The 53517-nt window shown below is 71.0% G+C and carries 62 protein-coding genes, 1 pseudogene and 1 riboswitch (1 of these 64 only partly in view); of the genes and pseudogenes, 24 read left to right on the forward strand and 39 right to left on the reverse strand.

Going from position 1 to position 53517, the window contains the following annotated elements; all coding sequences use genetic code 11:
* Positions 1-90 precede the first annotated feature (90 nt).
* The 4 genes from ACGFZQ_RS48855 to ACGFZQ_RS48870 are packed head-to-tail and all read right to left on the reverse strand — an operon-like array spanning position 91 to position 4114.
* Complete coding sequence (locus ACGFZQ_RS48855) at positions 91-1272, reverse strand: sensor histidine kinase (protein WP_382530083.1); 1182 nt, start codon at positions 1270-1272, stop codon at positions 91-93.
* Entirely contained in the window at positions 1269-2981 is a 1713-nt protein-coding gene (locus ACGFZQ_RS48860; protein WP_393845977.1) for a cation acetate symporter, read from the reverse strand. The genes ACGFZQ_RS48855 and ACGFZQ_RS48860 overlap by 4 nt, the downstream gene beginning before the upstream one ends.
* Before the next feature lie 9 nt (positions 2982-2990).
* Complete coding sequence (locus ACGFZQ_RS48865) at positions 2991-3362, reverse strand: hypothetical protein (RefSeq protein WP_393845978.1); 372 nt, start codon at positions 3360-3362, stop codon at positions 2991-2993.
* A gap of 2 nt (positions 3363-3364) precedes the next feature.
* Positions 3365-4114 (reverse strand): LytTR family transcriptional regulator DNA-binding domain-containing protein, encoded by a 750-nt coding sequence (locus ACGFZQ_RS48870; RefSeq protein ID WP_351698358.1) that lies wholly within the window; start codon positions 4112-4114, stop codon positions 3365-3367.
* Between the two features lie 120 nt (positions 4115-4234).
* Here ACGFZQ_RS48870 and ACGFZQ_RS48875 point away from each other — a divergent pair, with 120 nt between their 5' ends.
* The 3 genes from ACGFZQ_RS48875 (at position 4235) to rocD (ending at position 6914) form a co-directional block, all read left to right on the forward strand.
* Positions 4235-4720, forward strand: coding sequence for an Lrp/AsnC family transcriptional regulator (locus tag ACGFZQ_RS48875; protein WP_351733718.1), 486 nt, complete (start codon positions 4235-4237; stop codon positions 4718-4720).
* A 144-nt stretch (positions 4721-4864) separates the two neighbouring features.
* The gene (gene ddaH / locus ACGFZQ_RS48880) at positions 4865-5674 is read left to right on the forward strand and encodes a dimethylargininase (RefSeq protein ID WP_393845979.1); all 810 of its coding nucleotides are present in this window, start codon (positions 4865-4867) and stop codon (positions 5672-5674) included.
* Between the two features lie 19 nt (positions 5675-5693).
* Positions 5694-6914, forward strand: a complete 1221-nt coding sequence (gene rocD, locus ACGFZQ_RS48885) for an ornithine--oxo-acid transaminase (protein ID WP_393845980.1) — start codon at positions 5694-5696, stop codon at positions 6912-6914.
* Positions 6915-6959: 45 nt separating this feature from the next.
* Here the strand turns inward: rocD and ACGFZQ_RS48890 are convergent, their stop codons facing one another.
* Entirely contained in the window at positions 6960-7571 is a 612-nt protein-coding gene (locus tag ACGFZQ_RS48890; protein WP_393845981.1) for a DUF305 domain-containing protein, read from the reverse strand.
* 82 nt (positions 7572-7653) lie between these two features.
* Positions 7654-8064, reverse strand: a complete 411-nt coding sequence (locus ACGFZQ_RS48895; RefSeq protein WP_393845982.1) for a DUF6153 family protein — start codon at positions 8062-8064, stop codon at positions 7654-7656.
* 111 nt (positions 8065-8175) lie between these two features.
* Between ACGFZQ_RS48895 and ACGFZQ_RS48900 the strand changes: the two are divergent.
* Positions 8176-8457 (forward strand): annotated as a pseudogene (locus tag ACGFZQ_RS48900) (sigma-70 family RNA polymerase sigma factor); the annotation flags it as partial.
* 381 nt (positions 8458-8838) lie between these two features.
* Here the strand turns inward: ACGFZQ_RS48900 and ACGFZQ_RS48905 are convergent.
* Positions 8839-9414 (reverse strand): RNA polymerase sigma factor, encoded by a 576-nt coding sequence (locus ACGFZQ_RS48905; protein ID WP_393845983.1) that lies wholly within the window; start codon positions 9412-9414, stop codon positions 8839-8841.
* A gap of 157 nt (positions 9415-9571) precedes the next feature.
* Between ACGFZQ_RS48905 and ACGFZQ_RS48910 the strand changes: the two genes are divergently transcribed.
* The 6 genes from ACGFZQ_RS48910 to ACGFZQ_RS48935 all read left to right on the forward strand — a co-directional run bounded on the left by ACGFZQ_RS48910 (position 9572) and on the right by ACGFZQ_RS48935 (position 12368).
* The gene (locus tag ACGFZQ_RS48910; RefSeq protein WP_393845984.1) at positions 9572-10057 is read left to right on the forward strand and encodes an Asp23/Gls24 family envelope stress response protein; all 486 of its coding nucleotides are present in this window, start codon (positions 9572-9574) and stop codon (positions 10055-10057) included.
* A gap of 81 nt (positions 10058-10138) precedes the next feature.
* A complete protein-coding gene (locus tag ACGFZQ_RS48915; RefSeq protein WP_393846042.1) occupies positions 10139-10309 on the forward strand; it encodes a hypothetical protein in 171 nt (56 codons plus the stop codon).
* Complete coding sequence (locus ACGFZQ_RS48920; protein ID WP_393845985.1) at positions 10306-10719, forward strand: Asp23/Gls24 family envelope stress response protein; 414 nt, start codon at positions 10306-10308, stop codon at positions 10717-10719. Before ACGFZQ_RS48915 ends, ACGFZQ_RS48920 begins: the two co-directional genes overlap by 4 nt.
* A 52-nt stretch (positions 10720-10771) precedes the next feature.
* On the forward strand, positions 10772-11482 hold the full coding sequence (locus tag ACGFZQ_RS48925; RefSeq protein ID WP_393845986.1) for a DUF6286 domain-containing protein: 711 nt from the start codon (positions 10772-10774) through the stop codon (positions 11480-11482).
* A 30-nt stretch (positions 11483-11512) separates the two neighbouring features.
* The gene (locus ACGFZQ_RS48930) at positions 11513-12121 is read left to right on the forward strand and encodes an alkaline shock response membrane anchor protein AmaP (RefSeq protein WP_393845987.1); all 609 of its coding nucleotides are present in this window, start codon (positions 11513-11515) and stop codon (positions 12119-12121) included.
* A 91-nt stretch (positions 12122-12212) separates the two neighbouring features.
* Positions 12213-12368: a DUF6131 family protein gene (locus ACGFZQ_RS48935; RefSeq protein ID WP_351733745.1), complete on the forward strand. Its 156-nt coding sequence runs from the start codon at positions 12213-12215 to the stop codon at positions 12366-12368.
* Positions 12369-12433: 65 nt separating this feature from the next.
* On the opposite strand, the gene ACGFZQ_RS48940 is transcribed toward ACGFZQ_RS48935, so the two are convergent.
* The 8 genes from ACGFZQ_RS48940 to ACGFZQ_RS48975 are packed head-to-tail and all read right to left on the reverse strand — an operon-like array spanning position 12434 to position 16234.
* Positions 12434-12844, reverse strand: a complete 411-nt coding sequence (locus ACGFZQ_RS48940; protein WP_393845988.1) for a gas vesicle protein K — start codon at positions 12842-12844, stop codon at positions 12434-12436.
* The gene (locus ACGFZQ_RS48945; RefSeq protein WP_351733749.1) at positions 12834-13076 is read right to left on the reverse strand and encodes a gas vesicle protein; all 243 of its coding nucleotides are present in this window, start codon (positions 13074-13076) and stop codon (positions 12834-12836) included. Before ACGFZQ_RS48945 ends, ACGFZQ_RS48940 begins: the two co-directional genes overlap by 11 nt.
* Positions 13073-13912, reverse strand: a complete 840-nt coding sequence (locus ACGFZQ_RS48950; protein ID WP_393845989.1) for a GvpL/GvpF family gas vesicle protein — start codon at positions 13910-13912, stop codon at positions 13073-13075. The genes ACGFZQ_RS48945 and ACGFZQ_RS48950 overlap by 4 nt, the downstream gene beginning before the upstream one ends.
* Complete coding sequence (locus ACGFZQ_RS48955) at positions 13905-14309, reverse strand: gas vesicle protein (protein ID WP_393845990.1); 405 nt, start codon at positions 14307-14309, stop codon at positions 13905-13907. The genes ACGFZQ_RS48950 and ACGFZQ_RS48955 overlap by 8 nt, the downstream gene beginning before the upstream one ends.
* Positions 14310-14348: 39 nt before the next feature.
* Positions 14349-14591, reverse strand: a complete 243-nt coding sequence (locus ACGFZQ_RS48960; protein ID WP_351698326.1) for a gas vesicle protein GvpG — start codon at positions 14589-14591, stop codon at positions 14349-14351.
* 10 nt (positions 14592-14601) lie between these two features.
* The gene (locus ACGFZQ_RS48965; RefSeq protein ID WP_393845991.1) at positions 14602-15315 is read right to left on the reverse strand and encodes a GvpL/GvpF family gas vesicle protein; all 714 of its coding nucleotides are present in this window, start codon (positions 15313-15315) and stop codon (positions 14602-14604) included.
* Positions 15316-15342: 27 nt separating this feature from the next.
* Complete coding sequence (locus ACGFZQ_RS48970) at positions 15343-15825, reverse strand: gas vesicle structural protein GvpA (protein WP_351733757.1); 483 nt, start codon at positions 15823-15825, stop codon at positions 15343-15345.
* Between the two features lie 28 nt (positions 15826-15853).
* Positions 15854-16234: a gas vesicle protein gene (locus tag ACGFZQ_RS48975; RefSeq protein WP_393845992.1), complete on the reverse strand. Its 381-nt coding sequence runs from the start codon at positions 16232-16234 to the stop codon at positions 15854-15856.
* A 228-nt stretch (positions 16235-16462) separates the two neighbouring features.
* Here ACGFZQ_RS48975 and ACGFZQ_RS48980 point away from each other — a divergent pair, with 228 nt between their 5' ends.
* The gene (locus tag ACGFZQ_RS48980) at positions 16463-17335 is read left to right on the forward strand and encodes a histone protein (RefSeq protein ID WP_393845993.1); all 873 of its coding nucleotides are present in this window, start codon (positions 16463-16465) and stop codon (positions 17333-17335) included.
* 3 nt (positions 17336-17338) lie between these two features.
* Complete coding sequence (locus tag ACGFZQ_RS48985) at positions 17339-18352, forward strand: SRPBCC family protein (RefSeq protein WP_393845994.1); 1014 nt, start codon at positions 17339-17341, stop codon at positions 18350-18352.
* A gap of 23 nt (positions 18353-18375) precedes the next feature.
* Here the strand turns inward: ACGFZQ_RS48985 and ACGFZQ_RS48990 are convergent, their stop codons facing one another.
* Both ACGFZQ_RS48990 and ACGFZQ_RS48995 read right to left on the reverse strand, forming a co-directional pair.
* Positions 18376-19965: a phytoene desaturase family protein gene (locus tag ACGFZQ_RS48990; RefSeq protein WP_393845995.1), complete on the reverse strand. Its 1590-nt coding sequence runs from the start codon at positions 19963-19965 to the stop codon at positions 18376-18378.
* On the reverse strand, positions 19958-20428 hold the full coding sequence (locus tag ACGFZQ_RS48995) for an SRPBCC family protein (RefSeq protein ID WP_393845996.1): 471 nt from the start codon (positions 20426-20428) through the stop codon (positions 19958-19960). Before ACGFZQ_RS48995 ends, ACGFZQ_RS48990 begins: the two co-directional genes overlap by 8 nt.
* Positions 20429-20721: 293 nt before the next feature.
* On the opposite strand from ACGFZQ_RS48995, the gene ACGFZQ_RS49000 reads away from it, so the two are divergent.
* The gene (locus ACGFZQ_RS49000) at positions 20722-20895 is read left to right on the forward strand and encodes a CsbD family protein (protein ID WP_351733769.1); all 174 of its coding nucleotides are present in this window, start codon (positions 20722-20724) and stop codon (positions 20893-20895) included.
* A gap of 156 nt (positions 20896-21051) precedes the next feature.
* Here the strand turns inward: ACGFZQ_RS49000 and ACGFZQ_RS49005 are convergent, their stop codons facing one another.
* Positions 21052-21396: a hypothetical protein gene (locus tag ACGFZQ_RS49005; RefSeq protein ID WP_393845997.1), complete on the reverse strand. Its 345-nt coding sequence runs from the start codon at positions 21394-21396 to the stop codon at positions 21052-21054.
* Positions 21397-22089: 693 nt separating this feature from the next.
* Here ACGFZQ_RS49005 and ACGFZQ_RS49010 point away from each other — a divergent pair.
* Positions 22090-22815: a lysophospholipid acyltransferase family protein gene (locus ACGFZQ_RS49010; protein WP_393845998.1), complete on the forward strand. Its 726-nt coding sequence runs from the start codon at positions 22090-22092 to the stop codon at positions 22813-22815.
* A 62-nt stretch (positions 22816-22877) separates the two neighbouring features.
* Here ACGFZQ_RS49010 and ACGFZQ_RS49015 read toward each other — a convergent pair whose 3' ends face one another.
* From ACGFZQ_RS49015 to ACGFZQ_RS49050, 8 genes are all read right to left on the reverse strand, one after another.
* Positions 22878-24446: an alpha/beta hydrolase gene (locus tag ACGFZQ_RS49015; protein WP_393846038.1), complete on the reverse strand. Its 1569-nt coding sequence runs from the start codon at positions 24444-24446 to the stop codon at positions 22878-22880.
* A 163-nt stretch (positions 24447-24609) separates the two neighbouring features.
* Entirely contained in the window at positions 24610-25371 is a 762-nt protein-coding gene (locus ACGFZQ_RS49020) for an urease accessory protein UreD (RefSeq protein ID WP_393846039.1), read from the reverse strand.
* Positions 25368-26048 (reverse strand): urease accessory protein UreG, encoded by a 681-nt coding sequence (gene ureG, locus ACGFZQ_RS49025; RefSeq protein WP_382530452.1) that lies wholly within the window; start codon positions 26046-26048, stop codon positions 25368-25370. The genes ACGFZQ_RS49020 and ureG overlap by 4 nt, the downstream gene beginning before the upstream one ends.
* Before the next feature lie 57 nt (positions 26049-26105).
* Entirely contained in the window at positions 26106-26783 is a 678-nt protein-coding gene (locus ACGFZQ_RS49030) for an urease accessory protein UreF (protein WP_393845999.1), read from the reverse strand.
* A 15-nt stretch (positions 26784-26798) separates the two neighbouring features.
* Positions 26799-28520 (reverse strand): urease subunit alpha, encoded by a 1722-nt coding sequence (locus tag ACGFZQ_RS49035; protein WP_393846000.1) that lies wholly within the window; start codon positions 28518-28520, stop codon positions 26799-26801.
* A complete protein-coding gene (locus tag ACGFZQ_RS49040; RefSeq protein WP_351698298.1) occupies positions 28513-28824 on the reverse strand; it encodes an urease subunit beta in 312 nt (103 codons plus the stop codon). The genes ACGFZQ_RS49035 and ACGFZQ_RS49040 overlap by 8 nt, the downstream gene beginning before the upstream one ends.
* 11 nt (positions 28825-28835) lie before the next feature.
* Positions 28836-29138 (reverse strand): urease subunit gamma, encoded by a 303-nt coding sequence (locus tag ACGFZQ_RS49045; RefSeq protein WP_010355509.1) that lies wholly within the window; start codon positions 29136-29138, stop codon positions 28836-28838.
* A 470-nt stretch (positions 29139-29608) separates the two neighbouring features.
* Positions 29609-29887 carry a type II toxin-antitoxin system Phd/YefM family antitoxin gene (locus tag ACGFZQ_RS49050; protein WP_393846001.1) on the reverse strand — a complete coding sequence of 93 codons (279 nt, stop codon included), beginning with the start codon at positions 29885-29887 and terminating at the stop codon, positions 29609-29611.
* 152 nt (positions 29888-30039) lie between these two features.
* On the opposite strand from ACGFZQ_RS49050, the gene ACGFZQ_RS49055 reads away from it, so the two are divergent.
* The 3 genes from ACGFZQ_RS49055 to ACGFZQ_RS49065 all read left to right on the forward strand — a co-directional run bounded on the left by ACGFZQ_RS49055 (position 30040) and on the right by ACGFZQ_RS49065 (position 32013).
* The gene (locus ACGFZQ_RS49055) at positions 30040-30675 is read left to right on the forward strand and encodes an ATP-dependent Clp protease proteolytic subunit (RefSeq protein ID WP_393846002.1); all 636 of its coding nucleotides are present in this window, start codon (positions 30040-30042) and stop codon (positions 30673-30675) included.
* A 7-nt stretch (positions 30676-30682) separates the two neighbouring features.
* Positions 30683-30991, forward strand: a complete 309-nt coding sequence (locus ACGFZQ_RS49060; protein WP_046730013.1) for a hypothetical protein — start codon at positions 30683-30685, stop codon at positions 30989-30991.
* A 331-nt stretch (positions 30992-31322) separates the two neighbouring features.
* Positions 31323-31536, forward strand: a riboswitch (cyclic di-AMP (ydaO/yuaA leader).
* 3 nt (positions 31537-31539) lie between these two features.
* Positions 31540-32013 (forward strand): C40 family peptidase, encoded by a 474-nt coding sequence (locus ACGFZQ_RS49065; protein ID WP_351698288.1) that lies wholly within the window; start codon positions 31540-31542, stop codon positions 32011-32013.
* Positions 32014-32046: 33 nt separating this feature from the next.
* On the opposite strand, the gene ACGFZQ_RS49070 is transcribed toward ACGFZQ_RS49065, so the two are convergent.
* Positions 32047-32505, reverse strand: coding sequence for an ATP-binding protein (locus ACGFZQ_RS49070; RefSeq protein ID WP_382530439.1), 459 nt, complete (start codon positions 32503-32505; stop codon positions 32047-32049).
* A gap of 212 nt (positions 32506-32717) precedes the next feature.
* Here ACGFZQ_RS49070 and ACGFZQ_RS49075 point away from each other — a divergent pair, with 212 nt between their 5' ends.
* Together ACGFZQ_RS49075 and ACGFZQ_RS49080 are read left to right on the forward strand one after the other, a co-directional pair.
* Complete coding sequence (locus tag ACGFZQ_RS49075; RefSeq protein WP_393846003.1) at positions 32718-33578, forward strand: helix-turn-helix domain-containing protein; 861 nt, start codon at positions 32718-32720, stop codon at positions 33576-33578.
* Between the two features lie 9 nt (positions 33579-33587).
* Entirely contained in the window at positions 33588-33815 is a 228-nt protein-coding gene (locus tag ACGFZQ_RS49080) for a DUF397 domain-containing protein (RefSeq protein ID WP_393846004.1), read from the forward strand.
* A 59-nt stretch (positions 33816-33874) separates the two neighbouring features.
* Here ACGFZQ_RS49080 and ACGFZQ_RS49085 read toward each other — a convergent pair whose 3' ends face one another.
* Positions 33875-35002: an 8-amino-7-oxononanoate synthase gene (locus ACGFZQ_RS49085; RefSeq protein WP_393846005.1), complete on the reverse strand. Its 1128-nt coding sequence runs from the start codon at positions 35000-35002 to the stop codon at positions 33875-33877.
* Positions 35003-35853: 851 nt separating this feature from the next.
* Between ACGFZQ_RS49085 and ACGFZQ_RS49090 the strand changes: the two genes are divergently transcribed.
* On the forward strand, positions 35854-36663 hold the full coding sequence (locus tag ACGFZQ_RS49090) for a hypothetical protein (RefSeq protein WP_393846006.1): 810 nt from the start codon (positions 35854-35856) through the stop codon (positions 36661-36663).
* A 121-nt stretch (positions 36664-36784) separates the two neighbouring features.
* Here the strand turns inward: ACGFZQ_RS49090 and ACGFZQ_RS49095 are convergent, their stop codons facing one another.
* The 8 genes from ACGFZQ_RS49095 to ACGFZQ_RS49130 all read right to left on the reverse strand — a co-directional run bounded on the left by ACGFZQ_RS49095 (position 36785) and on the right by ACGFZQ_RS49130 (position 45586).
* The gene (locus ACGFZQ_RS49095; RefSeq protein WP_393846007.1) at positions 36785-37294 is read right to left on the reverse strand and encodes a RidA family protein; all 510 of its coding nucleotides are present in this window, start codon (positions 37292-37294) and stop codon (positions 36785-36787) included.
* Entirely contained in the window at positions 37291-38307 is a 1017-nt protein-coding gene (locus ACGFZQ_RS49100; protein ID WP_393846008.1) for a phosphotriesterase, read from the reverse strand. The genes ACGFZQ_RS49095 and ACGFZQ_RS49100 overlap by 4 nt, the downstream gene beginning before the upstream one ends.
* A 32-nt stretch (positions 38308-38339) precedes the next feature.
* Positions 38340-39359: a hypothetical protein gene (locus ACGFZQ_RS49105; protein WP_393846009.1), complete on the reverse strand. Its 1020-nt coding sequence runs from the start codon at positions 39357-39359 to the stop codon at positions 38340-38342.
* Between the two features lie 28 nt (positions 39360-39387).
* Positions 39388-40035 carry a cysteine hydrolase family protein gene (locus ACGFZQ_RS49110; protein ID WP_393846010.1) on the reverse strand — a complete coding sequence of 216 codons (648 nt, stop codon included), beginning with the start codon at positions 40033-40035 and terminating at the stop codon, positions 39388-39390.
* A gap of 37 nt (positions 40036-40072) precedes the next feature.
* A complete protein-coding gene (locus tag ACGFZQ_RS49115; protein WP_393846011.1) occupies positions 40073-41068 on the reverse strand; it encodes an ABC transporter permease in 996 nt (331 codons plus the stop codon).
* Between the two features lie 31 nt (positions 41069-41099).
* On the reverse strand, positions 41100-41966 hold the full coding sequence (locus tag ACGFZQ_RS49120) for an ABC transporter permease (RefSeq protein WP_393846012.1): 867 nt from the start codon (positions 41964-41966) through the stop codon (positions 41100-41102).
* Between the two features lie 139 nt (positions 41967-42105).
* Positions 42106-43965 (reverse strand): ATP-binding cassette domain-containing protein, encoded by a 1860-nt coding sequence (locus tag ACGFZQ_RS49125; protein ID WP_393846013.1) that lies wholly within the window; start codon positions 43963-43965, stop codon positions 42106-42108.
* 1 nt (position 43966) lies between these two features.
* Positions 43967-45586 carry an ABC transporter substrate-binding protein gene (locus ACGFZQ_RS49130; RefSeq protein ID WP_393846014.1) on the reverse strand — a complete coding sequence of 540 codons (1620 nt, stop codon included), beginning with the start codon at positions 45584-45586 and terminating at the stop codon, positions 43967-43969.
* Positions 45587-45826: 240 nt separating this feature from the next.
* On the opposite strand from ACGFZQ_RS49130, the gene ACGFZQ_RS49135 reads away from it, so the two are divergent.
* Complete coding sequence (locus ACGFZQ_RS49135; RefSeq protein ID WP_393846015.1) at positions 45827-47131, forward strand: amidohydrolase family protein; 1305 nt, start codon at positions 45827-45829, stop codon at positions 47129-47131.
* Positions 47128-47904: a TetR/AcrR family transcriptional regulator gene (locus ACGFZQ_RS49140; protein WP_393846016.1), complete on the forward strand. Its 777-nt coding sequence runs from the start codon at positions 47128-47130 to the stop codon at positions 47902-47904. Before ACGFZQ_RS49135 ends, ACGFZQ_RS49140 begins: the two co-directional genes overlap by 4 nt.
* A 560-nt stretch (positions 47905-48464) precedes the next feature.
* Here ACGFZQ_RS49140 and ACGFZQ_RS49145 read toward each other — a convergent pair.
* Together ACGFZQ_RS49145 and ACGFZQ_RS49150 are read right to left on the reverse strand one after the other, a co-directional pair.
* Positions 48465-49004 (reverse strand): transposase, encoded by a 540-nt coding sequence (locus tag ACGFZQ_RS49145; RefSeq protein WP_393846017.1) that lies wholly within the window; start codon positions 49002-49004, stop codon positions 48465-48467.
* Between the two features lie 152 nt (positions 49005-49156).
* The gene (locus ACGFZQ_RS49150) at positions 49157-50023 is read right to left on the reverse strand and encodes an NAD(P)H-binding protein (protein ID WP_393846018.1); all 867 of its coding nucleotides are present in this window, start codon (positions 50021-50023) and stop codon (positions 49157-49159) included.
* A 121-nt stretch (positions 50024-50144) separates the two neighbouring features.
* Here ACGFZQ_RS49150 and ACGFZQ_RS49155 point away from each other — a divergent pair, with 121 nt between their 5' ends.
* A complete protein-coding gene (locus ACGFZQ_RS49155) occupies positions 50145-50600 on the forward strand; it encodes a MarR family winged helix-turn-helix transcriptional regulator (RefSeq protein ID WP_393846019.1) in 456 nt (151 codons plus the stop codon).
* A 170-nt stretch (positions 50601-50770) separates the two neighbouring features.
* Here the strand turns inward: ACGFZQ_RS49155 and ACGFZQ_RS49160 are convergent.
* Positions 50771-51570 (reverse strand): IS5 family transposase gene (locus tag ACGFZQ_RS49160; RefSeq protein ID WP_393846040.1). Its coding sequence is split into 2 segments (ribosomal slippage): positions 50771-51231 and positions 51231-51570, totalling 801 coding nucleotides; the frame shifts between segments, so codons are not numbered across the junction.
* A 185-nt stretch (positions 51571-51755) separates the two neighbouring features.
* Between ACGFZQ_RS49160 and ACGFZQ_RS49165 the strand changes: the two genes are divergently transcribed.
* Positions 51756-53517: the beginning of a S8 family serine peptidase gene (locus ACGFZQ_RS49165; protein ID WP_393846020.1), read on the forward strand. The gene runs 2102 nt beyond the window's last position; the window shows 1762 of its 3864 coding nt (coding positions 1-1762); it begins with the start codon at positions 51756-51758; its stop codon lies off the right edge, out of view.

Here is a 53517-nt window from a genome sequence, read left to right on the forward strand (position 1 = left end):
AACTCACCCCGGAGCCGTTCCACTTCCCCCAGCCTCATACCAAGACGATGCCCACTACCAGGCGAGATCACCCGACGTAACGAAGCACTACTAGTGCACCCCGGGCTGGTACTTGGGCAGCCGGGCGGTGATCTTCATGCCCGCGCCGGGGGCGGTCTCGATGACGAGGCCGTGGTCGTCGCCGTATACCTGGCGGAGCCGGTCGTCGACGTTGGACAGGCCGATGCCGCCGGAGGGACTGGTCTCGCCGGCGAGGATGCGGCGCAGCAGGCCGGGGTCCATGCCGGTGCCGTCGTCCTCGATGACGACCAGGGCCTCGGCGCCCTCGTCCTGCGCGGTGATCTGGATGTGGCAGGTGCCGGTCTTGCCCTCCAGGCCGTGTTTGACGGCGTTCTCGACCAGGGGCTGGAGGCAGAGGAAGGGGAGGGTGACCGGGAGCACCTCGGGGGCGATCTGGAGGGTGACCGTGAGGCGGTCGCCGAAGCGGGCCCGGACGAGCGCCAGGTAGTGGTCGATGGCGTGGAGTTCGTCGGCGAGGGTGGTGAAGTCGCCGTGCCTGCGGAACGAGTAGCGGGTGAAGTCGGCGAACTCCAGGAGCAGTTCGCGGGCACGCTCGGGGTCGGTGCGCACGAACGAGGCGATCACCGCGAGTGAGTTGAAGATGAAGTGCGGGGAGATCTGGGCGCGCAGGGCGCGGATCTCGGCCTCGATGAGCCGGGTGCGGGAGCGGTCCAGGTCGGCCAGCTCCAGCTGGACGCTCACCCAGCGGGCGACCTCGCCGGCCGCGCGGACCAGGACGGCGGACTCGCGCGGGGCGCAGGCGACCAGGGCGCCGTGGACGCGGTCGTCGACGGTGAGCGGGGCGACGACGGCCCAGCGGACCGGGCAGTCGGGGGCCTCGCAGTGCAGGCGGAAGGCCTCGCCGCGGCCGGACTCCAGTGGTCCGGCGAGGCGTTCCATGATCTCGGTGCGGTGGTGGTCGCCCACGCCGTCCCAGACCAGCAGGTTGTCGTGGTCGGTGAGGCAGAGGGCGTCGGTGCCGAGCAGGGTGCGCAGCCGGCGGGCCGAGCGGCGGGCGGTCTCCTCGGTCAGGCCCGCGCGCAGCGGGGGTGCGGCGAGGGACGCGGTGTGCAGGGTCTCGAAGGTGGCGTGCTCGACGGGGGTGCCGAGACCCCCGAGGCTCTCGGGGCGTGCGGTGCGGCGGCCGAGCCAGAAGCCGGCGGCCAGCAGCGGGAGTACGGCCACCAGGAGGCCGGCCAGGAACCCGGTCACGCCTTCACCTCCGCGCGCAGTTCCTCGGGGAGGTGGAAGCGGGCCAGGATCGCGGCCGTTCCCGGCGGGACCCGGCCCGGCGTCGCCAGGGACACCAGGATCATGGTGAGGAAGCCCAGCGGCACCGACCACAGGGCGGGCCAGGCGAGCAGGGCGTGCAGGTTCCCGGTGCCCGGGAAGTCGGCCATCGTCGCGGCCACCGCGCAGAACGCCGAGCCGCCCCCGACCAGCATCCCGGCGGCCGCGCCGGGCGGGGTCAGCCGCCGCCACCAGATGCCGAGGACCAGCAGCGGACAGAAGGACGAGGCGGACACCGCGAAGGCGAGCCCCACGGCGTCCGCGGCCGGCAGCCCGCCGACGAGCACGCTGGCGGCGAGCGGTACGGCCATGGCCAGCACGGTCCCGAGTCTGAAGTGCCGTACTCCGCGAGACGGGAGGACGTCCTGGGTGAGGACTCCGGCGACCGCCATGGTCAGTCCGGAGGCGGTGGACAGGAACGCGGCGAAGGCGCCGCCCGCCACCAGGGCGCCGAGGAGATCGCCGCCGAGGCCGCCGATGACCCGGTCGGGCAGCAGCAGCACGGCCGCGTCCGCGTTGCCGGTGAGGGTGAGTTCGGGGGTGTAGAGCCGGCCGAGGGCGCCGTAGACGGGCGGCAGCAGGTAGAAGAGGCCGATCAGGGCGAGCACGGCGACCGTGGTGCGGCGGGCGGCGACGCCGTGCGGGCTGGTGTAGAAGCGGACGACGACGTGCGGCAGGCCCATGGTGCCGAGGAAGGTGGCGAGGATCAGCCCGTACGTGGCGTACAGCGGGCGTTCCTCGCGGCTCTCGGCGAGCGAGGTGGACATACCGCCGTTGGTGCCCCGGTCGGTGGCGGGCACCCGGGTGCCCTTGGCGAAGGTCAGCCGGGTGCCGGCGGTGATCCGGTGGGTGCCCTCGGGGAGGGTGACCCTGGTGTCCTGGTGCGGGCGGCCGTCGACGGTGCCGGTGACGGTGACGGTGAGGGGGCGGTCGAGCTTGAGGTCGAGGGTGTCCTGGACGCCGACGGTGCGCTGTTCACGGAAGGAGGCCGGTTCGTCGAAGGCGTGGGTGGGGGCGCCGGCGCCCTGCCAGGCGAGGACGAGGAAGAGGGCGGGGACGAGCAGGGCGGTGAGTTTCAGCCAGTACTGGAAGGCCTGCACGAAGGTGATGCTGCGCATGCCGCCGGCGGCGACGGTGGCCACCACGACCACGGCCACGATCAGCCCGCCCAGTGCGTCCGGGGCTCCGGTGAGCACCGCCAACGTCAGTCCGGCGCCCTGGAGTTGGGGCAGCAGATAGAGCCAGCCGACGCCGACGACGAACGCCCCGGCCAGCCGCCGTACCGTCTGCGAGGCGAGCCGCGCCTCGGCGAAGTCGGGGAGGGTGTAGGCGCCGGAGCGGCGCAGCGGGGCGGCGACGAACAGGAGGAGGACCAGATAGCCGGCGGTGTAGCCGACCGGGTACCAGAGCATGTCCGGGCCCTGTACCAGGACCAGTCCGGCGATGCCCAGGAAGGAGGCGGCGGAGAGGTACTCACCGCTGATCGCGGCCGCGTTGAGCCGTGGGCCGACGGTGCGCGAGGCGACGTAGAAGTCGGACGTGGTACGGGAGATGCGCAGGCCGAAGGCGCCGACGAGGACGGTCGTGACGACGACGAGGGCGACGGCCGGGACGGCGTAACCGGAGTTCATCGGGCCTCGTCACGAAGGGAGTTCATGGTCCTCGACGAGGCGGACGAAGTCCTTCTCGTTGCGTTCGGCGCGGCGCACGTACCAGCGGGCCAGCAGGATCAGTGGGGCGTACAGGCAGAAGCCGAGCACCAGCCACTCCAGGCGGCGGGCCTGCGGGGCGGCCGCGAACACCAGCGGAAGCGGGCCGATGAGCAGCACGAGGACCGCGAACACGACGACGGCGACGCGGAGTTGGGAGCGCATCAGGGAGCGGACGTAGGTGTGGCCGAGGGTGGTCTGTTCGTCGATCTCGGTGCGCGGCCGGTAGTAGCCGGAGGTACGGCGGCTGCGGCGGGGCGGGCCGGTGACGGTGACCCGGCGTTCGGCGGGGTCGGTGGGCACCGTCAGACCCTCCTCATCAGCAGGTCCCGCAGCTCGCGCGCGTGGCGCCGGCTGACCTGGAGTTCCTCGCCGCCGACCAGGACGCTCACCGTGCCCGCGTCCAGGCGGAGTTCGCCGATGTGGCGGAGGGCGACCAGGTGGCGGCGGTGGATGCGGACGAAGCCGCGGGAGCGCCAGCGGTCCTCCAGGGTGGAGAGCGGGATGCGCACGAGGTGGCTGCCGCGCTCCGTGTGCAGGCGGGCGTAGTCGCCCTGGGCCTCCACATGGGTGATGTCGTCGACGGCCACGAACCGTGTGACACCGCCGAGTTCGACCGGCAGGTGGTCCGGGTCGGGTTCGTGCACGGGTATGTGCGGTGCGGCGCCGCGCCGTTCGGCGACCCGTCGTACCGCCTCCGCCAGGCGCTCCTTCCGTACCGGCTTGAGGATGTAGTCGACCGCCTTGAGGTCGAAGGCCCTTACGGCGAAGTCCTCGTGGGCGGTGACGAACACGACCAGCGGGGGCCGGGCGAAGCCGGTGAGCAGCCGGGCCATCTCCAGGCCGTCCAGGCCGGGCATCTGGACGTCCAGGAAGACGACGTCGATGGCCTCGGGGCCGTGGGGTCCGGACTCCAGGGCGCGGGTGATGCGGCGCAGTGCCTCGGTGGCGTCCCCGGCGCCCTCGACGCTGCCGATGCGCGGATCGGCGTTCAGCAGATAGAGGAGCTCCTCCAGCGAGGGGCGTTCGTCGTCGACGGCGAGGGCGCGCAGCATGAACGGAGTGTAGGCGGCGGACCGGGGCGCTGGACATGTACCGGACGTGGACGTTCGCGCCGGACGGACCGCATGAAGTGGCGTGCCTGAAGTGTCTTTCCCCGTGGATACAGTGCGGACATGAACAGCTCCACCGCCCCCTTCGACGATCTCGACCGGAAGATCACCACCGCTCTGATGGCGAACGCGCGGACCAGTTTCGCCGAGATCGGCGCGGCCGTCGGGCTCTCCGCGACGGCCGTCAAACGGCGGGTCGACCGGCTGCGCGAGACCGGAGTGATCACCGGGTTCACGGCCACCGTGAAGCCGTCGGCCCTCGGCTGGCGTACCGAGGCGTACGTCGAGGTGTACTGCGAGGGCGCGGCGCCGCCCAGGCGGCTCGCCGAGGTGGTCCGCAACCATCCGGAGATCACCGCCGCCATGACGGTGACCGGCGGCGCGGACGCCCTGCTGCATGTCCGCGCCCGGGACGTGGACCACTTCGAGGAGGTGCTGGAGCGGATCCGGGTGGAGCCCTTCATCCGGAAGACGATCAGCGTGATGGTGCTGTCGCATCTGCTCCCGGAGAGCCCCGAGGCGGGTGCGACACACGCAGCTCCCGAGTAAACGCACCAATGCTGCGTTTGCCTGATCAGAGACGCAGCAATCCTGCGCAGACACGCAACATTCATTGCTTGTCGCCCGTATCCGACGCTTTCTACCTTGGTGTCAACCCTCGTCGACACCGCAGGAAAGCGGAGGAACACCTCTGTGTCCGAAAGCCGTGTGCCGCGCGTCCGGCGCTTCCTCGTCTGCGAACCCAGACACTTCGCCGTGCAGTACGCGATCAATCCCTGGATGAACCCCGACACCAGGATCGACGTCGACCTGGCCCATGAGCAGTGGACCGCGCTCATCAGCGCCTACCGTGCCCATGGCCACAGCGTCGACCGTCTGGAGCCGGTCCCCGGCCTGCCCGACATGGTCTTCGCCGCGAACTCCGCGGTCGTCGTCGGCGGCCGTGTCTTCGGCTCCCTGTTCCACGCGCCCGAGCGGCGCCCCGAGTCCTCCCACTACGACCTCTGGTTCAAGACCGCCGGCTATGACGTGTACCGTCCGGGCTCGGTGGCCGAGGGCGAGGGCGACCTGGTCTGGACGGGCCGGTACCTGCTCGCCGGCACCGGCTTCCGCACCACCCGGGAGGCGCACCGGGAGGCACAGGAGTTCTTCGGCCACCCGGTGATCAGCCTGACCCTGGTGGACCCGTACTTCTACCACCTGGACACCGCGCTCTTCGTCCTGGACGAACAGAACATCGTGTACTACCCCGAGGCCTTCTCCAGCGGCAGCCGCGAGGTGCTGCGCCGCCTGTACCCGGACGCGGTGCTCGCCACCCGGGACGACGCCATGGCCTGGGGGCTGAATTCCGTCTCCGACGGCCGCCGGGTCTTCATCGCGCCGCAGGCCGAGGCGCTCGCCGCCCGGCTCGCCGACCAGGGCTACGAACCGGTCCCCGTCGACCTGTCGGAGTTCCACAAGGCCGGCGGCGGCATCAAGTGCTGCACCCAGGAAATCCGCTGAGGTACGAGGAGAGTCACCGATGACCGCACCCGCGCACACCCGTACCTCCGCCGAGCTGATCGAGGCCGAGGAGCCGGTCCTCGCCCACAACTACCACCCGCTGCCCGTGGTCGTCGCCCGTGCCGAGGGCGCCTGGCTGGAGGACGTCGAGGGCCGCCGCTATCTCGACATGCTGGCCGGCTACTCGGCCCTCAACTTCGGCCACCGCCACCCGGCCCTGGTCGAGGCCGCCCACCGCCAGCTGGACCGGCTGACCCTCACCTCCCGCGCCTTCCACAACGACCGGCTCGCGGAGTTCGCCGAACGCCTGGCCGCGCTGACCGGCCTGGACATGGTGCTGCCGATGAACACCGGCGCCGAGGCGGTGGAGAGCGGGATCAAGGTGGCCCGCAAATGGGCCTACGACGTGAAGGGCGTCCCGGCCGACCGGGCCACGATCGTCGTCGCGGCGGACAACTTCCACGGCCGTACGACCACGATCGTCAGCTTCTCCACGGACGAGACCGCCCGGGCGGGCTTCGGCCCGTTCACGCCGGGCTTCCGGATCGTGCCGTACAACGACCTGGCGGCCCTGGAGGCGGCGGTCGACGAGACGACGGCCGCCGTGCTGATCGAGCCGATCCAGGGCGAGGCCGGGGTCGTGATCCCCGACGACGGCTATCTGACCGGGGTCCGCGAACTGACCCGGCGGGCGGGCTGCCTCTTCGTGGCCGACGAGATCCAGTCCGGCCTCGGCCGCACCGGCCGTACCCTCGCCGTCGACCACGAGGACGTCGTCCCGGACGTCGTGCTGCTCGGCAAGGCGCTGGGCGGCGGGATCGTGCCGGTGTCGGCGGTGGTGGCCCGGCGCGAGGTGCTGGGTGTGCTGCGGCCGGGCGAGCACGGCTCGACGTTCGGCGGCAACCCGCTCGCCGCCGCGGTCGGCACGGCCGTGGTCGAACTGCTGGAGGGCGGCGAGTTCCAGCGCAGGGCGGCCGAACTGGGCGGGGTCCTGCGGGACGGTCTGGCGGAGCTGGTCGGCAAGGGCGTGGTCGGCTTCCGCTCGCGCGGGCTGTGGGCGGGCGTCGACGTGGACCCGGCGATCGGCACCGGGCGCGAGATCAGCGAGCGTCTGATGCGCGAGGGCGTCCTGGTCAAGGACACGCACGGCTCGACGATCCGGCTGGCCCCGCCGCTGACCGTCACGGCGGAGGAACTGCGGTCGGCGCTGGCGGTGTTGGAGAAGGTGCTGGCGGTCTGAGCGAGGGCCGGCCGCGCCCGCCGGGCGCGGCCGGCCCGTCGCCGGTCAGCCCTTGCCGAGGAGCTGGTTCATCTCCTTGATCTCGGCGTTCTGGGCGGTGACGATGTCGCCGGCCAGGCGGGTGGCCGGGGCGTAGGCGCCCTTGGACCGCTCCGTGGTGGCCATCTCGACGGCGCCCTGATGGTGTTCGACCATCATGGTCAGGAACTTCGTGTCGAAGTCCTTCCCGGTGGCCTTCTTCAGCGCGGTCATGTCCGTGTCGTCCATCATCCTGGCCATGCCGGCGTGGCCGCCGTGGTCCATGCCCGCCATGGGCACGTCCTCGCCCCAGGTCTTCAGCCAGCCGGACATGGTCGTGATCTCCGGGTCCTGGGCCTTCTCGATCCGGGCGGCGAGATCCTCGACCCGGGCCGAGGAGGCCCGCCCGGCGGCGAGTGCCGCCATCTGGAGGGCCTGCCGGTGGTGGGGGATCATGCGCTGCGCGAAGGCCACGTCCTGCGCGTTGTGCGCGTCGGCGGTAGCGGTGGCGCCGGCCGCCGCCGAGTGCGACGCGTGTGCGGTGTCGGCGCCGCCGTCGCCGCTGCCGCACCCGGTGAGGGCGAGAGCGGCGGTCGCGGTGAGCGCGACGAGGACGGCACGGGTACGCGTGGTGGTCATGCTGGGTCTCCTGCGATAGGCCTGTGTGGGCACGCGGAAGCACGACCGCTGCGCGGTACGCGCACGGCCGGCTCGGGTGCCTCTAGATCCGCAGGAGCTGGAGTTCGGCCAGGTCGGGGGGCGCGCGGGCGCCGTCCGGTGCCGTGGCCGGGCGGGAGTCGGCCGGGCGGGCGGCCGCGGGGACCGGTACCGGGTCCGGAACGAGCGCCGGCAGTGCCGGTCCGCCGCTCACCGCGCCCGAGGCGCAGGTCGCGTCGGCGTGGTGCGCGTGGTCGCCGCCGCAGTGGCCGTCGTCGCCGGAGCAGCCGTCGTACGCGGTGGCCATCACCGTCATGTGCGAGACCCGCTCATGGCCGCTCTGCCCGCCGTGCCCCACGGCACCGCCGGGTGCCAGCGCGTGCATGCCGAGCAGTCCGGCCAGCAGCCCCAGCACGAGCAGGGCTCGCCACCGCCGGTGCGGCGGGGGCGGGGTGGACAGCTCGGCAGGGCGCATCGGGGTCATCCTATGCACGGCCTGAGCGCGGACCGGGAGGGGACACGGCCCCGACCCGGGCGTGCGAGAGGCCCCGGGACTCTTTGACGAGTTCCGGGGCCGCAGGTGCTCATCGACACCGCGGGCAGCGACGACGAATCGGACAGCACGCCGACCTACGCGGACTCGATGGGCGACATCGACCCGGCACTGGAGCTGTTCGAGGACCTGCACGCGCTCGGACCCCTGCTCCAGCAACTCGACGACCGCGAACGGGCCATCATCGAGATGCGCTTCGGCCAGGAGATGACACAGGCCGAGATCGGCCGCGAACTGCACGTCTCCCAGATGCACGTCTCCCGGCTGCTGAGCCGCATCCTGTCCCAACTCCGCATCGGCCTCCTGCCCGGATGAGCCCGCGGACCTCACCGGGGGTCTACCAGGCCATCGGTCAGAGCGATACGGGCGATGACACTCTTGCCCGCCGGCCCTGGCCCGGCTGAGGAACTCTGCCGCAGGGTGACGGGCTTCGGCGACCCGCAGGCCGGCAGACGATGCCCCCAGCCACCGTGGGGCGGCCTGCCGCAGCGCCTTCGCCGCGGCGCTCTCGGTGATCCGCAGGTCCCGGTCCGGGCCGGCCAGGGGCAGCAGCCGTCCCGGACCCGGCCGAGGAGACGGCCGCAGGGCAGCGCCTCGTCCCCCGGGAACGGGGGCACGTCGACGGCGGCCGATCCGGTGCGGGGTCCGTCGGCTGCGGGCGGGCGGGCGGTTCGGAAGGCTGCCTGTGCGGGCCGTCTAACGCCATGGGTCCATCGCCTCCTGCAGGGAGCGGCGCGCCCGGAACAGCCTGCCGCGCACCGTCGGCTCGCTGGTCCGTGTCAGGTGGGCTATCTCCTTGTAGGGCAGGCCCTGCACCTCCCTCAGGATCCAGCAGATCCGCTGCTCGGCGTCCAGCTCGGCGAGCGCGCGGGTCAGGGCGGCGGTGGCCGCGTCCCGCTCGGCGGTCCGGTCGGGCTGGCTCCACGCGTCGCCCGCCACGGGTTCGACGACGGTGCTCAGCGAGAGGGGCGGCAGCCGGCTCCGGCGCATGGTCAGGCAACGGTTGACGGTGATCCGGTACATCCAGGTACGGAACTCCGCGCCGTGGCGGTATTCCGGCAGTCGCCGCCAGGCGCTGACGAAGGCGTCCTGCACAGCGTCCTCGGCGTCCTGGGGGTTGCCGAGCATGCAACGGGCCAGGGTCAGGAGGGACAGGCTGTGCCGTCGGACGAGAACGGCGAAGGAGTCCTCGTCTCCCTCGGCCGCCCGTACGGCCAGCAGTCCGTCCGGCAGGTCGCATTCCAGCCGTGGCGAAGCAGTGCGTTCGATCATGACAACTCCCGCACGGGGCTCGGGATGATCAGGTACCCACACACGACAATGTGATGCACGTCACACGTGGTGCGCGTGAGAAGTCCGCCGCCACCCGTGTCCAACCATTCGACGGCACCACGCGGGTGTCTCCCACTGACCGATCGAGGCGACCGCCATGACGGACAACATCACCAGCGTCGGCGGGGGCGGCCGGGCCGATGCGGGCGTGAGCGCGCTGACGGGCCGTACCGGGGCCGGGACTCCGGCCGAGACACGGGGGAAGACCACCATCGCGGACGGCGTGGTGGCCAAGATCGCGGGCATGGCCGCCCGTGAGGTACCGGGCATCCACAGCCTGGGAGCGGGGATGGCCCGTGCCTTCGGCGCCATGCGGGAACGTGTCCCCGGCGGAGGCGGAGGCGTCACGCGGGGGGTGAAGGTCGAGGTCGGCGAGCGGCAGGCCGCGGTGGACCTGGACGTCGTCGTCGACTACGGCGTCTCCATCGTCGACGTCGCCGGCGGCGTACGCACCAACGTGATCAGCGCCGTGGAACGGATGACAGGGCTGGAGGTCGTCGAGGTGAACGTCGTGGTCGACGACGTCGACCTCCCCGACGACGAGGAGGGGCAGACCGAACCGGACGAGGGCCGGGTGCGGTGACCGCTGCCGTGGCCACCGCCGGGTCCTCGGACATGAGCGGGTGATCACGGCGACAGGGACGCTCGCGAGACGGGTGAGTGCATGATGAACGCAGCGACGACCGGCCTCGCGGCCGGCATGGCCCTGGGCTTCGCCGGTTACTTCGGTGGCTTCTGGGCATTCCTGCTCGTTCTCGTCCTGGGGACGGTGGGGCTGATCGTCGGCCTCGCCGTGCAGGGCGATCTCGACCTCCATGCGCGGAGGCAGCGGTGAACATCCGGCCCGGTGCCCCGCCCCCCGGCGAAGGGTCCGGCCCACCGGCGCGGGCCGCCGGCCTGCCGCCCCCGGCCGAGCGGGGCGCCACCGTCATACCGGACAGGGTGGTCGCCCGTATCGCGGTCCAAGCCGCCCGCGCGGCCCAGTCCCGGCGTGCCGCCATACCGCCCGACCGGGACGGACCGGCGGCGCCCACCGCCTCCGCGGTCACCCGGACCGGATCGGTGCGCCTGCACCTGAGCATGGACCTGCCCTACCCCGCCGACATCCCCCAGGTCTGCGAGCGGATACAGCGGGACGTCGCCGAACGGGTGGCTCAACTGACCGGTCTGAAGGTAGGAGAGGTCACGCTCACCGTCCAACGGCTGGTGACCGCCGCCGGCGCGAACCGGGGACGGGTCCGGTGAGCCGCCCCGCGGCCGGCGCCGCCGGTCACGCCACGCAGGAAGGAGGACCGGAATGACACCCGACCCGGACCCTCCCACCCGCGGCTCCGCGCCATCCGCGCGCCCCGCCACGGTGCCGCTGACGAAGGAGCCGGAGGAGCCGAGGGAACAGCCGGCAGACCCCGGTCCGCCCGCACAGGACGCGTCCCCACCGAGCCTGACGGCCGGTGGGCGCGGCACAGGGCACCGAAGCCACCGGCCGTGGTCCGCGCGCCGGCTTCCGGCCGCGCTGGTCGCCTCGCTGGTTCTCGTGGCGGCGGGCGCGGCACTGGTCGACGTCGTGGCCGTACGGGCGGGACGCCCTGCGGCAGCCTGGCGCCGGCACCTGGCCGACGAACTGGCCACCCGCCCGGTCGACGACGTGTGGATGCTCACGGGAGCCGCCGTGGCCGCCGCCGCCGGCGTCTGGTTGATCGTGCTGGCCCTCACTCCCGGCCTGCGCCACTGGCTGCCCCTGCGCTCCCCCGCACCCGGGCTGCGGGCCGCCCTGGACCGGGACGGCGCCGCCGATCTGATACGCGACGCCGCCATGCGGGTACCCGGGGTCCGTAAGGCTCGCGTCCGGGTGCGCCGCCACCGTGTCAAAGCCCGCGCGGACATCCGTTTCCGCGAACCGCGACAAGTGAAGGACGACCTCACCGCCGTCCTCGGCGACGAGTGCGTCCAACTCGCCCTCGCCCGTCCTCCCCGCATCGTCGTACGGGTACGGCGACGCACCGACTGACCGAAAAACAGCAGCACCGGAGTCCGCACCATGACGCCGCAACCCGTAGTCAACCGCAGTCTGCTGGCCCTCGCCGGACTGGTACTGCTCGGCGGCGGTCTGCTGATCCTCTTCGCCGGGCTCGACATCTACCGGCTGCACCATCTGGTGCCGCCCGTCGGCTGGCCCCTGACCGCACCGGACGACGTCCTGCTCGGCTCCGCCGACCGGGCCCGCTGGAGCAGCCAGGGCTGGTGGTGGTGGCCCGCGGTGATCGCCGCCCTCGCCCTCGCCGTCCTGCTCGCCCTGTGGTGGCTGCTCGCCCAACTGCGCCGGCGCCGCCCAGGAATGCTGCCCGTCGGCGGCACACCCCCGCAGGAAGGCATCGAACTGCGCGACCGCGCGCTCAGCGACGCGATCGCCGCCGAAGCCGGTGCCCTGCCGGGCGTCGAGCACACGGCCGTACGCATCACCGGCCGTCCTGCCCATCCCCGCACCCGCGTCGGACTCACGCTCAGCTCTCAGGCGGCACCCGGCACCGTCCTCGATGACCTGTGCGAAGGCCCGCTCCGAACCGCCCGTCGGTCCACCGGCTCCTCTCACCTGCCCACCGAGGTCCGCCTACAGGTCGCCGGCCACAAACCGCACCGCGCGGAGTAAGGAGGAGACCACCCACCCCCCGTGCCCACCCACCCCCCTGCGGTGTCCCGCCGTTCACCGGAGCGCCCGCATCACTCCCCAGGGAGAAATCATGATTATCCTCGGCATCATTCTGCTCGTCGTCGGCTTCGTCACCGGGATATCCATCCTGTGGACCATCGGGATCATCCTGGCGGTCATCGGAGCCGTCCTGTGGATCGTCGGCAGTATGGGACACGCCGTCGCCGGTCGACGCCACTACTGGTAATCGCCCCACGTGGCCTGCCCTCTCGAACCACCGCGTGGACAGCGGTATTGCCGCGTCGCCGGGGTTCAGTCGGAGGGCGGCAGCAGCGTGCCCAGCGGTCCGAGGTCGAGGTTGAGGTCTTCCATGGTCAGTCCGTACTGGGCGCACAGGTCGCTCATCCGGTCGTGGAGGAGCATGAGGGTCGCGCCCAGGCGTTCTTCCTGGTCGTCGGTGAGGTCTCCTTGGTCGACGCGGTGCAGGGCCTGTCGTTCCATGAGCTGGCGCAGGAGTTCCACGAGGGTGAGGACGAGCTTGAGGAGGTCCCGTTCGACGGTGTCGCGGTCGGAGCTGATCCGCCGGGCCGGGGACCGCACGCCCTTACCGGCCGGCAGGTCCAGGTCGCGTGGGGCGGCGGGCAGCAGCCGGAAGGCGCGGGCGGCGGCCTCCGCGACTTCGTCGGCCCGGCGCGGCGGCCGGCTCTCACCCTCAGCCGTCATGGTCGCCGCCCTGCTGCGGGCTGGTGTTCGTCCATGGCGAGGGGTTCTGCTCGCTGATGGAAACGATCAGGGCACGCAGTGAGACGCGTACCAGATCGATGTCCGCGATGGACAGCACGACGTCACCGGTGAGGACGACCCCACCGGTCAGCAGCCGGTCCAGCAGATCAATGAGAGCGACCTGCCGCTGGGGCAGGCGCTCCGCTTCGGGTGGCGGGCCGGGCGTGATCACGGGGGTGCTCCCTCCGCAGCACCGCCGGACTCATCGGGTGGCATGGCGAAGGAGTACGGAGCCCAGGGGCCGGTGGCCTCGACCCGTACCCCGTCCAGCCCGTCGGCGGCGCGCTTCACGTCGGCCAGGAAGTCGTCGCAACGCTTCAGGGGCACGAGGTAGGCGTCATTGACGACGTTCTCGCCCGCGATACCGGCACCGCCGGCGCTTCCGGCCGCTTCGGCGAGAGGGCCTTGTTGCACCCGGTGCCGGATCCGGTCGGAGGCGTGCTTGCGGCCCGCGGTCTCCACCCGCTCGGCGGCCTTCTGCGCCGCCTGGTACACGGTGTCGCGAACACTCTGCTGCTGCCGGCGGTTGCGCAGATAGGCGCGCCCAGGGGTCAGGTCCCCCGCGGGAACGGCCGGGGCCGCGGGGACCGCGGACGGCTCGGCATAGACCTTGACCCCCCATTCGACATGTCCGGAGAGCCGGGCCAGGCGCTCGGCGAACACGGTCCGTCCTGCTTCCAGTACCTCCCGGGCCCGCTGGTCGTCGAGGTAGACGGTCGCCAGGCGGAAGGGGAGGACGGTGGTGCGCTCGGCCAGGGCCTCGATGACGCCGTGGTGGGCTCGGGCCACCGCCTCCAGCCATTCAAGGTCCTCGAGATGCTGCTTGAGAGCCTGTTCCTGGAAGTCCTGTGCGGGCACACGGCTCACCACCAGGGCCGGCTGGTCGTCGCCGGCGCCGGCGACGAGGCTCACCGGAGCGCCGGCGACGCCCCGGAGCGGCGCGGTCGCCTCCTGCAGTCCCTCGGTGTCGCGTACCACCGCGTACGCGTACGTCAGCAGGTCACTCATCGCGAGCACTTCCCCGGCGGGCGCCCGTGCGCCGGGGCGCTTCCTCCGCCACGGGGAGGGCGTTGCCCTCGCGGAGAGCATCGATCTCGGCCCGCAACCGGCGGTTCTCCTCGGCCAGTGACCGCTCGCCTCCGGCCCGGGAGGAGAGCGCGGGGTCGTGCTCCCACCAGTCGATGCCCATTTCCTTCGCCTTGTCGACGGAGGCGACCAGAAGGCGCAGTTTTATGGTCAACAGCTCGATGTCGAGAAGGTTGATCTGTATGTCGCCCGCGATGACGATGCCCTTGTCGAGTACCCGTTCAAGGATGTCGGCGAGATTGGCGGAGGAGCCCTGCCCGTAGGGCGGCGCCGCTCGGGACGGGTAGGAACCAAGCCTGTTGGCCAGGGGTTCAGTCACGGTTTCGGCCTCGAATTCCCTCGTGCCGGATCAGGAGTGTCAGCCCTGCCGATAGGCACGGATCTCCTCCAGCCGGTCGAGCAGTTCGTCCTCGCGCCGGTCGAACGTCTCCTCGTCGATGTCCCCCGCGACGAGAAGACGTTCGAGCTCGGCGAGTTCGCGGTGCACCGGCGCGGGGTCGTAGTACTGGTTCTCGGCTTCCTCCCGGACCCGCTCCACGACCCATACGACGCCGCGCACGGGGGCCAGGGGGAGGGTGACGAGCTGGGTGAACAGGCCCATGAGAACTCCTTCAGACGAAGCTGTAAGGGGGCAGGGGGCCGTTGAGGCGGAAGTCGAAGTCGTCGCCCATCTGATGGGCGACGCTCAACTCCGTGGTGAGGAATGCCTCTTCCCGGTCCTCGGTCACCAGGAACGACACGTTGAGAAAGTCCGAACCCGTCGGCTGGGACGATTCGAGCGTCCGGGCGAAGGGGCGCAGCGCTTCGACCACACCCGCCGCCAGCGCCTCCTGCCGTGCCTGTACCTCCTGGGTGACCAGCTCACCCAGTCGCAGCGGCGCGTCGGGGGCGGCTTCGCCGCCGCGGATCTCCTCGTTGAGCTCTCGTGCCACGTCCGACTCCCGCAGGATCTGCCGCAGCAGCGCGTCCTCGTCCTGCGACGCCTTGAGGTGATACTCGCTGCACCCCTCCAGAGCCTGAAGCCGGTCCGTGTAGTCCGCGGCATTCTGCTCCAGGGCCACCAGGACGGCCTCGTCGCTCTCGGCGATGAGACCGAACCGCATGGGGAGCACGGTGCCGTCGGCCATGAGGCGTTCCTGTACGGCCTGGTGGGCGATGACGTCGCGGCGCTTGGGGCGCAGATCCTCCGGCGCGTCGCTGACCACAGCACACAGCGGTCCGGCCGTCACTGTCCGCAAGCCCGCCGGAGGTTCACCGACGCCGTTGAGACCGTCGAGGCGGAGCGGATGCTGCTTGCCGGTGATGGAGTAGATGTATACGGCCATGGCTCATTCCTTCGCACGCGGCGACCCTCATTCACGCTCACGCCGGGAGGCGCGCCGAACCGGCCGCCGTCGCCTCTCCACGGGTTCCCTTTCCTTGCCCTCGTCCTCTTCCTCGGGCTCTTCTTCCTCGGCTTCTTCGGCGTCGTCACGGCCGGTGATCCCCTTGAGGGAATCGGTGACCGCTTCCGCGGCGCCGGAAAGCGCCCCCTTGGATTTTCCTTTGGCTCCGCTCTCCATTGTGTCTCCGACGATGTCGGTCAACTGGGCGGGCGCCTTCCTCCCGGATTCGAGGTCAAGGCGGTTGCACGCCTCGGCGAAGCGCAGATAGGTGTCGACGCTGGCCACGACGATGCGAGCGTCGATCTTGAGGATTTCGATCCCCACCAGCGAAACGCGGACGAACACGTCGATGACAAGCCCGCGGTCGAGAATGAGTTCCAGGACGTCGTAGAGGCTGCCGGTCCCGCCACCGCGAGCGACACCGCCTCCACTTTGCGGCACCACCGTCATGGTGCCTCCCTTCACCGGCTGTGCTTTCTCAGCCCCGCCGGTCGATCTGGCCGCGCGTATAGCGGCGCTTCCGTTCGTATCCCACCAGGTCGCCTTCCTCGTCGAGCGTCACTCGATAGGTGGCCATCACGCTGGTGGTTTCGGGGACGCGCTCCAATTCGAGTACCTCGACGTCGGCTTCCCAACCGGTCTCGGTCGGTTTCAGTGCCGAGACGGACTCGGGGGCACGGCCGAGCAACTCCTGGAGTTGTCCGACGGCGGAGCGTATGGCCCAGCCGGCGTTGCCCTTGCCGGAGCGGCGACGGGAACCGCTCGTGCCGTCCCCGTCGGAGTCGCGGCTCCGACTGCTGGATCGCCTCCGGGGTTCTGGTGCGGCCATGATCTCTCCGGTGGTCGGAGCGGGCGCCATATTCCATCCCTGAACCCTATAATTTCATCATATAGAGACACATGTCGCCCTTGCGTGGATGACTTCGCGGGGACCCTGCCCGGGGGTTGCATGGTGTGTCTGCGACACAGCGGGCAGTGAGGCACGGTGCGCGTGCGATCCGCTTTCTGTCTCCATCGCGGTTTCGGGACCGGGGCGTTGGTCCGGACGTGGGCGTCTTCACCTGCCCTTTGTGAAGGGAACCGACTCATGAACGAAACGACCAAAGTCGGCCTCGCCGCCGCCGTCGCAGCGGGCTATGTGCTCGGACGCACGAAGAAAGCGCGCCTTGCCTTCGCCATGGCAACTTACCTCGCCGGCCGCCGCTTTGGGCTCGACCCTCAGCAGCTGGTGACGACCGGACTCCGCAAGATCGGTGATGTGCCGGCGGTCGGCGAGCTGAACGAGCAGGTGCGCGGCGAACTGCTGGACGCCGGCCGCAAAGCCTTGGCAGCCGCCGCCGATCGGCGCCTCACCGACCTGGCCGACTCGCTCCGCGAGCGGACGCAACGCATTGGCCAGGAAAAGGACGAGGGCGAAGAGGAAGAGGAAGAAGACGAGTACGAGGAGGACGAGGAGGAGCCGGAGGAGGGCGACGGGCGTTACGAGGAGCAAGAAGAAGAGGAAGAGGAAGAGGAGGAACCGGAGGAGGAAGAGCCGGAGGAAGAAGAACCGGAGGACGAACTGGAGGAAGAGCCGGAGGAGGAGGAGCCCGAAGAGGAAGAAGCCGAGGAAGAAGCCGAGGAAGAGCCGCCCCCGCGTCGCCGGCGGCGAACGGGAACCACCGCGAGGAAGCGCCCGGACGAACCCGCTCCCCGTAAGGCGGCCGCCAAGAAGGCTCCTCCTGAAAGCAAGGCGTCCCCTGCCAAGAAGACCGCGGCGCACCGGCCCCCCGCCAAGAAGGCGGCGCCGGCGAAGAAGACCGCGAAGAAGTCTCCGCCGCCCGCCAAGAAGGCCCCTGCGAAGAGGCCCACTGCCAAGAAGACCGCGGCGAAGAGGACGGCCGAGAAAAAGGCCCCAGCCAGGAAGACGGCCCCGGCGCGAAAGACCGCTGCCAAGAAGACCACCGCGCGGCGGAGGTAGGCCATGGCCGACAAAGAGCGTGACAACAACCACGAAGAGAGTTCGGGTCTGGACCTGCTCCGCGAACAGGTCGTCGACTACCTCGGTGCTCAGGTGGGACATCTCGCCGACAAGGCAGGGGACAAGTTGGGGGATGTCACCGACCGCCTTCTCGACTCGGCCGAGGGCGGGGGCGGGGGCGGGGGAATGCTCGCCGGTGTCGGCGGTCGGATGCTCCAGGGCGACTCCCCGCTGAAGGCATTCGCGGGTCAGAAGGCCAAGGGGCTCAAGGACAACGTGATGGGCAAGGTCAAGAGCATCTTCGGCGGAGGGGGTGGTGGCAAGGCCGGCAGCACCAAGGTCATGAACATCATCGAAGTGCTCGACGTGGGTGTCCCGATCCGCACGGCGTACAACTACTGGAGCCAGTACGACGAGTTCAGCGGCTTTACCAAGGGCGTACGCAGTGTGTCCAAGAACGACGAGGTCGCCAGCACCTGGAAGGTGAAGGTCGGTCCGTCGACCCGCGGCTGGAAGGCATCGGTCGAGGAGCAGGTGCCGGACGAACGCATCGTGTGGAGCTCCGAGGGCGCGAAAGGCACCACCCACGGCTGTGTCAGCTTCCACGAAATCACGCCCGACCTGACGCGCATCGTGCTCGTCGTCGAGTACTACCCCTCGGGCTTCTTCGAGAAGACCGGCAACCTGTGGCGTGCTCAAGGCCGCCGCCTGCGGCTGGACTTCAAGAACTTCCAGCGTTACGTCACGTTCGCCGACGAGGAAGTCGAGGGCTGGCGGGGGGAGATCCGCGACGGCGAGGTGGTCCGCAGCCACGAGGAGGCACTGGAAGAGGAGGAAGCGGCAGGGGAGGCCGAGGACCAGGAGGAGTACGACGAAGAAGAGGACGGGGAGGCACCCGAAGAAGAAGAGGAAGCGGACGAAGAGGATGAAGGGGATGAAGAGGAGGAAGACGAGGAGTACGACGAAGAGGAGCCAGAGGGCGAGTACGACGAGGAGGCCGACGAGAACAAGCGGTGACGCGGCTCACCCCTCGGCGGGGTTCAGATCCGTTGGGCACGGTGGAGGAGGGTGTGCAGTCCGTAGGGCCGTAGCGCTGCTCGGGCGGCGTTCGCGCCGGGAGCTCCGTGGACTCCTCCGCCGGGGTGGGCGGCCGCGGAGGCGAGGTAGAGGCCCTTGACGGGGGTCTCGGGTCGGCCGGTGCCGGGGACGGGGCGGAAGACGGCCTGCTGGTGCAGGGCGGTGGTGCCGTTGTTGATGGCGCCGTTGTGGAGGTTCTCGTTCATGGCCTGGAGGGTGCTGGGGGCCAGGATCCGGCGGGCGAGGATCCGGGCGCGGAAGCCGGGCGCGAACCGCTCCACCTGGGCCTCGACACGGTTCGCCATGGCTTCCTGTTCGCGGGCGTCCCAGCGGCCGGTGATGCGGTCGGGGCCGGCGTCGGAGGTGATCCGCTGCGGGACATGGGTGTAGGCCCACGCCGACTCCGTGCCGGCGGGTGAGCGGCTGGGATCCGCCGTGGTCATCTGCCCGAACAGGGCGAACGGCTCCTCGGGGACCTGTCCCATGGCGATCTGCGAGGCGAACCGGGTCAGGCTGTCCATGCCGTCGGCCAGGTGGACCGTTCCGGCGCCGGAGGCCTGCGGGGCCGTCCACGGCACCGGGCCGGTCAGCGCCCAGTCGACCTTGAAGGTCGCGAAGTCCCACTGGAAGCGTTCCAGGTCCCGCAGGATGCGGGAGGGAAGGTGTTCCGCGCCCACGAGCTCCCGGTACAGGGCCGGCGCCGACGTGTCCGCGAGCACGGCGCGGCGCGCGCCGACGGTGTCGCCGCCGGCCGTCCTGACGCCCACCGCCCTGCCGCCCCGTACGACGACGGACACGGCGCGCTCCCCGCACCGCAGGACGCCGCCGCGGCGCCGCAGCCGGCTCACGAGCGCCGCGGTCAGGGCGCCCGCCCCGCCGACGGGGACCGGGAAGCCGTGGCTCTGTCCGAGCATCGACATCAGCCAGCCGAATCCGCCGCTGCCCACCGCCTCGGGCGCCAGGTCGGCGTGCAGGGCGTTCCCGGCCAGCAGGAGCCGTCCCCCCTCGCCCCGGAACTCCTCGTCGCCCAGGCGGCGCACCGGGAGGGCGAGGTTCCGGGCCAGCCGCAGTCCGCCCGCGGCCCGGAACCTCGCCGCCAGACGGAGCCCGGAGCGCACCGGCGGGAAAGGCGTGAACATGGCCTGTACGAGGTCCTGCCCGACCCGGCTCCATGCCTCGTACATGTCCCGCCAGGCATCGCCGTCACCCGACGCGAACGTGTCCAGCCCCGCTGCGGTGTCCTGCACCCGGCGCTCCAGCACGGCGCATCTCCCGTCCCTGAGCGGGTGGGCCAGCACGCGGGGGGCGTGGCTCCATCGCAGTCCCTCCGCGGCGAGATCCAGGCGGGCGAGGACCGGGGACACGGCGGCCAGCGGGTAGAAGGCGCTGAAAAGATCGGAGACGTAGTCGGGGTGGACACCGCGATCGCTGCGCACGGCGCCGCCGGGCTCCTGCTGCGCCTCCAGGACTTCCACGCTCCACCCGGCATCGGCCAGCAGATTGGCCGCCACCAGCCCGTTGGGACCGGCGCCGATCACCACCGCGTCAGGCATGACCGGCCCCGGCGTGACACTGCTCGGCAGGATCCCGTTCCACGAGCCTGGCGAGAGGGGCCAGCATGCCCCGGTGCCGCAGCAGCAACAGCGCTTCACTCGCACTGCTGTGCAGGGTGCCTCCCAGGCCGCGCAGGGGGTGTTCGTCGCAGATGACGAGGGTTTCCTCCTCGCCCCACGGCCTGAGCTGGAGGAAGATCCTCGCCGTGCCCAGCGGCTTGAACGAGGCTTCCAGTTCCAGCTCGCTTCCGGACTCCGGATGGCGGACCGTCGTCACCCCGTCGCCCGACCAGGGACCCAGCCGCACGGTGCAGCGGAGCCTGGATCCGACAGCAGGCCAGGTCTGGTCGAGTGGCACGGAGCTGGTGGGCCCCACCACCCACTCCTCGTGACACGTCGGATCGGCCAGCACCGCCCATACCGCGTTCGGGGGACGCCGGATCAGCCGATGGTGGACGGCCACGGAGGAGCCCTTTCTGCGGGAACGGACGATGTCTCACACAGCCGCGTCACGCGGCACCGGCAGCGCCTGCCCGTGTTCGCACCGACGCCCGCACAGGGCGGGAGCACTCGGGGACGGCTGCCGTCTTCATCCGCCATGCGGTGTCACGGCCATGGTGCGCGCACTCGCATGCCCTCGCATCTCACCCGGGCCGGATCAGAGTACGGCGCGGCGCCCACCGGGATTTTACTGCCCCGTACGGGGTACTCGGGATAGGTGCAGGATTTTCCCACGGGCCTAGGAGAGTGAACGAAATGGCCGGAGGGCAAAAGGCGAAAGGCAAGATGGAAGAGACGACGGGAAAGGCCAAGGAGACGGTCGGCCGTACCGTGGGCAACGAGCGGATGGCAGCCGAAGGCCAGGCCAAGAAATCGAAGGGTGCGGCCCGTCAGGCCAAGGAGAAGACGAAGGACGTTTTCAAGCACTGACAAGGCAGCTGCTGAGCGGGATCCCATTTCGGGGATCCCGCTCCTTGCTCTTCCCTTGCTCTTCTGCGGCGAGTGGGGCGACCGCACCGACAAGTTCACGGACGCTCATCGGGGTGTCGTCGCCCTCTCACAGGTCAAGAACGGTCTTCCGTCCCGTCACCGCTTCGTCGTGAGCCGCAGGTCGACCTCCTGCTCCTGGTCGCCCGACGCCGTGCCCCGCTCGTCCACGGCGAACGCGACACCCAAGGCTGCACGAAGCTGATCCACGGCGACGTAGCCGCCCTGCAACGTCGCGGAGACCGAGCCCTCCAGAGGGATCGGATCGGTCGGGATCCACTCCTGCGTCGGCTCGAACTCCGCGGTCCATACAACGGAGTGGCCGCCCGGCTGGTCCTCGGGCACGTCGTCGGAGGAACGGTCGGTCGGGAACGCGGTCCGCAGGACGCCGAAGACGGCGGCAGCGTCCTCCTTGGACGCTCCGGCGAGAGACACGGTGGCCATCAGGCTCACTCTCCTTGCATAGGACGGAACGGGGATGATCAGACCCGCCCGCTCACGGTGCCGGCACACGGCCCGTCTCGTGGCGACGGTCGGGGGCGTCCCTTTCAGCGTCAAAGACGGGTACCCCGATGGCCGGAGTCGATGCCGACCTCGACGTCCGGCCTGCTCGTGGTAGCCGGGGTCACCGGCGTGCTTGTCCGCGCGAACAACGAGGAAGTCCGCCCGGTCTTTCTGTGGGCGCCCCGCGGGCGTTGCCGAGCCCCGGTAAGGCACAAGGGCACGAGTCATCGGCCGCGCAGCATCATGACGACAGCGACGACGACGATAATGAGGACGACGGTACCCAGGCCTATATACACGAGTTTCCCTTTCCTTACGAGAGTCGGCACCCATCGGTGCCACGGAGAGCCGGGTACCCCCGTCAGGACCTTTCAGCCCACTCCGGCGCACCGTGCCCCAGGGCGCTGAGCCGACCTGTACGCACCGAAGCCCGCGAAGCGGCAAACTGTCGAACAGCGCCGCACCGACGATATAACTGGCGAACCGTCAAGCAAGTCAGCAAAGGGTCAGCACGGGGCCGACCGAACATGGCGGCGGACGGCCACGGGCGCACCTGGGCCAACCGCCGCGAAAGCAGTACTGACCTGGGATAACACCAGCTCGCAGGGGAGCTGGCAAAGTGAGGGGCGAGCCATGTTCTACTACCTGCTCAAGTACGTACTTCTGGGGCCGCTGCTACGGCTGGTGTTCCGGCCCCGGATCGACGGTCTGGAACATGTGCCCGCTTCGGGCCCGGCCATCGTCGCCGGCAACCATCTCTCCTTCGCCGACCACTTCCTGATGCCGGCCGTCCTCAAGCGGCGGATCACCTTCCTCGCCAAGGCCGAGTACTTCACGGGTCCGGGCGTGCGGGGCCGGCTGACCGCGTTCTTCTTCCGCAGCGCCGGGCAGATCCCGGTGGACCGCTCGGGCAAGGAGGCCGGTCAGGCCGCGATCCGGGAGGGGCTCGGGGTGCTGAGCAGGGGCGAGTTGCTCGGCATCTATCCGGAGGGCACACGCTCGCACGACGGCCGGCTCTACAAGGGCAAGGTCGGCGTGGCCGTGATGGCGCTGCGGGCCGGTGTCCCGGTGATCCCCTGCGCGATGATCGGCACCTTCGAGGCGCAGCCACCCGGCAAGGTCATCCCGAACATCCACCCCGTCGTGATCCGCTTCGGCAAGCCCCTCGAATTCTCCCGCTACGCAGGCATGGAGAACGAGAAGGCGGTCCTGCGCGCGATCACCGACGAGATCATGTACGCCATCCTGACCCTCTCCGAGCAGGAGTACGTCGACGAGTACGCGGCCGTCGTCAAGGCCGGGCAGGCGGCGGCGAAGGGCGCACGGGAGCGCAAGTTCCCGCGGGCGCCGTTGAGCTGACGTCGTACGGCCGAGGGGCGGCGGGAGTGTTCCCGCCGCCCCTCGTCGCCGTTCCGGAGGGATTACGGCTGCGGTGTCGCGTGCGGCGTGCAGGTGACGTCCGCGCCGTCCAGCTTCCCGGTGAGCAGGTAGGTGTCGACACGGCTGTTGATGCACGGGTTGACCAGGCCGGTCACACCGTGCGAGCCGGCGCCCTGCTCGGTGATGAGACGCGAGCCCTTGAAGCGCTTGTGCAGGTCGACGGCGCCCGGGTAGGGGGTGGCGGCGTCACGCGTGGACTGCACGATCAGCACCGGCGGCAGGCCCTTGTGGGTGGTGACCTCCACCGAGGTCTGCTGCTTGACCGGCCAGGTGGCGCACGGCAGGTTCATCCATGCGTTGGCCCAGGTCATGAAGGGGTACTGCTTGTTGAGCTCGGTGTTGTCGCGGTCCCACTTCTTCCAGCTGGTGGGCCACTTGGCGTCGGTGCACTCGACCGCGGTGTAGACGGCGTTGCCGTTCTCCGAGCTGATGTTGCCGGCGGTGTCGGTCAGGTCCGGGGCGGCCGCGTCGACCAGCGCCTGGGTGTCACCCGCGAAGTACTTGCTGAACACCGTGGCGACCGGGACCCACGAGGAGTCGTAGTACGGCGCACTCTGGAAGAAGGAGATCAGCTCGGCCGGTCCGACGACCCCGCCGATCGGGTTCGCCTTGGCGGTGGCGCGCAACTGGAGCCACTTGGCCTGGACGGCGTCCCGCGTGGTCCCCAGGTGGAAGGCGGAGTCGTGTGCGGCGACCCAGTCCTCCCAGTCCTTCCAGCGGCCCTCGAAGGCCACGTCCTGGCCCAGGTTGGCCTCGTACCAGATGTTCTCGCGCGACGGGTTGACGACGCTGTCGACGATCATCCGGCGGACGTGCCCCGGGAACAGCGTCCCGTACACGGCACCGAGGTAGGTGCCGTAGGAGACACCGAGGTAGTTGAGCTTCTTCTCGCCGAGCGCGGCCCGGATGACGTCCAGGTCGCGGGCGGTGTTGGCGGTGGTCATCTGCCGGAGCATCGGCCGGCCGGTGCGCTCGGCACAGCCCTTCGCGTACTCCTTGGCGAGCTTGCGCTGCGCGGTCTTGTCCGCCTCGGTGTCCGGCACCGGGTCGGCCTTGGGGGCCTTCACGAACTCCTGCGGGTCCTCGCAGGAGATGGGTGCCGAGTGGCCGACACCGCGCGGGTCGAAGCCCACGAAGTCGTACGCCTTCGAGGTGTTGACCCACAGGGGGTTCTTGGTGGTGACCCGGAGCGGGAAGCGCATTCCCGAGCCGCCCGGGCCGCCGGGGTTGTAGACGAGCGCGCCCTGGCGCTCCGCCTTCGTCCCCGTGCTGCCTATTCGGTCGACGGCCAGCTTGATCTGCTTGCCGTAGGGCTTCGCGTAGTCGAGCGGCACGCTGACCCAGCCGCACTGGACAGGCTTCGTCAGGGCCCAGTCGGCGGGGCAGTCCGCCCAGTCGATCCCCGCCTTGGCGGCACGCGCGGCGGCGACGGCCGCGCCCTGCTGCTCGCGGTCCTGGCCGTGCCGGGCCTCGGCGCCGGACGCGGGGGCCGCGAGCGCACCGGTGATCAGGCTCGCGGTGACGAGCGCCCCGGCCGTACCGAACGCCAGTCCCCGGCTCCTCGATCTGAAGTTGTCCCTCAAGTGGGCCCCTCCCCGTACTTGGTTACGAATAGTCAGGGGAGATCCTTCCGGCTGTGAGCCTCCTGAGAACAGGGTGCGGCAGCCGTCTTTACCAATCCGATAACCGGACGATCACGTCCCGCTGAGCGGATCAGCCGCCGAGGTGGCCCAACGCCTCGTCCAGCACCCGCCGAAGCCGCAGAGCATCGCCGGCCAGCGCAGTCACCAGTGCGGCGGGCCCGGCGAGCGGGGTGAGCGCCGCGCCCTCCCCCAGCATCCGCGCCGCCACCGGACGCGCCGCGAACTCCGGCCGTACGACGACGAGTTGCCCCACCGCGCGATGCCCCGCCAGCACAGCGGGCCCGTCCCAGCCGCCGGGCGCCCCGGGCCCGCAGGCCAGCTCCTGGTCGAGGAGCGCCTTGCCGGCCACGCGCACCGTGAGCCGACTGGTGAGCCGCCCGGGCTCCTCCCCCGCCCGCCCGAGCACCTGCTCCTCCCGCAACACCAGCCGGCCGCCCGCCCCGACGTCGACGCGGGTGGAGACGTACAGATCGCTCGCCTTGGCCGAGATCAACTGCTCGGGCAGCCAGCGCAGTTCGGCGCCGTCGGCGACATCGAGCCGCACGTCGTACCGGGCCTCGCCCTTCAGCTGCCCCGGCAGCGCGATGGTCGCCGCGGCAGATCCGACGGACAGCCGGGCCGCCTCCTCCGCCCGGGCCTCGATCCCGAACCGGTCCCCGCCGAGCGGCCCGCTCATCGCCCCGACGATCATCACCCGGGCCTCGGCCCCGCTCCCCCGGGTACGCCGCAGCGCGAGCGGCCCCTCCCCCTCCAGCACGGGAAGCGAGGTACCGCCCCGCCCGTCGCCCCGGGCGACGATCCGTGCCTGCGCGCGTACCCCGGTGGCGGTCATGCCGTCCATGCGGTGAGCCGCTCCCGCACCCACCGGGCGACGTCCCCGACCCCGGGCTCGCTGCGCAACGACTGGAAGACGACGGGCAGTTCGGCCCGCTGCGCCTTCGCGTCGGCGGCCATCCGCGCGAGGTCCGACCCCACGTGGGGGGCCAGGTCGGTCTTGTTGACGATGAGCAGGTCGGCCGTGGTGACACCGGGACCGCCCTTGCGCGGAATGTCATCGCCTCCGGCCACGTCGATCACGAAGATCTGCGCGTCCACGAGCCCCTTCGAGAAGGTGGCCGTGAGGTTGTCGCCGCCCGACTCGACGAGGATCAGATCCAGCGGCCCGACCTCGTCCTCCAGATCCTCCACGGCTTCGAGGTTGGCCGAGATGTCGTCCCGGATCGCGGTGTGCGGACAGGCACCCGTCTCGACGGCGGTGATCCGCTCGGGCGGCAGCACCGCCTCCCGCAGCAGGAACTCGGCGTCCTCACGCGTGTAGATGTCATTGGTGACGACGGCGAGGGACAACTCGTCGCGCAGGGCCCGGCAGAGGGCGGCGACGGTAGCGGTCTTGCCGGACCCGACGGGCCCGCCGAGCCCTATGCGCAGGGCACGCCGGGACCCGTCGGGACGACGGGCGTCGGCGCTGACGGCGGCGGGGCCGTGGTGGTGATCGTGGTCGAGATGCATGTGCGGCTCCCTGTGAATGCGTGGCCTTCTGAACGGCCTGTTCTGCGACTTCCAGCCCTACGAAGCGAACAACCGCACCGCCCACCCCGCATGCCACTCCGCCCCGATCTCCAGCAACGGCGCCGACCCGGCGGGCAGTTCGTCCGCCCCACCCCCCGCGGCCGCCCGCCGCGCCGCCTCCACCGCCCGGTCCACCACCCGGTCCACCTCGGGCGCCAGCCGGGCCAGCGCCCTCGTCGCCTCGAACGGGTCCAGACTCAGCAATCGCACCACCGCCGTGGCCGGCCCGCTCACGCACTCGTACGCCGCGCAGTAGGCCGCGTCCTCGGCCGAGAGCCCCGCGGCCCTGGCCACCATCCCCAACACCACCGGCTGATGGGCCCCCTTGGGGAACTCCCTTGCCAGGGCGTCGAGTTCGGTACCCGGCCAGGTCGCCCGCGCGGCCCGCAGCAGCTGCCGCCCGAGCCTGCGAGCGACCCCCCGCAGCGCGGGCGACGGCGTCCGCGCGTCGGCCGCCGCGTCCAACTCCTTTACCTCCACACCGAGTACCGCGGCCGCGGCGAGCGCGCCCGCCACCAGCCCGGCCGTGTGCAACCGCCCCCGGCAGAACTCCTCCAGGGTCGCCGCTCCGGTGATCCGCCCGGCCTTGACGGCGGCCTCCGCCCCGCCGGAGTGCGCGTGCCCTCCGGCGGGAAAACGGCCGTCGGCCAGTACCAGCAACGCTGCCCGAGACATCAGGAACCCCTGCTCTCAGAACAGGAAGTAGCGCTGGGCCATGGGCAGTTCGGCGGCCGGTGCCGCCTCGACCAGCTCTCCGTCGATGTACACGGCGAAGCTGTCGGGGTCGACCCGCACCCTCGGACGCGCGTCGTTCTCCCGCATGTCCGCCTTGGTCACCGCACGGGTCGACTCGATGGCGACGAACCGCTTCCCGAGCTGCAACCGCTCCGGCAGCCCGTCCTCGACGGCGAGCGGGGCGACGAAGTTGAAGGAGTTGGCGGCCGGCGCCCGTCCGATCGCCCCGTACATGGGGCGCGGCAGAATCGGCTGGGGCGTCGGGATCGACGCGTTGGCGTCGCCCATCTGCGCATAGGCGATCTGGCCGCCCTTGAGGACGAGGTGCGGCTTGACCCCGAAGAACGCGGGCTCCCACAGCACGAGGTCGGCGAGCTTGCCGCTCTCGACGGACCCGATCTCACGGGCGAGCCCCTGGGCGAGCGCCGGGTTGATCGTGTACTTGGCGACATAGCGCCGTACCCGGTGGTTGTCGGCCCGTCCGTCGCCCGGCAGCGCGCCGCGCCTCCGCTTCATCACGTGCGCGGTCTGCCAGGTCCGCAGGATCACCTCGCCGACCCGCCCCATGGCCTGCGCGTCGGACGAGATGATGGAGATCGCACCGAGATCGTGAAGGACGTCCTCGGCCCCGATGGTCGACGGCCGGATCCGTGATTCGGCGAAGGCCAGGTCCTCCGGCACCGCCGGGTTCAGGTGGTGGCACACCATCAGCATGTCGAGGTGTTCCTCGGCGGTGTTCACGGTGTACGGCCGCGTCGGATTCGTCGAACTCGGCAGTACGTGCGGCTCGGAGACGACCGTCATGATGTCCGGCGCGTGCCCGCCGCCCGCGCCCTCGGTGTGGTACGCGTGGATCCCGCGCCCGCCGATCGCCGCGAGGGTGTCACCGACGAACCCGGCCTCGTTCAACGTGTCCGTGTGGATGGCCACTTGGATGCCGGTGCGGTCCGCGACGGTGAGGGCCGCGTCGATGACCGCCGGGGTGGACCCCCAGTCCTCGTGCAGCTTCAGCCCCAGTGCCCCGCCCCGGATCTGCGAGAGCATCGCCTCGTGCGAGACGGTGTTGCCCTTGCCGAGGAACCCGATGTTGAGCGGGTACTGCTCCATCGCCGCCAGCATCCGGGCGAGGTGCCACGGCCCCGGGGTCACGGTGGTGGCCTTGGAGCCCTCGGCCGGTCCGGTGCCACCGCCCACCAGCGTGGTGATCCCCGCCGCCAGCGCCTCGTCGGCGATCTGAGGGCAGATGAAGTGGACGTGTGCGTCGACGCCGCCGGCGGTCAGGATGCGCCCGTTGCCGGCGATGACCTCGGTCTCGGGGCCGATCACCAGGTCCGGGTGGACCCCGTCCATGGTGTCGGGATTGCCCGCCTTGCCGATGCCGGTGATCCGGCCGTCGCGGATGCCGACGTCGGCCTTGACGATGCCCCAGTGGTCGATGATCACCGCGCCGGTGACGATCGTGTCGGGGGTGCCTTCTGCGCGCGTAGCGCGCGACTGGCCCATGGACTCGCGGATGACCTTGCCGCCGCCGAAGACGGCCTCGTCACCGGCGAGCCCGGGCCCGCCGGAACGGTCCTCCTCGATCTCCACGATCAGGTCGGTGTCGGCGAGCCGGATCCGGTCACCGGTCGTTGGTCCGAACAGGTCCGCGTAGGCGGCGCGGGAGATCTCAGGCATCGAGGGCACCTCCGGTCTCCCCGCGCAGCCCGGGTACGACACGGGCCCCGGCGAGGGGGACGAGTTCGACGTCGACGGGGATGCCGGGCTCGAAGCGGACGGCGGTGCCGGCGGCGACGTTCAGCCGCTTTCCGCGCGCGGCACCCCGGTCGAACTCCAGTCCGGGGTTGGCCTCGGCGAAGTGGTAGTGGGAGCCGACCTGGACGGGCCGGTCGGCGGCGTTGAGGACGGTCATCCGGGTGATGTCGCGGCCCTCGTTGTACACGATGGGCTCGTCGGCGAAGAGGATCTCTCCGGGAATCATCGGCGGCCCCCTCAGACGATCGGGTCGTGGACGGTGACGAGCTTGGTGCCGTCCGGGAAGGTCGCCTCGACCTGGACGTCGTGGATCATCTCGGGGATGCCCTCCATGACGTCGTCCCTGGTGAGGAGCTTGCGTCCGGAGGCCATGAGTTCGGCGACGGTACGGCCGTCACGGGCGCCTTCGAGGATGTGCGACGTGATGAGGGCGACCGCTTCGGGGTGGTTCAGCTTCAGCCCGCGGGCCCGGCGCTTCTCGGCCACGTCGGCCGCCACATGGATCAGCAGCCTCTCTTGCTCGTGCGGGGTCAGTTGCACGTCCCACCTCACAGTCCTCGCTCCGGACCGTGCGGGGTCCGGTTGCCGCAGCCACCGCGACAGACCGGGCTCAGGAACCCGATCCGGATACGAAAACCCCTGGTGGCGTGGATCGGCAGGCTAGTTTGCCGTCGTTTCGACGACGTTAACCGGACCTTGATCATCTGATGACCGGTGCATGAGGCGAGTCCCGGCGCACGGCGCGCACCACCAGCACCGGCGTTCGCCGCCCCGCCGCTCACTCAGGGGCGCGCGATCGAGCGGGCCTCGGCACTCGACCCGACCGACCCGCGCGAAGGACCGGGACGGTGACCTTCACGACGGTCGGCGGCCGCGACGAACGGATCGTGCCGCCTCTCGCCGGCGAGTCCGCGCCCGTACGGGTGAAAGCCCCGTCACCGGGCACCGCCGGCACACTCGCCGGCCCTCCCCCGGACGCTTCCGGGGGAGGGCCGATGTCCTATCGGGGGCTAGGAGCCCGCGGCGCCCCGGTGTTCGGCCGCGATGCCGAAGCGGCCGCGCTCCGGGCGTACGGCGGCGCTCTCGCGGACCGTGGAGACCGCGCTGACCACCTGGTCCTCGGCGGATTCCGAGAGCTCTTCGAGGCGTTCGAGGTCGGCGGCGGAGACGAGGGCGACCAGAGGCTTGCCGTGCCGCGTCACGACGACACGCTCACCGCCGTACACCACCCGGTTGATCAGTTCGGCGAGCTCAGCCCTGGCTTGCGTCACCGGAATCTCGTAGGCCATGCCCCCAGCTTACGGGGCACCTCGGACATCACATCTTGTTCGGCCTCAGCGGAATCCCCTCGCGACACCCTCCCAAGGTTCTGTACGTCCTGTACGTTTCTTACGGAGAGTCCGGCCGCTGAGACAGCTCAGCCGCGAGGAGGGGTAACGCCATGACCCGACCGTCCGCCCGCTATGTCCTGCCCGAGTTCACCGAACGCACCAGCAGCGGGACGCGCACCCTGGATCCGTACTCGAAGCTGCTGGAGGAGCGGATCGTCTTCCTCGGCGCGCCCGTCGACGAGATCTCGGCCAACGACGTGATGGCGCAGTTCATGTACCTGGAGCACGCGGCTCCGGAGCGGGACATCTCGCTGTACATCAACTCGCCGGGCGGCTCGTTCAGCGCGATGGCCGCGATCTACGACACCGTCCAGTACGTCACCTGCGACGTGGAGACGATCTGCCTGGGGCAGGCCGGGGCGTCGGCCGCGGTGCTGCTCGCGGCGGGCACGCCGGGCAAGCGGTCCGTGCTGCCGGGTGCGCGCATCGTGCTCCAGCAGCCGTCGCTGCCGCAGCCGGTACAGGGCCAGCCGAGTGATCTGGCCATCCAGGCGGCGGAGTTGGACCGGATCCGCGCACTGCTCGAGGAGCTGCTCGTCCGGCACACCGGGCGGACACCGGCCCAGGTCAACCAGGACCTGGAGCGGGATCTGATGCTGGACGCGCCGGCGGCACTGGCGTACGGCCTGGTGGACCGGATCGTACCCAGCCGCAGGACCTCGCTCGGCCTGCCGGACGCGGGGTGAGCGGCCGATGCTGCCACCGGAGCTGCCTCCGCTGCCCGCGCTGACCCGCGCCGAGGGCGAGTTGATCGACCGTTATCTGGACGTGGTCGACCTGCTGGGCCGTATCAACCCGGCGCAGAACGAGGACACCTATCGTGGACTGCGCGCCGCGCAGGCGCTGGTGCGCGCCGCGTCCGAGCTGCGTGACGCACTCGCCCTGATGCATCGACGGGGCGAGACGGAGCTTCACGGGGACACGCTGGCACGGGCGTTGCGGGTGCTCGACGGTGAGCGCCGGACCGCGCGCGTCGCACTCCCGCCCGACTGCGTACGGTGACGCCCGGCGAAGTCCGCAGCGACGCGTCCACCGGTCGGCCGGGCCGGAGTTGAAACGACCCAAAGGAGTTACCGCCGTTCGGCGGAGGATGGCGTGGTTTTACCTGACCGCCGGGGCCGCTCAAGGTGCGTGCTCAAAGCTACCCGCGGAGGGCTTCGGCGCAGGTCCGGGGCTACGTCGGGCAGTTGACGACTAATCGAACACAGCGCTGTCCACCCGAACGGGTGGGTGGTGAGTAACCCCACAAATCTCCGGTTCCGTTGGGATTTTCGGACAGGCGTGAGTGAAGATCCCTGTCTGACGACAAGCCCCCGCCACAACGGCGAGGCGATCCGGGCGGACGCCGAGTCCTGCCGCCGCACGGATGCCCGGTCGACGGAAGTGGATCGGCAGGAGTGGAGGACCCAAGCACGACGGGTCGCCGGCACGGTCGCACCATGACCGGGCCGCGCAGCCCTTGGGGTGAAGCCGTGACAACGCGGCCGGGCAACTTCGCCAGCCCGAATCCGACAGGTCATCCTTCACAGGCGGCTGACGAAGGGTTGCGCATGACTGCGCTCAATCGTGTCCCGTCGCTGATGGCGCGGGCCGGCACGGCCTCGGCGCTCACCATCGCCGCCGTGGGCGGCTCCATCGTGATCCCGGGTGTCGCCTCCGACGCCTCGGCCGCCACGATGGGGACGAAAGCACTCCAGGTCGCGGCCTCGAAGAAGGGCTCGCCCTACAGGTGGGGTGCCACCGGGCCGAACCGGTTCGACTGCTCCGGGCTCACGCTGTACTCGTTCAAGAAGGCGGGCAAGAAGCTCCCGCGTACGGCGGCCCAGCAGTACAACAAGACCCGTCACATCTCGGCCGGCAACCGCAAGGCCGGGGACCTGGTCTTCTTCCACTCGGGTTCCAGCGTGTACCACGTCGGCATCTACGCCGGGAAGGGAAAGATCTGGCACGCCCCGAAGACCGGGGACGTGGTGAAGCTCCAGAAGATCTGGACGCGGAGCGTCTGGTACGGCCGGGTCAGCTGACCCACCCAGCGGCCGGCCGGCGGGAACTCGGGGCTACGGTTCCTGCTGGCCGGCGGCGGTGACCGTGCCGGCCGGGACTGCCCAGGGCAGTTGGATGAAGACGGTCTTGCCGCCCTCCCGGGTGGGGCGCACCCGGAGCTTGCCGCCGCACTCCGCGGTGAGCCAGCGGATGATGACCATGCCGCGCCCGTTGTCCTGCTGGACCGCGGCCGGGAGTCTCTTGGGGAAGCGCGGATGGCTGTCCGTGACGCCGATGCGCAGCTGTTCGTCACGGTCGAGGACGAGTCCCACCGTGAAGGTGGGTGACTGCCCGAAGGTGTGCTGCACCGCGTTGGTGGCGAGTTCGGAGACGATGAGGCGGATGGTGTCCGCGGTCTCCGTCTCCGGTGGCAGCCCCCATTCCGCGAGGATGCCCAGCACATAGGAGCGGGCCGCGGAGACCGAGGCGGGATCGCTCGGCAGAGTGATGGATGCTTCCAGGTGGTCTGCCATGGCGACGTCGTCCCTTTCCCACGGGACCGGAGCCCGACACGGTGCGGATGGTTCGAGTACGGTCCCGGACTGGTGCTTCTTCGTCAGACTGCCATTACCAGGGCGGTCAGGGGAGCGATCCACCAAGATATGCATATATCTGTCGCTCGATGCGGTGAACTCTGCGACCTCAGAGCGTATTTGGGCGGCCCGGAAGGAGTAAGGAGTAGCCCATGCAGAACGGTCCCGCGGTACGCCGCCGGAAACTGGGCGCCGAACTGCGCACACTGCGCACCGGCGCCGGCCTCACGAGCGGTGAGGCCGCCCGTCTGGTGGGCTGGCATCAGTCGAAAGTGAGCCGGATCGAGACCGGTGCCAGCGGTGTGAAACCGGCCGATGTGCGGTTACTCCTCGACGCCTACGGCGTGATCGAGGGGCAACTGCGCGAGTTGCTGCTGGTGTTGGCGGGGTCGGAGGACACCGCCGGGCGGCACCACTGGTGGCACGCCTATCGTGGGGTACTGCCGCCCACCTACCGGGATTTCATCAGTCTGGAGTCGCAGGCCAGCGCGATGCGCACGCTGGAGACCTCGGTCGTACCGGGGCTGCTGCAGACCCCCGAGTACGCGCGTGCCGTGACCCGGGCGGCCGTCGACGGGCTCGACGAGGAGGCCCTGGACGCCCTCGTGAAAGTGCGTCTGGCCAGGCAGGACGTCCTGCGCAACCATCCGCCGCTGGAGCTCAGCGCGGTGCTTGACGAGGCGGTGCTGCGCCGGGAGGTCGGCGGCCCCGGCGTGATGGCCCGACAGCTGGAGCGGCTGGTGGAGGCGGCCCGGCTGCCCCAGGTACGGCTCCAGGTGCTGCCGTTCTCGGCCGGGGCCCATATCGGCATCACCGGGCCTTTCGTAATCTTCTTATTTCCGAGCACTTCTGATCTGGATGTGGTTGTTCTCGACCAGTTGACGAGTAGCCTCTACCTCGAACGGAAAGAAGACCTCCAGGCCTACGCGGAGGCCTTCAACGCCCTTCAGGTCCACGCCCTTTCGCCCGAGGACTCGTTGGATTACATCGCCGGGATAGGTGACGGCGCGTAAGGAGGCACCATGACTGCACTGCCTCGGAACGTACCTTCAAGTGCTGATCTGCACGGACTGCGGTGGCTGCGCAGCAGCTACAGCACCGGAGCGAACAACTGCGTGGAGACGGCACGGCCGCGCTCCGGTCGGCTGACCGGACTGCTCGCCGTGCGCGACTCCAAGGATCCGGCCGGACCCGCGCTGCTCTTCTCCCCCGAGAGCTGGGTGGGTTTCGTGTCGGCGCTCACCGGCTGATCAGCCCGTAACCGACTCCGTATCCGCATTCGGTCAGGACCCGGCCGTGTCACGCCGACTCATGGTCGTGTCTCACCGATCACCTGTACAGCGCGTTCGATCTCGGCCCCGGAGAGGTCCGCCCGGGCGGTCAGCCTGAGCCGTGAGATGCCGTCCGGCACGGACGGCGGACGGAAACAGCCCACGGCCAGGCCTGCCGTACGGCAGTCGGCCGCCCAGCGCACGGCCCCCTCCGGGGACGGGGCCCGCACGGAGACCACCGCGGCGTCCGGACGCACCGCTTCCAGACCCGCGGCGGTCAGCCGTGCGTGCAGCTCCGCGGCCACCTCACGGGCCCGCACCGCACGTTCGGGCTCACGGCGCAGCAGCCGTAGCGCCGCCAGGGCCGCGCCCGCCGCGGCGGGGGCCAGGCCGGTGTCGAAGATGAAGGTCCGGGCCGCGTTCACCAGATGGTCGATCACCCGGGCCGGGCCGAGCACGGCCCCGCCCTGGCTGCCCAGCGACTTGGACAGGGTCGCCGTGACCACCACGTCCTCGGCGCCGGACAGCCCGGCCGCCTGCGGCGCGCCCCGCCCGCCGTCCCCGAGGACCCCGAGCCCGTGGGCGTCGTCCACGAGCAGCCCGGCGCCGCGCTCCCGGCAGGCCGCGGCCAGGGCGGCCAGCGGTGCCGCGTCGCCGTCCACCGAGAACACCGTGTCGGAGACGAGGACCGCGGGTCCCTCATGGGTGCCGAGCGCCTTGCGCACGGCGTCCGGGTCGGCGTGTCCGACGACCTGGGTGGCGCCCCGGGCCAGCCGGCAGCCGTCGATCAGGGAGGCGTGGTTGAGGGCGTCGGAGACGATCAGGGAGCCGTGCGGGCCGAGGGTGGTGACGGCGGCGAGGTTGGCGGCGTAGCCGGAGGAGAAGACCAGGGCCGCCTCGAACCCGCAGAATTCGGCCAGCTCGCGCTCCAGCTCGGTGTGGAGTTCGGTGGTGCCGGTGACCAGCCGGGAGCCGGTGGAGCCGCCGCCCCAGGTCCGGGCCGCCCCGGCCGCGCCCTCGGCGACCTCCGGGTGGTGGGCGAGGCCCAGATAGTCGTTGCTCGCCAGATCCAGCAGCGGCGAGTCGGCGGGACGGGGGCGCAGGGTCCGTACCAGTCCGGCGCGGCGGCGCAGTTCCGCCTGTTCGTCGATCCAGCCGAACGCCATGGCTCCTCCGGAGAATTTGTAGGCAGTGGACAGACCCTAGCGGGACCACCAGCCACCCACTGTGTGGCAATACCCACACCCAGAATTATCAGGCACAGGATCAACACAGGTCAGGGGCTGTATCACACCCTAGACTGAAGATCGTTTCTCACGGTCACCGTTGCCGCCCCGACAGCCGCACACCGCGTAGGACTGACAGGCCTGGCAGGCCGGGCTCGCAAGGCGGCAGCCGGTGCCGGGCAGGCACCGCGCTCAACCCACTGCGGCTGCGAACCGACGCCCCAGACTGTAGGTGCACAGCGCACGGATGCCGATGCCCTGACCACAGGGCGCTTCGGTCCCCCGGGAGCCGGACGACGGGCCGTCGCCGTCGGAGCCCCCGGAGCTGCCTCACTCCCCCGCCGGCCGATCCCGTCGGAATGTACGCCGCGAACTGCCCCGCCCAGTGACACCGTGGTCCAGCGTCAAGGCCGTCGTCGTCGAGGATGTACGCCTTGGCGAGGAGATCACTGAAGGCGTCGGCGGCGCGAGGGCCCCGCCCCGTCATCCATGAACACGTGCAGCGTCAACCTCATGTATTCAGCTATGAAAGTGATCTGACGTCCCGACAGGAGAAGGGTGCCTCCCACCTGCGATGATCTGACTGCTGAGATCAAGAACGTCGCGGAGAAGAGCCACCCAACAGGTGCAGGTTACCGAATGGGATCACCGGCTTGCCGTGCGGGCCGACGGCAAGAACCTGATCGGCCACGCGGGCGTGGTGCTGCTGCGGAAGGTCGCCGGCCGCACCGGCTTGGCCGCCGCGCTGAGTGCGGCGTTGCCGAAGGGCGCCGGGCCGGCGGGACCGGGGCATGGCGCTGGTCCAGCTGGCCTGTGCGATCGTGCGCGGCGCGACGAACGTCCTTCAGGCCGAGCAACTCCAGTACCACTGGCGTGCGGTGTTCGAGCGGCCGGTTTCGGACAGCACCCTGCGCCGCGCCCTGGCCGCGATCGACACCCCGGTCGCAGCCAGGGTGGAACGCGCCCGTGCCGCGATACGCCGCGTGGTGTGGACGCTGCTCGCCCTGCGGCCCGGCGGTTTCCCCTGGATCCGGGTGTGCGGCCGGGAGCTGACCGGCTGGTACGTCCTGGACCTGGATGCGGCCATCGTGACCTGCACCAGCCGCAAGGAAGGCGCGGCGGGCACCTTCAAGGGCAGCTTCGGTCACATGCCGCTGGGGGCGGGGGTGGCCAACACCCGTGAGTGCGTCGCCATGCTGCTGCGGCCCGGCAACGCGCCACCGAACGATGTCGACGACCACAAGAACGTCCTGGCCTCGGCGTTTCGGCAGCTCCCGCTGCCGCTGTGGTCGAAACTGCTGGTGCGGATCGACGGCGCGGCCTTCAGCCACGAGGTCCTGGACCATCTCCAGAGTCTGACCACCAGCCGGCGACGGGTGCGCTGGGTGACCGGCTGGGCCAGCAACGCCACGGACGAGCAGGCCATCGCGCACATCGTGCCCACCGCCATACCCAGCATCGAAGGTCCCCACCTGCTGAGGCGTCTCGGCGCAGCGCCGAGCGGTGGCCCCGACCGGCGTGTCGCCCCAGCCGGCCGCGGCAAGCAGGTCGTACCAGCCGGGACCGGCGCCGTAGGGCAGATGGCGGCGCTGAGCGCGTAGGCCAGGGCCAGACGCGGGAGCAGGGCGTGCACCTCGTCGGCGAGCCCGGCCGGGAGGCTCTCCCGGGGCTGAGAGTGCGCAGCACCGGGATCCAGGTGCGCCGTGAGCCTCCCCAGGAGGATCAATCCGTGTCGTCGGTCTCTGCTGTGAGCCACAGCTCGAAACAGTTCCGACGGGCCAGTTGCATCACTCCGATCGTGGCGCGGCCTGCCACGCCTGCGCGGGGACCGAAGACCTCGATGAGGAGGTCGGTGGCGCCGGAGGCGACCTGGTGGACGTCCTCGAAGTCGGCGGTGCACACGACGAAGCAGAGGGCACGGACCATGGAGGTGACCCTGTCGAGGGAGCCCAGGGCGAGCCGGATGCCTCCCAGAGCGTTGATCGCGGCGGCACGGGCGGCCTCCCGGCCCTGGCTGAGCGTGAGGTCGTCGCCCAGCCGGCCGGGGTGGAGGATGGTGCCGGTCCGGTCTTCCGGGGTGTACCCGCTGAGGAAGAGCAGGCGGCCGCTGCGGTGGAAGGCCTTGACGGTGCCGTAGCGGCCCCCGTACGGGGGATCACGGAAGTCGGGAATCTCCAGGCCGAGACGGGCGGCGCGGATCTCGGCGCTCTCGAGGTTCTCACCGGCGTTCACGGGCGGTCCAGCAGGCGTCGTGGAGTGGTGACGAGGATGCGGTGGACGGCCTCGGAACCGACCTGGCGTTCCAGAGCGGGTGCGATACGGCGGAAGAGGTGCTCGTAGCCGAAGCCTCCGTTGTGCAGGAGGTGGGACTGTGTCCACACGTCGCAGCCGATCACGAGCTGGTCGGTGTGTCCTTCCGACAGCAGCCATTCGGCCATGTCGAGGCGTTCGTGGTCGGCGGGCGAGCGTAGGTCGGGGCTGCCGTAGAAGAAGTCGGTACCGAAGGTGTCGTACTCCAGGACGGCTCCGGTCTGGGCGGCGTCTCGGTGGTAGGAGCGGTCGAGGACCTCGTCCATGTGGCTGAGCACGACGCGATCGGCCGGCATGCCCTGCCTCAGCAGCAGTTCGACCAGGAGCAGGGCGTCCTGGCCGCGGAAGGAGACGTGCACGTTGACGGTGCACCCGCTGATGGCGGCCGCCTGTCCCGCGGCCGCCACCACGCGCAGTTCCGCCTCGGTGGGCGGGTGGCTGGTGCCCAGTTCGCCGATCAGGGCCGGGCTGATGCCGGTGTCGTCGATGCCGTCGCTCAGATCGGCGAGCAGCCGTTCGGTGAGGGTGTCGACGGAGGCGGTCCGGATTTCCCGCGGGTGGGTGGCCTCGACGTACCAGCCGGTGCCGACGCAGATGGTGACGCCGGTGCGGCGGGACATCTCGGGCAGGTGCGCCAGGCGGCGGCCCATGCCGTCCAGGGTCAGCTCGACGACGGCGGCTCCGCCCGCGGCGCGCAGCGCGGTCAGCTCGGCCGTCGCGACCTCGGGGTCGTGCAGGACGAGGTTGCCGGGCACGGACAGGGCGTTCCAGCGCAGCCGGGCCATGTCGTGCGGGCGGATGGGACCGGTCAGGGGGGCCTCGCCCGGCGGCGCGGGCCGCGCCCACACTCTGAGGTCGCTCAGGAGGTGCTCGTGCATGGAGGTCGGGCCGAGTGTGCCGGCGTCGACCGGGCCCAGCACCGTGTGAATAGGCATGCGTGTCCTCGGGGAAAGGGAGTGCGGCCGGTTCAGCCGGTCGTGGCGGGCCGGTCCAGGAGGCGGCGGGGGCCGTCCACGAGCAGGGCGTCCAGCAGGTGCTGTGGGACGCCGCGGTCGCGGAGGGCCGGGACGATCCGGCGCAGGAGGTGGTCGTAGCCCATCCCGCCCCAGCGGCGCAGCTGGGTCTTGGTCCACACCGAGCAGCCGAGGACCATGCGGTCGGCGAAGCCTTCGGCGAGGAACTCCTGTGCGGCATCGAGGCGTTCGGCGTCCGTGGGGTCCTTGTAGCCGTCGCGGTAGTAGGCCTCGTTGCCGAAGCACCACTCCGTGGTGGTTCCGGCGGCCGCGAGTTCACGCAGGTAGGGCTTGTCCATGTACTCGTCGACGTTGGAGAGGACGACGCGTTCGGCGGGAAGTCCGGCTGCCGTCAGCAGTTCCAGTACGTCGAGGCCGAGGCGTGCGCCCGGGTCGAGCCGGACGGCGACCGCGGCCCCGCAGCGGGCCGCGGCGCGGGCCGCTGCGCGCAGGACGCGGCGTTCGGCGGGGTCGAGGGGTGCGCTGGTGCCGAGGAGGCCGAGGAGGCCGGCGCGGTAGTCGACGCCGGGTATGTGGTCGGTCAGTGCCTCGTGGAACAGTTTCTCCAGGCCCTGCTCGTCCAGGGCGCGCAGCCACGCGGGATGGGAGCGGGCCAGGTAGGCGCCGTAGCCCGTCACGATGTGCAGGCCGGATGCCCGGGAGAGCGCGGGGAGTTCGCGGTGGCGGGGGCCGAGTCCGAACGTGGTGAGGTCGACCGCGCAGGACTGGCCCAGCACACGTGCGGGCGCGAGTTCCGTGGCGGTTGCCGCGGGGTCGTCGAGGACGAGGTTGTCCTCCAGGGCCAGCAGGTTCCAGTGCAGGAAGCCGAGGTTCTCGATGCCGACCCGGGTGTCGTCGGGCAGTGGTTCGCGTGGTGGCCGGTGCAGGACGCGGGCGTCGGACAGGAGGTGCTCGTGCATGGAGGTCGGGCCGAGATCGGAGGCGTCGATGGGGCCCAGGACGGTCTCGATCACGGTGTCCTCCCGGTGTGGTGGCACTCGCTCATGCGGTGCGGCCGGCCAGGTGGGTGCGGTCTGCCCGCTCGACCTCGGGGTTGGGCGCCGCGGTGTCCAGCCAGCGCAGTACCTCGTGCTGTTCGACCAGGGCGTCCCGCTGGAGGTAGTGGATGGCGCGCAGCGCCGCGTCGTGGGCTTCCCTGCTGGATCCGCCGACGCAGTCGGTGACCACACGCACCCGGTAGTCGTGCTGGTGGGCGTCGACGGCGGTGTAGTGGACGCAGACGTCGGTGAGTCCGCCGATGAGGATGAGGGTCTCGGCGCGATAGGCCTTGAGCACGATCTCGAGTTCGGTGCCGAAGAACGCGGAGTAGCGGCGCTTGCGGATCAGGAACTCGTCGGGGCGCGGCCGCAGGCCCTGGGACAGTTCCGTCTCCGGCCAGCCTTCGATGCAGTGCGGTCCTTCGGAGCCGTCGAGTTCGCGTCCGATGTCGACGAGGTTGGGCTTGTGGACCTCCTGGATCCAGACGACCGGGATGCCCTGTTCACGGGTGCGGCGGATCAGCTCGTGCACCCTGGGCATCCGCTCGGCGCGTCCGTCCATGTGGGGGATCTCGGTGCGGGCCGCGGAGGGTTCGACGTCGCCGCCCTGGATGTCGACGACGATCAGGACGGTGTTGCCGACTGTGTTCATGCGGGTGGTTCCTCTCTCAGTGCGGGTGTGACGGACCTCAGGTGAGGGCCAGGCGGCGGTCGGCGAGGACCTGGAGGACGTCGACGACGGTGTTGAGGACGACGTAGACCACGCCGAGGAGCAGCGCCACCCCGGTGATGCCCGGGAGGTCGGCGGCGGCGACGGAGGCGTCCAGGTAGGAGCCGACTCCGGGCCAGTCGAAGATCTTCTCGACCACGACGAGTCCGGCGAGCAGGGCACCTGCCTGGATGCCGATCATGGACAGGGTGGGCCCCAGGGAGTTGCGGACGGCATGCCGCAGCAGGACCGCGCGTTCGGTGAGACCGGCCGAGCGGGCGGTCCGGGCGTGGTCGGCCGCCAGGTTGGCGGTGAGCCCGTCGACCAGGACCCGGCCGATGGCGACGGCGGGCGAGATCGCGGCGCACAGGGCCGGGAGTGCGAGGTGGGTGACGGCGTCGCCGAACACCTCCGGCCGTCCGGCCAGGAGGCTGTCGACGAGCAGGAATCCGGTCGGACCGGTGGGCGCGTCCCGGTAGGAGGTGCGTCCGCCGGCCGGCAGCCAGCCCAGCCGGCCGTAGAAGACGAGGACGGCGACCATGCCGAGCAGGAAGGTGGGGGCGGCGGCACCCGAGAACAGCACGGCGCGCAGGATCCCGGCGCCGCGCGCGCCGATCGCCGAGACGTAGGCGAAGGCGGCGCCGAGGAGCACGGCCAGGATCAGGACGCAGCCGGCGAGTTCGAGGCTGGCGGGCAGCACGGCGGCGAGGTCGGAGGCGACGGGTGTGCGGGTGCGCAGCGAGTTCTGCAGGTCACCGTGGAGCAGGCCGGACAGGTAGTGCAGATAGCGAGGCACGAGGGGCTGGTCCAGTCCGAGGCGGGCACGGGCCGCGTCGAGTGCGGCCTGGGAGGCGTTGGCGCCGGCATAGGCCTTGGCGGGGTCCGTGCCGGACACCTGCTGAAGGGTGAACAGGGCCACGGTCAGGGCGAGCAGCACGCCGAGCATCGCCGCGACGCGGCGCAGCGCGAAGGTCACGGGGTGGGTCCTTTCCGGTGCGAGGGCGGGTTCACCGGCGGCGCAGCAGATCGCGTACGGCGTCGCCCGCGTAGTTGGCGACCAGGGCGAGCAGCATCACCGCGATGCCCGGCACGATCGGCACCCACCAGGAGGTCAGCAGGTAGGGCATGCCCTGGGCCGCCATCGCGCCCAGTTCCGGCGCGGGGGCCGGGGAGCTGAGGCCGACGAAGGACAGCGCGGACAGGGCGACGACCAGCGAGCCGACGTCCAGGCTGGCGGCCACGACGAGGGTGGAGCGGACGCCGGGCAGCAGGTGGCGGACGACGCGCCGGCCCCAGGGAACGCCGGCCAGCCGGGCCGCCTCCAGGTGCGGGCGGGCCGCCCAGGCGCGGATCTCGCCGCGGACGAGACGGGCGTACATCGGCCACCACACGACCGCGATCCCGATGAGTGCGCTGTGGTAGCTCGCCCCGAGGGAAGCGGCGACGGCCATCGCGATGACGAGGCCCGGCAGGGCCAGGAACAGGTCGGTCACCCGCATCAGCACCGAGTCCGCCCAGCCGGGCAGGGCTCCGGCGAGGACGCCGACGACACCGCCGGCGAGCACCCCGGAGGCGATCACGACAGCCGCCGCGAACAGGCTGGCCCGCATCCCGTACAGCACGCGGGCCAGCAGGTCGTAGCCGAGGGCGTCGGTGCCCAGCAGGTGGCCGGGGCTGCCCGGGGACAGGAACGCCTCGCCACTGCGCAGGACGGGACTGTGCGGGCTGACCAGCGGGGCGAGCAGGGCCAGCGCGACGAGCACCGCGAGCGCCCCCAGGGCGAGCCGGTCTCCCGCCGCGGGACGGAGACGGCCCGCTGCCGGGGTGGCGGCGGTGCGCTGCCGGCCGCCGGTCAGGAAGCCGAGGGCGGTCATCGGGAACCTCCGGTCGTCGTGCGCCGCCGGTGGCGGGTTCGGGGTACGGCGTCGAGGGGACTGCAGGAGCGGTGCCCGGCGCGCCGCGGGCATCCGGGCGCGACGCACCGCGTCCTGGCCGGCGGCGGGCTGACCGCGGTCATCCGGGATCACTCCTCGTCGTCAGCCGCCGACGCGGTCGGGGTACGGCATTCAGGAGCGCGCGGGTGTAGTGCTCGGCGGGCTCGGTGCACACGCGCTCGGTGGGGCCCACCTCGACGATGCGGCCCGCCTGCATCACGGCGATCCGGTCGGCGACGAGGCGGGCCGCCGCCAGGTCGTGGGTGACGAACAGGACGGACATGCCCAACTCCCTTCGGAGCCGGCCGAGGAGATCGAGCACGGTGGCGGCGAGCGTCACGTCCAGGGCGGACGTCGGCTCGTCGCAGAGCAGGACGCGCGGCGGCACGACGACCGCGCGGGCGATGGCCGCGCGCTGCCGCTGGCCGCCGGAGAGCTGGTCGCCCCGGGCGCCCGCGATGTCGGCGGGCAGGCCCACGGTGGCGAGCACGTCCGTCACCGCCGCCCGGCGCCGGGCGCGGTCCAGGCCGGAGGCGGTCAGGGCCAGGCGTTCCTCCAGCATGTCGCCGACGGTGAGCCAGGGGGTGAGGGAGGAACCGGCGTCCTGGAAGACCATCTGGGGGGTGCCGCCGGCCACCGACACCTCGCCGGAGGTGGCGTGTTCGAGTCCGGCGACGATACGCAGCAGGGTGGACTTGCCGCAGCCGCTCTCCCCCACGAGGGCCACCGCCTCGCCCTGCGCGATGTCGAGGTCGACGCCGCGCAGGGCGTGCAGTTCGCGGCGGGCCGAGGGCGGTCCGGAGCGGAACACCCGGGTGGTGCCGCGCATTCGTACGGCGAGTTCGTCGCCGATGACCAGCTCGGGCCAGCGTGCGGGCAGGTCGCGGTCGGCCGCCGGGGCGCGGCCGGAGGTCAGGACGCCGTCCGCCTCCACGGCCCGGCCGTGCCCGCCGCCCGCCAGCTCGACGACGGTGGGCACGGCCGTGTCCTCCTGCTCCCCCGGCGTGGCGGTGCGTCGGGTCAGTGGCCGGTCCCGGGGGGTGTCCAGACCGATCCGGGAGGCGAGCAGGCCCTGTGTGTAGGGGTGCCGGGGATCGTTGAGCACCTGTTCGGTGGTGCCGTTCTCGACGAGGAGTCCCCGGCGCATCACGGTGATCCGGTCGCTGATCTGCGCGGCCACGCCCAGGTCGTGGGTGACGAACACCATGGCGCAGCCGATCTCGTCGCGCAGCGACAGGAGCAGGTCGAGGATCTGCGCCTGGACGGTGACGTCGAGTGCGGTGGTGGGTTCGTCGGCGATGAGCAGGGACGGTGTGCGGGCGATGGCCAGCGCGATCATCACGCGCTGCCGCAGTCCGCCGGAGAGTTGGTGAGGAAAGGCCTTGAGCCGCTGTTCGGGGTCGGGTATGCCGACGGCCGTCAGCAGGCGGATCCGTTCGGCCCGGTCGCGCTGGACCTCGCCCAGTTGGGCGCCGACGGTCATGGTGGGGTCCAGCGAGGTCATCGGGTCCTGGAAGACGGCGCCGACGTGGCCGCGGCGGACCCGGCGGCGCATCCCGTCGTCGGCGGTGAGCATGTCGGTGCCGTTCAGCAGGACCGATCCATGGGCGTGGGGCCGTGACCGGTGTGGGAGCAGTCCCATCGCGGCCAGACCCAGCACGCTCTTGCCCGAGCCGGACTCCCCCACCATGGCGACGATCTCGCCGGGTCGCACGTCCAGGCTGACGCCGCGGACGGCGTGTACGTTCTGGCCGGCGCGGGTGAGGTGCACATGCAGGTCGCGCACCGAGAGCACCGGTCCGGGGCCGTCGGTCCTCGCCCCGTACTCCGCCGCCCCGGCTGCGGCCCCGTCCGCCACCGTGTCATCCGCGGGACGGGCCGGTGCCGGGCCGTCCGCGGTCCTGGTCGGCATGCCGTTCGCCGCTTTGTTCGTCGCCATGTCAGGAGCGGCCGAGGGCTGCGAAGTGCAGGACGTTGTACTCCAGCAGGTTTTGGGCCTTGCGGGTGCCGGTGATGCCGGGGACGGTGAGCAGGGTGGTGTTGAGGGAGCCGATGGAGAACCAGTACCGGGAGTCGATGACCGAGCGGGCCACGGCCGTGTAGGCGGAGGTGCCGGTGGTGGTCAGGGCCTTGTCGAGGTCGGTGGTCAGGCCGTCGACCTGGGCGCCGTAGAGGTCCAGGCCGCCTTTGGGGGTGTAGATGATGCGGGCCCAGGAGTCGGGGTGGCCCGCGTCCGGGAAGACTCCGAAGACCGCGAGGTCGGGGGCGGCGTCGAGGTCGTCGGTGAGTTTGTAGATGGAGCCCGCGGCGTAGGCGACGGCTTCGGCCTTGAGGCCGGCGCTGTTCATCCGGGAGGCGAGTTCCTCGGCGACCGCCTTGCCGTCGGCGCTGCTCGCCGCGTACCCGACGCGGACCGTGCGGCCCTGGGCGGGTGCGGTGCGTGCGAGGGCGGCGAGGGCGGTGTCGTCGTAGGTGATGCCCTGGTCGTCGGCGGAGCTGTCGAGCATGCCCTTCGGGAAGAGCTGGCCGGTGGGCTTCTCCAGGCTGCCCATGGCGGCGGACAGGATGCTCTTGGTGTCGATGCCCGAGAAGAGCCGCTCCCGCTGCGCCGCCGTCCTGAACGCCCTGGACTTCGGGTTCACGTAGATCATCTGGGTGGTCATGTTGGGGAACGTGCTGGTCGTGACGGCTTTGCTGCCGCTGTACGACTCGAAGGCGGACTTGTTGAGGTTGCCGAGGATGGCGTCGATCTGCCCGCGTTCCAGCTCCAGTTGGGCCGCGGAGGCGTTCTGTGAGATCTCCAGGTCCACGGTGTCGAAGGTGGGCTTGGCCCCCCAGTAGTCCTTGTAGGCGGTCAGTTCGTAGCTGGTGCCGGTCTTGGCCGAGGTCAGTTCGTAGGGGCCGGTGCCCGCGTCATGGGTGGTCAGCCAGGTCTGGGCATGGTCCTTGCCCCCGTGCTTCTTCAGGGTCGCGGGGCTGATGAGCTTCAGACCGAAGGGCGAGGCAAGGTAGTCGAGGAAGGCGGAGTCGGGGGTCTTCAGGGTCAGTACGGCGGTGTGCTTGTCGGGGGTGGTGACCTTGGTGACGCCGGCTGTCATGTAGGCGGGACCGCCGTTGACGGCCGCGCGGCGCTGGACGGCGGCGGCGACCGCCTCCGAGGTGAGCGGGGTGCCGTCGTGGAAGGTGACGCCGTCGCGCAGGACGAAGGTGTAGGTGAGGCCATCCTCCGAGACCTTCCAGGAGGAGGCGAGGGAGGGGACGATCTTGGCCGTGTCGCTCCCGTCCTGGTACTTCACGAGGCCCTCGTAGGCGTTCTGGATGATGTTCAGGCCGGGACCGTCGTAGTTCACGTCGGGGTCCGGCGGGGTGGAGTAGGTCTGCACGACGGCCGCGGTGAAGACGTCCGTTCCGGCGGCACTGCCGGTCGCGGCGGCCGAGCAGCCGGTGAGCGTGAGAACCGTGGCGGCTGCGGCGGCGAGGCCGGCCCGGGCGGTGCGGCCGCGCGATGCGGTGGCGAGGTCTCGGCCCGCCGGAGCGGCGGTCATGGCGCTGGTTCGCATCAGGACCCTCTCGGTGAGGAGATCCGGCGGACGGGCCGCACGGAGGGATCGGGGATTCCTGTCAGTGACCGAAACCTAGGACGGAGTTGCCCGGAAAGGGTTTCCCGGGCGTTGCCCGGCATTGCCGGACGGTAAATTCTGTCGCTGATAGAAATCCCGGCGGGTGGTTGGTAGCGTGACTGGCCCCGGCGTCGAACCGCCGTGCCGTTCGGGCACCTTCGCGGCCGGGCCCGTAGGACCGTGGAGAGGACCCAGGTGCCGCAGGACGCACAGCAGACCGCTCCCGCGCTGCTGCTCAGGAACACGACCGTGATCGACGGCGCGGTGAACAAGCCGGTGCCCGCGCTGGACGTGCTCGTGGAGAACGGACGCATCCAGGCGGTGGCTCCCACCGGCACGCTGCCGCTGCCCGCAACGGCCGGGCCCGAGCGGCTGCAGTTCCTGGAATGCACCGGACTCACCGTGCTGCCGGGGTTCTTCGACTGCCACCTGCATGTGAGCACCCGCCCGGACGCCGACCGGTTCGACACGCTCATGGCTCCCGAGAGCCTGCTGACGCTGCGCTCCGTGCCCGTGCTGGCCTCGACGCTGGACGCCGGCATCACCACCGCCCGGGATCTCGCGGGCGCGGACTCCGGCTTCCGCAGCGCCGTCGAGGCCGGACACGTGCGTGGCCCGGCGCTCCAGATCGCGCTGCGGATCCTCAGCATCACCGGCGGGCACGGTGACTGGCGGACCGTCGGCGGAACCCCGCTCGACTCCGGCCCCGGCGCGGGCGTGGTGGCCGACTCGCCCGCCGGGTTCGTACGGGCCACCCGCGAGGTGGTGCGGGAGGGCGCCGACTGGATCAAAGTGGCGGCGACCGGAGGTATGTCGAGCCCGCGCGGCGCACCGGAGGCAGGCGGGCTGACGGAGGCCGAACTGCGCGCAGTGGTGGAGGAGGCAGAACGCCAGGGAGCAGTCGGTGTCGCCGCGCATGCCCAGGGAACCGCGGGCATCGCGGCCGCGGTACGCGCCGGTGTGCGCAGCATCGAGCACGGCTATCTGGTCGACGACCCGACCCTGCAGGAGATGGGCGAGCGCGGCACCTATCTGGTGCCCACCCTGTCCGCGCTGACCCGGCCCGCACCGCAGGACGGACCGCCGCACGAGATGGAGCGCCGTCACCGGATGCGCGAGACAGCGCTGGAGCGCCTCTCGACCGCGCTCACCAGCGGCGTCCCCGTGGCCCTGGGGACGGACGCGGGCATCGCCCCGCACGGGCGGAACCTGCGTGAACTGGCCCTGATGGTACGGCTGGGCCTCTCCCCCGCCGCCGCCATCGCTGCGGGCACCTCGGTCGCGGCCCGCATGTGCCGGCTGGACGACGAAGTGGGCACGGTCCGTGCCGGGATGCGGGCCGACCTCGTCGTCACCGGCGTGGACCCGCTCACCGACATCGCGGCGCTGGGCCATCCCGGCACGGTCCGCACCGTCATCCAGGCCGGGCGGATCGTCCGGCACACGGACGTGCCGTCGGACGCCGGACGGGAGAGGGCGGCATGACACACGACACCCCGCGAAGGGACGCCGGGACCGTCCGGCGGCAGACGCGTGAGGGCAAGCCGGGCAGGCCACGCTCCGAACCGAAGCAGCACAACGGGCTGAGCACCCGCGAGGAGATCCTCAGAGCCGCCTCGCAGTTGTTCGGCGAGCAGGGGTACGCCAAGACGACGACACGTCAGATCGCCGAGAGCGTCGGGATCAAGCAGTCCACGATGTACTACCACTTCGCCGACAAGCGGGCGATCCTCGCCTCGCTGCTCTCCAGCACCGTCACCCCGGCGCTGGAGTGCGCGGAGTGGCTGCGGGAACAGGACCTCGAACCCGCCGTGCGGCTCTGTGCGCTGATGGCCTTCGACCTTGAGACGCTCCTGAGCGACCGGCACAACCTGCATGTCGTCTACCACCTGCCGGAGCTGGAGGAGGACGACTTCGCTTCCACGCGATCGGCGCAGACCGCCCTGCGGGACGTCTACCGGGAGTTCGGCCACGCGGCTCTCGCCTCGCTCCACCCCGAGCAGGTGGCGGCTGAACTGGCCGAGGACCTGGACCTCCTCTTCGCCCTGGTCGAGGCGTCGGTGTCCCAGCGTCACTGGGGCGGCGAGGAGAACCGGGCCCAGTACGCCCGGTCCGCCCTGCGCGGCTCGCTGCGCCTGCTCGGCGTCGCCGGACACGTGATCCCGGACGTCGTGGCCCGCGCCGAGGAGGCCTTGGCCGGCTACCGGGCCGCGGGAGGCAGGCGCCCGGCTCCGCGCCGGTCACGCAGTACCGGTTGAGGTCCGGCCGGCCCTGTGCCGCCCCGGACAGCCATCGGCACCGGCTGACGGTGAACGTGCCGAGATCAAGCAGCCGACCCGCAGCCGGCCGCCCAGCCGGCAGGACCGAGAGTGCTCGGCGACACCCCAGTCGCCGAGCACCAGGACGGGGTTCCCCGGGCCGGGTGTTCGACTCGCCCGAGCAGCGCGGCTCGGGGACGGCCGCCTCCTCGAAGATCGTCAGGTGCGTGCCAGCCGTTCGATCAACTCCGGCCAGACAACAGGGTCATGGCCCGGGACCAGCTCGTAGCCCTTCTCCTCCGCCAGCCGCTTCAGGCGCCGGATCGGCTCCAGGGTCGCCTCCGGGGGGCACGCCGATCGAGGTGCCGGCGGGGCGTTCCTCGCTGATGTTCTCCGTCAGGTCGGCCGCGTCGCAGGTGAACACGTAACCGCCGCCTTGGGCGAGGTCGACTCTGCCGCACAATTCCGGGGTCAGGCCGTGAGTCGGTAGGCGAGGTGTTCGAGGCGGCTGCTGCGGGTGTGGTGCCGGTCGTGTGCGGTCCAGTACGCGTCGAGCCGGATCACGTTGAGCGCGGTTGCGGAGAAGGCGTGCTGGAGGCGGCTTTCGGCAGTCCGCGGTAGCGGGCCCGGCGCATGCCCGTGACGTCCAGGGCCTGGTTGATGGTGCCCTCCACTCCCGCACGTAGGGCGTACTTGGCCCTCCAGGTCTCGGTCTTCTGCTCGGCGCGGGCCCGGACGAGGGCCTCGTGCGGTGCCCTGGGCCGCAGGGTGAGCATGCGCCGGCCCAGCGCGGAGCTGCTGCACTGTTCCTGGAAGGGACAGGGGCGGCAGGTGCGGACACTGAAGGTGATGACGATCGCGTCCGCGCCGTGCTGCTTCACCGGATTCCAGTGCGCGCTGCTCTTCCCGGCGGGACAGCGGACCTGGCGGGCCTTCCAGTCGATGGCGAAGGCGTTCTTGCCGAAGCCGGCGTGGGCCTTGGCCTGGGCGGAGTGGTCCAGCAGGACAGGGGTGACCATACGGGTGCCCTGCTTCAGCGCGGCGGTGATGAGATCGGCGGAGGGGTAACCGGAGTCGAGGTAGTGCTCGCCGGGTTTCACCCCGTGCTCGGCCAGGCACCGCTAAACAGGCTCGCGGTCTTCTTTAACCGTGCGCGTTCGGAGGCGGTCAGGCTTATCGGGCGGGCGGCGCAGGCCGGCATGGCGGGCGGACCGATCGGCAGAAGCGGAAGAGGTCGCGGGTGTCCGTCGGCTCAGGCGGTTCCAGGCCGTCGGAACGTGTCGGCGTTACGCGCGCACCAGTCCGCGAAAGTCCGCGGCCTGCGTCCGAGCAGCCGCTCAACGGTGTCCGTCCGGAACCCGACGGTATCGGTGCGCATGAGGGTGAAGCCCTCCGTGATGGCGTCGGCGAGTACCTGAGGTGCCCCGTTGGGGAAGCGGAACCGTACGGCCTCGGCCGGTGTGGCCGCTTCGCGGACCTCGATGTCGTGGCCGATCGTCTCGGAGATGATCCGGACCTGCTCGGTGACGGTGAGCATCTCGTCGCCGGTGAGGACGTACTCCTTGTCCTGGTGGCCGGCCTCGGTCAGGGCGAGGGCGGCGACCGCGGCGATGTCCGCGGGGTCGATCGGCGCGTAGCGGCCCGGGCCGACCGGGTCGAGGACGTAGTTTTCCTCGCGGATGGTGGGTAGCCAGTCGAGGGCGTTGGTCATGAAGCCGCCGGGCCGCAGGAATGTGGCGGGTATGCCGGAGGCGCGGATGATCTTCTCGCGTTCGTGGTGCCAGCGTCCCATGGCCGGTATCGGGTTGAAGGCGACATGGAAAGAGGACAGGTGCACGATGTGGTGGACGTCGGCGGCCTCGGCGGCGGCGATGGCGGCGGCGGTGTAGTCGGTGCCGATGCCCTGTGTGAGCAGGAAGAGTTTGTCGACGCCGGCGAAGGCGGGAGCCAGTGTCGTGGGTTCCCCCAGGTCGCCGACGGCGCGCTCTGCGCGCTCGGGCAGTCGTGCGGCGCGGGCGGGGTCGCGGACGAGGAGACGTAGCTTCGCGCCTTTCGCGTCGAGTTCGCGGGTGAGTTCACGGCCGATGTTCCCGGTGGCTCCGGTGACCAGTATCATCATGGCTCCCCAAAATCGTTTGCCGTCTAGCGAATCCGAGGGAACGTTAGCCGGTGAATGATTAGCCGTCAATCGACTTGCTTGTAGCTCGGGCAGCTACTCCCGCACTCACCGAAAGGCCGCGATGTCAGAGTTCCTGGACCTGCACGGCAGAACGTCGAAGGTGCTCCGGGCCCTGGCCGACGCGGCCATGCGACGCCACGGGCTGCACGTCGGACAGAACTACCTGCTCGCCGTGCTGTGGGAGCGGGACGGCAGCACGCCCGGCGAAGTCGCCGCCGCGCTGAACGTCACGACTCCCACCGTCGTCAAGATGGCCGACCGGATGACTGCAGCCGGGCTGCTCATCCGTCGCCGCGACGACCGGGACAACCGCCTCGTCCGGCTCTGGCTCACCGACGCGGGGCGTGCGCTACAGAAACCGGTCGAGGCGGAACGGCGGTCGATCGAGGAGAAGGTCACCGCGGATCTCACCGAGACCGAACGCGAATCCCTCTTGAATGCCCTGACGAAGGTCCACCAGGCGGCGAGCGAGCTACTGAGCGAGCCCATCGATCACCGCGACTCGGCCATCACCTGACACTCCCACGCCCCGTGTCCGACCAGATTCGACAAGCACGAAGACGTGTTCTTGCCCACCAACGACTTCCTCGATCCCCGAGGATGCCTTGGACTGCGCGACCAGCCGCTTGAACTCACACTCACGTCAACCCTCGAAGGACTTCCGGAGCCGACCACTTAGAAGTCATCTCATCTGGCGAGTCTGCGATAGCAGATGAGGGTGCAGGCGATGCTGGTGAAGGCCAGGAAGTGGGCGGCCTTGCGTTCGTAGCGGCGGTGCAGCCGACGGCACCCGGCGAGCCAGGCCATGGTCCGTTCGATGGTCCAACGGTGGCGCCCCAGGCGCTTGGAGGACTCGATGCCTTTGCGTGCGATGCGGTGCCCGATGCCTCGCTGGCGTAACCATCGGCGTAGGTGGTCGTAGTCGTAGCCCTTGTCACCGTGGAGCTTGGCCGGCCTTCGCCGGCGGGGTCCGCGACGGGAGCGGATGGGCGGGATGCCCCGCACGAGCGGTTCGAGGGCCTGGCTGTCGTGCAGGTTCGCGCCGGAGATCCCGACAGACAGGGGCAGTCCGGTCCGCTCGGTGATCAAGTGGATCTTCGAGCCGTACTTACCCCGGTCTACCGGATTCGGACCTGTCAGGTCCCCCTTTTCAGGGCCCGCATGTTCACCGAATCGATCGCGCAGCGCGACCAGTCCAGTTCACCACGGGAGCCGAGTTCATCGAGGACCAGGCGATGGAGCTTCGCCCACACTCGGGCCTTCGACCACTCGGCGAAGCGACGGTGGGCCGTGGCTCCCGACGGCCCGAACGAGGCGGAGGGCAGTTGCTGCCACGTGCAGCCCGACGTCGCCACGAACATGATCGCAGCCGGCACCTCCCGGTCGCCATGCCGGCGTCGGCCGCCTCCCTGAGGCCGGGTCGGCGCTTCCGGGACCACGCGTTGGAACAGCTCCCACAGCTCATCCGGCACCAGCCGCTCAACGATTCCCACGCCAGCAGATTATCGAACACACCAAATGAGATGACCTCTTACCCGGCCCAGGGCCGCACCCCGTGGCGCCGTTGAGACATGTCGCAGGTGTGACACCGGAGGCCAGTGACATGCTCACCGCCACAGCAGATTCTGTCGGACAGCGCGTGACTCCCAGCTGTACGAGAGGTGCTTGGCTGATGGCATGGATCCGCCTGACGGCGGCGATATCGACAGGATTGCTGCTGGCCGCCGGAGGCGTACCGGCCGCCTCCGCCCGGACGCCCCAGGACACCGCGGCGCGACCCGCCGACGGCCAGGGCGCGCCGCCCGTGACCGTACGCCTGGTGACCGGCGACCGCGTGACGGTGACGCCGGGGGCCGACGGCCGCCGCGCCGCCTCGGTCGAGCCGGGACCCGGCCGTGAGGGCATCGTCTTCCGCACGTACCAGGAGGACGGCGGCGACCTGACGGTGCTGCCGTCGGACGCCGCGGACCTGGTCTCCGCCGGGACGCTGGACCGGCGTCTGTTCGACGTCTCCACCCTGATCGCCCAGGGCTACGACGAGGCCGCCACCTCCGCGCTGCCGCTGATCGTCTCCGCCTCCCCGCGCGGCGGCGTGGCCCGGACGACCGCGAAGAGCGAGAAGGCCGCGGCCGCCGTCGCGGACCGGGTCGCCGCGTTCAACGAGGCATCGGCCCCGGCGCGGACCCTTTCCAGTATCGGCGCGCGGTCGCTGCGCCTCGCGGACGACGACCTCGGCGCCTTCTGGAAGGCCTTGAACCCGGGCGACGCCGAGGGCACCGCCCGCGCCGCCGCGACCCCGCGGGTGTGGCTGGACGGCCGGGTCGCGCCGGTGCTGGACCGCAGCACGGCGCAGATCAACGCGCCTGCGGCGTGGAAGGCCGGGTACGAGGGCCAGGGCGTGAAGGTGGCCGTGCTGGACACCGGTGTGGACGCCACCCACCCCGATCTGGCGGGCCGGATCGCGGAGTCGAAGGACTTCTCGGGCAGCGGGAACACCGTGGACCACTTCGGGCACGGCACGCATGTGGCGTCGATCGTCGGCGGTACGGGCGCGGCGTCCTCCGGTTCCCGCAAGGGTGTGGCGCCGAAGGCGGAGCTGCTGATCGGCAAGGTGCTCGGCGACGACGGCTACGGCTCGGAGTCGCAGGTCATCGACGGCATGGAGTGGGCGGCCGCCGAGCACGCCAAGGTCGTCAACATGAGCCTCGGCTCCGACGAGCCGACCGACGGCACCGACCCGATGAGCCAGGCCCTCGACACGCTGTCCGCCTCTGGCGACACCCTCTTCGTCGTCGCGGCGGGCAACGCGGGCCAGAGCGGGGACTCCACGATCGGTTCGCCCGGTGCGGCCGACGCCGCGCTGACGGTGGGCGCTGTGGACCGCGACGACTCCCTCGCCTCCTTCTCCAGCCGCGGTCCGCGCCTCGGCGACAAGGCCGTCAAGCCCGACGTGACCGCCCCCGGCGTCGGTATCGTCGCCGCGCGCGCGTCCGGCACCACCATGGGCGACCCGGTCGACGCGAACTACACGGCGGCGTCCGGCACCTCGATGGCGACCCCGCACGTGGCGGGTGCCGTCGCGCTGATCGCGCAGCAGCACCCCGGCTGGACCGGCCAGCAGTTGAAGGACGCGCTGATCAGCACCGCGCACACCGTGCCGGGCACGAAGGTGACCGAGCAGGGCGGCGGCCGGATCGACGTCGCCGCGGCCATGGGCGCGGTCACGGCCACCGGCAGCGTGCTGCTGCCCGCCGTCCAGGTGGGAGGCGACAAGCAGCAGTCGGCGACCCTGCACTACACCAACACCGGTGACAGGGCAGTGGACCTGAAGCTGAGCGTGGCCCTGGCCAACTCCGACGGCGTGGCCCTGACGGCCGGTGTCGTCGCGCCCGGTGCGAGCACCGTCCACCTCGCCCCCGGCGCCTCCGCCGACG

The sequence above is a fragment of the Streptomyces sp. NPDC048254 genome (assembly GCF_043201895.1).
GTDB lineage: Bacteria > Actinomycetota > Actinomycetes > Streptomycetales > Streptomycetaceae > Streptomyces.

Bases quoted from the DNA above. Each gene is read 5' to 3' on its own strand.
- ACGFZQ_RS48860 (WP_393845977.1), bottom strand. From the start codon at position 2,981: ATGAACTCCGGTTACGCCGTCCCGGCCGTCGCCCTCGTCGTCGTCACG.
- ACGFZQ_RS48870 (WP_351698358.1), bottom strand. From the start codon at position 4,114: ATGCTGCGCGCCCTCGCCGTCGACGACGAACGCCCCTCGCTGGAGGAG.
- ACGFZQ_RS48875 (WP_351733718.1), top strand. From the start codon at position 4,235: ATGAACAGCTCCACCGCCCCCTTCGACGATCTCGACCGGAAGATCACC.
- rocD (WP_393845980.1), top strand. From the start codon at position 5,694: ATGACCGCACCCGCGCACACCCGTACCTCCGCCGAGCTGATCGAGGCC.
- ACGFZQ_RS48890 (WP_393845981.1), bottom strand. From the start codon at position 7,571: ATGACCACCACGCGTACCCGTGCCGTCCTCGTCGCGCTCACCGCGACC.
- ACGFZQ_RS48895 (WP_393845982.1), bottom strand. From the start codon at position 8,064: ATGCGCCCTGCCGAGCTGTCCACCCCGCCCCCGCCGCACCGGCGGTGG.
- ACGFZQ_RS48905 (WP_393845983.1), bottom strand. From the start codon at position 9,414: ATGATCGAACGCACTGCTTCGCCACGGCTGGAATGCGACCTGCCGGAC.
- ACGFZQ_RS48910 (WP_393845984.1), top strand. From the start codon at position 9,572: ATGACGGACAACATCACCAGCGTCGGCGGGGGCGGCCGGGCCGATGCG.
- ACGFZQ_RS48915 (WP_393846042.1), top strand. From the start codon at position 10,139: ATGATGAACGCAGCGACGACCGGCCTCGCGGCCGGCATGGCCCTGGGC.
- ACGFZQ_RS48925 (WP_393845986.1), top strand. From the start codon at position 10,772: ATGACACCCGACCCGGACCCTCCCACCCGCGGCTCCGCGCCATCCGCG.
- ACGFZQ_RS48930 (WP_393845987.1), top strand. From the start codon at position 11,513: ATGACGCCGCAACCCGTAGTCAACCGCAGTCTGCTGGCCCTCGCCGGA.
- ACGFZQ_RS48935 (WP_351733745.1), top strand. From the start codon at position 12,213: ATGATTATCCTCGGCATCATTCTGCTCGTCGTCGGCTTCGTCACCGGG.
- ACGFZQ_RS48940 (WP_393845988.1), bottom strand. From the start codon at position 12,844: ATGACGGCTGAGGGTGAGAGCCGGCCGCCGCGCCGGGCCGACGAAGTC.
- ACGFZQ_RS48950 (WP_393845989.1), bottom strand. From the start codon at position 13,912: ATGAGTGACCTGCTGACGTACGCGTACGCGGTGGTACGCGACACCGAG.
- ACGFZQ_RS48960 (WP_351698326.1), bottom strand. From the start codon at position 14,591: ATGGGCCTGTTCACCCAGCTCGTCACCCTCCCCCTGGCCCCCGTGCGC.
- ACGFZQ_RS48965 (WP_393845991.1), bottom strand. From the start codon at position 15,315: ATGGCCGTATACATCTACTCCATCACCGGCAAGCAGCATCCGCTCCGC.
- ACGFZQ_RS48970 (WP_351733757.1), bottom strand. From the start codon at position 15,825: ATGACGGTGGTGCCGCAAAGTGGAGGCGGTGTCGCTCGCGGTGGCGGG.
- ACGFZQ_RS48975 (WP_393845992.1), bottom strand. From the start codon at position 16,234: ATGGCGCCCGCTCCGACCACCGGAGAGATCATGGCCGCACCAGAACCC.
- ACGFZQ_RS48980 (WP_393845993.1), top strand. From the start codon at position 16,463: ATGAACGAAACGACCAAAGTCGGCCTCGCCGCCGCCGTCGCAGCGGGC.
- ACGFZQ_RS48985 (WP_393845994.1), top strand. From the start codon at position 17,339: ATGGCCGACAAAGAGCGTGACAACAACCACGAAGAGAGTTCGGGTCTG.
- ACGFZQ_RS48990 (WP_393845995.1), bottom strand. From the start codon at position 19,965: ATGCCTGACGCGGTGGTGATCGGCGCCGGTCCCAACGGGCTGGTGGCG.
- ACGFZQ_RS49000 (WP_351733769.1), top strand. From the start codon at position 20,722: ATGGCCGGAGGGCAAAAGGCGAAAGGCAAGATGGAAGAGACGACGGGA.
- ACGFZQ_RS49005 (WP_393845997.1), bottom strand. From the start codon at position 21,396: ATGGCCACCGTGTCTCTCGCCGGAGCGTCCAAGGAGGACGCTGCCGCC.
- ACGFZQ_RS49010 (WP_393845998.1), top strand. From the start codon at position 22,090: ATGTTCTACTACCTGCTCAAGTACGTACTTCTGGGGCCGCTGCTACGG.
- ACGFZQ_RS49020 (WP_393846039.1), bottom strand. From the start codon at position 25,371: ATGACCGCCACCGGGGTACGCGCGCAGGCACGGATCGTCGCCCGGGGC.
- ureG (WP_382530452.1), bottom strand. From the start codon at position 26,048: ATGCATCTCGACCACGATCACCACCACGGCCCCGCCGCCGTCAGCGCC.
- ACGFZQ_RS49030 (WP_393845999.1), bottom strand. From the start codon at position 26,783: ATGTCTCGGGCAGCGTTGCTGGTACTGGCCGACGGCCGTTTTCCCGCC.
- ACGFZQ_RS49035 (WP_393846000.1), bottom strand. From the start codon at position 28,520: ATGCCTGAGATCTCCCGCGCCGCCTACGCGGACCTGTTCGGACCAACG.
- ACGFZQ_RS49040 (WP_351698298.1), bottom strand. From the start codon at position 28,824: ATGATTCCCGGAGAGATCCTCTTCGCCGACGAGCCCATCGTGTACAAC.
- ACGFZQ_RS49050 (WP_393846001.1), bottom strand. From the start codon at position 29,887: ATGGCCTACGAGATTCCGGTGACGCAAGCCAGGGCTGAGCTCGCCGAA.
- ACGFZQ_RS49055 (WP_393846002.1), top strand. From the start codon at position 30,040: ATGACCCGACCGTCCGCCCGCTATGTCCTGCCCGAGTTCACCGAACGC.
- ACGFZQ_RS49060 (WP_046730013.1), top strand. From the start codon at position 30,683: ATGCTGCCACCGGAGCTGCCTCCGCTGCCCGCGCTGACCCGCGCCGAG.
- ACGFZQ_RS49065 (WP_351698288.1), top strand. From the start codon at position 31,540: ATGACTGCGCTCAATCGTGTCCCGTCGCTGATGGCGCGGGCCGGCACG.
- ACGFZQ_RS49070 (WP_382530439.1), bottom strand. From the start codon at position 32,505: ATGGCAGACCACCTGGAAGCATCCATCACTCTGCCGAGCGATCCCGCC.
- ACGFZQ_RS49075 (WP_393846003.1), top strand. From the start codon at position 32,718: ATGCAGAACGGTCCCGCGGTACGCCGCCGGAAACTGGGCGCCGAACTG.
- ACGFZQ_RS49080 (WP_393846004.1), top strand. From the start codon at position 33,588: ATGACTGCACTGCCTCGGAACGTACCTTCAAGTGCTGATCTGCACGGA.
- ACGFZQ_RS49085 (WP_393846005.1), bottom strand. From the start codon at position 35,002: ATGGCGTTCGGCTGGATCGACGAACAGGCGGAACTGCGCCGCCGCGCC.
- ACGFZQ_RS49090 (WP_393846006.1), top strand. From the start codon at position 35,854: ATGGCGCTGGTCCAGCTGGCCTGTGCGATCGTGCGCGGCGCGACGAAC.
- ACGFZQ_RS49100 (WP_393846008.1), bottom strand. From the start codon at position 38,307: ATGCCTATTCACACGGTGCTGGGCCCGGTCGACGCCGGCACACTCGGC.
- ACGFZQ_RS49110 (WP_393846010.1), bottom strand. From the start codon at position 40,035: ATGAACACAGTCGGCAACACCGTCCTGATCGTCGTCGACATCCAGGGC.
- ACGFZQ_RS49120 (WP_393846012.1), bottom strand. From the start codon at position 41,966: ATGACCGCCCTCGGCTTCCTGACCGGCGGCCGGCAGCGCACCGCCGCC.
- ACGFZQ_RS49125 (WP_393846013.1), bottom strand. From the start codon at position 43,965: ATGGCGACGAACAAAGCGGCGAACGGCATGCCGACCAGGACCGCGGAC.
- ACGFZQ_RS49130 (WP_393846014.1), bottom strand. From the start codon at position 45,586: ATGCGAACCAGCGCCATGACCGCCGCTCCGGCGGGCCGAGACCTCGCC.
- ACGFZQ_RS49140 (WP_393846016.1), top strand. From the start codon at position 47,128: ATGACACACGACACCCCGCGAAGGGACGCCGGGACCGTCCGGCGGCAG.
- ACGFZQ_RS49150 (WP_393846018.1), bottom strand. From the start codon at position 50,023: ATGATGATACTGGTCACCGGAGCCACCGGGAACATCGGCCGTGAACTC.
- ACGFZQ_RS49155 (WP_393846019.1), top strand. From the start codon at position 50,145: ATGTCAGAGTTCCTGGACCTGCACGGCAGAACGTCGAAGGTGCTCCGG.